Annotated in this window: 46 protein-coding genes (1 of these 46 only partly in view); 19 read left to right on the forward strand and 27 right to left on the reverse strand. The window is 75.1% G+C overall.

Annotation, left to right across the window (positions count from 1 at the left end; translation table 11 throughout):
* Positions 1–71: 71 nt before the first annotated feature.
* Positions 72–773, forward strand: a complete 702-nt coding sequence (locus NXY84_RS06335; protein ID WP_258726274.1) for an NUDIX hydrolase — start codon at positions 72–74, stop codon at positions 771–773.
* Between the two features lie 114 nt (positions 774–887).
* Complete coding sequence (locus tag NXY84_RS06340; protein ID WP_258726275.1) at positions 888–2,498, forward strand: DNA polymerase ligase N-terminal domain-containing protein; 1,611 nt, start codon at positions 888–890, stop codon at positions 2,496–2,498.
* Positions 2,499–2,515: 17 nt separating this feature from the next.
* Here NXY84_RS06340 and NXY84_RS06345 read toward each other — a convergent pair whose 3' ends face one another.
* A complete protein-coding gene (locus NXY84_RS06345; RefSeq protein ID WP_258726276.1) occupies positions 2,516–3,148 on the reverse strand; it encodes a transcriptional regulator in 633 nt (210 codons plus the stop codon).
* Positions 3,145–3,585, reverse strand: a complete 441-nt coding sequence (locus tag NXY84_RS06350) for a DNA-binding protein (RefSeq protein ID WP_258726277.1) — start codon at positions 3,583–3,585, stop codon at positions 3,145–3,147. Before NXY84_RS06350 ends, NXY84_RS06345 begins: the two co-directional genes overlap by 4 nt.
* Before the next feature lie 89 nt (positions 3,586–3,674).
* Between NXY84_RS06350 and NXY84_RS06355 the strand changes: the two genes are divergently transcribed.
* Complete coding sequence (locus NXY84_RS06355) at positions 3,675–5,006, forward strand: PEP/pyruvate-binding domain-containing protein (RefSeq protein ID WP_258726278.1); 1,332 nt, start codon at positions 3,675–3,677, stop codon at positions 5,004–5,006.
* Positions 5,007–5,105: 99 nt separating this feature from the next.
* On the opposite strand, the gene NXY84_RS06360 is transcribed toward NXY84_RS06355, so the two are convergent.
* Positions 5,106–5,378 (reverse strand): acylphosphatase, encoded by a 273-nt coding sequence (locus NXY84_RS06360; RefSeq protein WP_258726279.1) that lies wholly within the window; start codon positions 5,376–5,378, stop codon positions 5,106–5,108.
* A gap of 239 nt (positions 5,379–5,617) precedes the next feature.
* Here NXY84_RS06360 and NXY84_RS06365 point away from each other — a divergent pair, with 239 nt between their 5' ends.
* Entirely contained in the window at positions 5,618–9,442 is a 3,825-nt protein-coding gene (locus NXY84_RS06365) for a hypothetical protein (RefSeq protein WP_258726280.1), read from the forward strand.
* A gap of 79 nt (positions 9,443–9,521) precedes the next feature.
* Here NXY84_RS06365 and NXY84_RS06370 read toward each other — a convergent pair whose 3' ends face one another.
* The 4 genes from NXY84_RS06370 to NXY84_RS06385 form a co-directional block, all read right to left on the reverse strand.
* Positions 9,522–10,277 carry a class I SAM-dependent methyltransferase gene (locus tag NXY84_RS06370; RefSeq protein ID WP_258726281.1) on the reverse strand — a complete coding sequence of 252 codons (756 nt, stop codon included), beginning with the start codon at positions 10,275–10,277 and terminating at the stop codon, positions 9,522–9,524.
* A 160-nt stretch (positions 10,278–10,437) separates the two neighbouring features.
* Positions 10,438–11,817, reverse strand: a complete 1,380-nt coding sequence (locus NXY84_RS06375) for an FAD-binding oxidoreductase (protein ID WP_258726282.1) — start codon at positions 11,815–11,817, stop codon at positions 10,438–10,440.
* A 97-nt stretch (positions 11,818–11,914) separates the two neighbouring features.
* Positions 11,915–12,757, reverse strand: coding sequence for an ABC transporter permease (locus tag NXY84_RS06380; protein ID WP_258726283.1), 843 nt, complete (start codon positions 12,755–12,757; stop codon positions 11,915–11,917).
* Positions 12,754–13,752, reverse strand: a complete 999-nt coding sequence (locus NXY84_RS06385; protein WP_258726284.1) for an ATP-binding cassette domain-containing protein — start codon at positions 13,750–13,752, stop codon at positions 12,754–12,756. Before NXY84_RS06385 ends, NXY84_RS06380 begins: the two co-directional genes overlap by 4 nt.
* A 224-nt stretch (positions 13,753–13,976) precedes the next feature.
* Here NXY84_RS06385 and NXY84_RS06390 point away from each other — a divergent pair, with 224 nt between their 5' ends.
* A complete protein-coding gene (locus NXY84_RS06390) occupies positions 13,977–15,425 on the forward strand; it encodes an APC family permease (protein ID WP_258726285.1) in 1,449 nt (482 codons plus the stop codon).
* 54 nt (positions 15,426–15,479) lie between these two features.
* On the opposite strand, the gene NXY84_RS06395 is transcribed toward NXY84_RS06390, so the two are convergent.
* Positions 15,480–16,358 carry a L,D-transpeptidase gene (locus NXY84_RS06395; protein ID WP_258726286.1) on the reverse strand — a complete coding sequence of 293 codons (879 nt, stop codon included), beginning with the start codon at positions 16,356–16,358 and terminating at the stop codon, positions 15,480–15,482.
* Positions 16,359–16,557: 199 nt separating this feature from the next.
* Here NXY84_RS06395 and NXY84_RS06400 point away from each other — a divergent pair, with 199 nt between their 5' ends.
* On the forward strand, positions 16,558–16,818 hold the full coding sequence (locus tag NXY84_RS06400; protein WP_258726287.1) for an HPr family phosphocarrier protein: 261 nt from the start codon (positions 16,558–16,560) through the stop codon (positions 16,816–16,818).
* A 14-nt stretch (positions 16,819–16,832) separates the two neighbouring features.
* On the opposite strand, the gene ptsP is transcribed toward NXY84_RS06400, so the two are convergent.
* Together ptsP and NXY84_RS06410 are read right to left on the reverse strand one after the other, a co-directional pair.
* On the reverse strand, positions 16,833–18,521 hold the full coding sequence (ptsP, locus tag NXY84_RS06405) for a phosphoenolpyruvate--protein phosphotransferase (RefSeq protein ID WP_258726288.1): 1,689 nt from the start codon (positions 18,519–18,521) through the stop codon (positions 16,833–16,835).
* 127 nt (positions 18,522–18,648) lie between these two features.
* Entirely contained in the window at positions 18,649–20,043 is a 1,395-nt protein-coding gene (locus tag NXY84_RS06410; protein ID WP_258726289.1) for a PTS transporter subunit EIIC, read from the reverse strand.
* 209 nt (positions 20,044–20,252) lie between these two features.
* Between NXY84_RS06410 and NXY84_RS06415 the strand changes: the two genes are divergently transcribed.
* From NXY84_RS06415 to NXY84_RS06435, 5 genes are all read left to right on the forward strand, one after another.
* Complete coding sequence (locus NXY84_RS06415) at positions 20,253–21,071, forward strand: GntR family transcriptional regulator (RefSeq protein WP_258726290.1); 819 nt, start codon at positions 20,253–20,255, stop codon at positions 21,069–21,071.
* A 16-nt stretch (positions 21,072–21,087) separates the two neighbouring features.
* Complete coding sequence (locus NXY84_RS06420) at positions 21,088–21,321, forward strand: glucose PTS transporter subunit EIIB (protein ID WP_183295614.1); 234 nt, start codon at positions 21,088–21,090, stop codon at positions 21,319–21,321.
* A 76-nt stretch (positions 21,322–21,397) separates the two neighbouring features.
* Positions 21,398–21,628 carry a PTS transporter subunit EIIB gene (locus NXY84_RS06425; RefSeq protein WP_034630937.1) on the forward strand — a complete coding sequence of 77 codons (231 nt, stop codon included), beginning with the start codon at positions 21,398–21,400 and terminating at the stop codon, positions 21,626–21,628.
* Positions 21,628–22,086 carry a PTS sugar transporter subunit IIA gene (locus tag NXY84_RS06430; RefSeq protein ID WP_258726291.1) on the forward strand — a complete coding sequence of 153 codons (459 nt, stop codon included), beginning with the start codon at positions 21,628–21,630 and terminating at the stop codon, positions 22,084–22,086. Before NXY84_RS06425 ends, NXY84_RS06430 begins: the two co-directional genes overlap by 1 nt.
* Positions 22,077–22,757, forward strand: coding sequence for an HAD family hydrolase (locus tag NXY84_RS06435; RefSeq protein ID WP_258726292.1), 681 nt, complete (start codon positions 22,077–22,079; stop codon positions 22,755–22,757). The genes NXY84_RS06430 and NXY84_RS06435 overlap by 10 nt, the downstream gene beginning before the upstream one ends.
* Here the strand turns inward: NXY84_RS06435 and NXY84_RS06440 are convergent.
* On the reverse strand, positions 22,754–23,419 hold the full coding sequence (locus NXY84_RS06440; protein ID WP_258726293.1) for a response regulator transcription factor: 666 nt from the start codon (positions 23,417–23,419) through the stop codon (positions 22,754–22,756). The two genes, NXY84_RS06435 and NXY84_RS06440, sit on opposite strands and share 4 nt — an antisense overlap.
* Positions 23,407–24,564, reverse strand: coding sequence for a sensor histidine kinase (locus tag NXY84_RS06445; RefSeq protein ID WP_258726294.1), 1,158 nt, complete (start codon positions 24,562–24,564; stop codon positions 23,407–23,409). Before NXY84_RS06445 ends, NXY84_RS06440 begins: the two co-directional genes overlap by 13 nt.
* Before the next feature lie 131 nt (positions 24,565–24,695).
* Here NXY84_RS06445 and NXY84_RS06450 point away from each other — a divergent pair, with 131 nt between their 5' ends.
* A complete protein-coding gene (locus tag NXY84_RS06450) occupies positions 24,696–25,433 on the forward strand; it encodes a DedA family protein (RefSeq protein WP_258726295.1) in 738 nt (245 codons plus the stop codon).
* Between the two features lie 13 nt (positions 25,434–25,446).
* On the opposite strand, the gene NXY84_RS06455 is transcribed toward NXY84_RS06450, so the two are convergent.
* The 7 genes from NXY84_RS06455 to NXY84_RS06485 form a co-directional block, all read right to left on the reverse strand.
* On the reverse strand, positions 25,447–26,436 hold the full coding sequence (locus tag NXY84_RS06455; protein WP_258726296.1) for an NAD-dependent epimerase/dehydratase family protein: 990 nt from the start codon (positions 26,434–26,436) through the stop codon (positions 25,447–25,449).
* Positions 26,433–29,219, reverse strand: coding sequence for an alpha/beta fold hydrolase (locus NXY84_RS06460; RefSeq protein WP_258726297.1), 2,787 nt, complete (start codon positions 29,217–29,219; stop codon positions 26,433–26,435). Before NXY84_RS06460 ends, NXY84_RS06455 begins: the two co-directional genes overlap by 4 nt.
* On the reverse strand, positions 29,216–30,238 hold the full coding sequence (locus NXY84_RS06465; protein WP_258726298.1) for a 3-oxoacyl-ACP synthase III: 1,023 nt from the start codon (positions 30,236–30,238) through the stop codon (positions 29,216–29,218). The genes NXY84_RS06460 and NXY84_RS06465 overlap by 4 nt, the downstream gene beginning before the upstream one ends.
* A 175-nt stretch (positions 30,239–30,413) precedes the next feature.
* Positions 30,414–30,608, reverse strand: a complete 195-nt coding sequence (locus tag NXY84_RS06470; protein ID WP_258726299.1) for a hypothetical protein — start codon at positions 30,606–30,608, stop codon at positions 30,414–30,416.
* Positions 30,609–30,711: 103 nt separating this feature from the next.
* Positions 30,712–31,500: an HAD-IIB family hydrolase gene (locus tag NXY84_RS06475; RefSeq protein ID WP_258727129.1), complete on the reverse strand. Its 789-nt coding sequence runs from the start codon at positions 31,498–31,500 to the stop codon at positions 30,712–30,714.
* 122 nt (positions 31,501–31,622) lie between these two features.
* The gene (locus NXY84_RS06480; RefSeq protein ID WP_258726300.1) at positions 31,623–32,513 is read right to left on the reverse strand and encodes a metallophosphoesterase; all 891 of its coding nucleotides are present in this window, start codon (positions 32,511–32,513) and stop codon (positions 31,623–31,625) included.
* Positions 32,514–32,696: 183 nt separating this feature from the next.
* A complete protein-coding gene (locus NXY84_RS06485; RefSeq protein ID WP_396126376.1) occupies positions 32,697–34,277 on the reverse strand; it encodes a stealth conserved region 3 domain-containing protein in 1,581 nt (526 codons plus the stop codon).
* Positions 34,278–34,511: 234 nt separating this feature from the next.
* Here NXY84_RS06485 and NXY84_RS06490 point away from each other — a divergent pair, with 234 nt between their 5' ends.
* A complete protein-coding gene (locus NXY84_RS06490) occupies positions 34,512–35,402 on the forward strand; it encodes a DUF72 domain-containing protein (protein ID WP_258726301.1) in 891 nt (296 codons plus the stop codon).
* 183 nt (positions 35,403–35,585) lie between these two features.
* A complete protein-coding gene (locus NXY84_RS06495; protein WP_258726302.1) occupies positions 35,586–37,901 on the forward strand; it encodes an ATP-binding SpoIIE family protein phosphatase in 2,316 nt (771 codons plus the stop codon).
* 71 nt (positions 37,902–37,972) lie between these two features.
* On the opposite strand, the gene glf is transcribed toward NXY84_RS06495, so the two are convergent.
* The 4 genes from glf to NXY84_RS06515 all read right to left on the reverse strand — a co-directional run bounded on the left by glf (position 37,973) and on the right by NXY84_RS06515 (position 44,145).
* The gene (glf, locus tag NXY84_RS06500; RefSeq protein ID WP_258726303.1) at positions 37,973–39,163 is read right to left on the reverse strand and encodes a UDP-galactopyranose mutase; all 1,191 of its coding nucleotides are present in this window, start codon (positions 39,161–39,163) and stop codon (positions 37,973–37,975) included.
* Positions 39,160–39,477 (reverse strand): hypothetical protein, encoded by a 318-nt coding sequence (locus NXY84_RS06505; protein WP_258726304.1) that lies wholly within the window; start codon positions 39,475–39,477, stop codon positions 39,160–39,162. The genes glf and NXY84_RS06505 overlap by 4 nt, the downstream gene beginning before the upstream one ends.
* Positions 39,474–42,020, reverse strand: a complete 2,547-nt coding sequence (locus NXY84_RS06510; RefSeq protein ID WP_258726305.1) for a family 1 glycosylhydrolase — start codon at positions 42,018–42,020, stop codon at positions 39,474–39,476. Before NXY84_RS06510 ends, NXY84_RS06505 begins: the two co-directional genes overlap by 4 nt.
* A 208-nt stretch (positions 42,021–42,228) precedes the next feature.
* Positions 42,229–44,145, reverse strand: coding sequence for a sugar-binding domain-containing protein (locus NXY84_RS06515; protein ID WP_258726306.1), 1,917 nt, complete (start codon positions 44,143–44,145; stop codon positions 42,229–42,231).
* A 140-nt stretch (positions 44,146–44,285) separates the two neighbouring features.
* On the opposite strand from NXY84_RS06515, the gene NXY84_RS06520 reads away from it, so the two are divergent.
* Entirely contained in the window at positions 44,286–45,899 is a 1,614-nt protein-coding gene (locus NXY84_RS06520) for a methyl-accepting chemotaxis protein (RefSeq protein ID WP_258726307.1), read from the forward strand.
* Positions 45,900–46,015: 116 nt separating this feature from the next.
* Here the strand turns inward: NXY84_RS06520 and NXY84_RS06525 are convergent, their stop codons facing one another.
* From NXY84_RS06525 to NXY84_RS06535, 3 genes are all read right to left on the reverse strand, one after another.
* Positions 46,016–47,401, reverse strand: coding sequence for a glycoside hydrolase family 68 protein (locus tag NXY84_RS06525; protein WP_258726308.1), 1,386 nt, complete (start codon positions 47,399–47,401; stop codon positions 46,016–46,018).
* Between the two features lie 375 nt (positions 47,402–47,776).
* Complete coding sequence (locus tag NXY84_RS06530) at positions 47,777–48,727, reverse strand: aldose 1-epimerase (RefSeq protein WP_258726309.1); 951 nt, start codon at positions 48,725–48,727, stop codon at positions 47,777–47,779.
* On the reverse strand, positions 48,724–49,782 hold the full coding sequence (locus NXY84_RS06535) for a LacI family DNA-binding transcriptional regulator (RefSeq protein ID WP_258726310.1): 1,059 nt from the start codon (positions 49,780–49,782) through the stop codon (positions 48,724–48,726). Before NXY84_RS06535 ends, NXY84_RS06530 begins: the two co-directional genes overlap by 4 nt.
* Before the next feature lie 364 nt (positions 49,783–50,146).
* Between NXY84_RS06535 and mmsA the strand changes: the two genes are divergently transcribed.
* The 4 genes from mmsA (at position 50,147) to NXY84_RS06555 (ending at position 57,094) form a co-directional block, all read left to right on the forward strand.
* Positions 50,147–51,697 carry a multiple monosaccharide ABC transporter ATP-binding protein gene (mmsA, locus tag NXY84_RS06540; RefSeq protein WP_258726311.1) on the forward strand — a complete coding sequence of 517 codons (1,551 nt, stop codon included), beginning with the start codon at positions 50,147–50,149 and terminating at the stop codon, positions 51,695–51,697.
* A 22-nt stretch (positions 51,698–51,719) separates the two neighbouring features.
* On the forward strand, positions 51,720–53,081 hold the full coding sequence (locus tag NXY84_RS06545; RefSeq protein WP_258726312.1) for a sugar ABC transporter permease: 1,362 nt from the start codon (positions 51,720–51,722) through the stop codon (positions 53,079–53,081).
* 149 nt (positions 53,082–53,230) lie between these two features.
* Positions 53,231–54,319 carry a sugar-binding protein gene (locus NXY84_RS06550; RefSeq protein WP_258726313.1) on the forward strand — a complete coding sequence of 363 codons (1,089 nt, stop codon included), beginning with the start codon at positions 53,231–53,233 and terminating at the stop codon, positions 54,317–54,319.
* 195 nt (positions 54,320–54,514) lie between these two features.
* Positions 54,515–57,094 carry a glycoside hydrolase family 32 protein gene (locus NXY84_RS06555; RefSeq protein ID WP_258726314.1) on the forward strand — a complete coding sequence of 860 codons (2,580 nt, stop codon included), beginning with the start codon at positions 54,515–54,517 and terminating at the stop codon, positions 57,092–57,094.
* 113 nt (positions 57,095–57,207) lie between these two features.
* Here the strand turns inward: NXY84_RS06555 and NXY84_RS06560 are convergent, their stop codons facing one another.
* Positions 57,208–57,671, reverse strand: the final stretch of a protein-coding gene (locus NXY84_RS06560; RefSeq protein ID WP_258726315.1) for a LacI family DNA-binding transcriptional regulator. Its footprint extends 595 nt past the window's final position; only the last 464 of its 1,059 coding nucleotides appear in the window; the start codon falls outside the window, past its right edge; its stop codon occupies positions 57,208–57,210.

A 57,671-nucleotide genomic window follows, 5' to 3' on the forward strand; every position in this document is an offset into this window, starting at 1 on the left:
TCTGTATGTCGTCGAGATGACGATAAAGCGCCCCTGGTTAATCGTCAAGTCGACGATATAGAGTGGCCGGCATGGATGGTCGCGCCTACTCGCCCTCCGCGTACCCCCGGTTCGCGGTGACCGTGGACCTCGTCGTGCTCACGCTGCGCGCCGGGACGCTGGAGGTCCTCCTCGTCGAGCGCGGCGAGGAGCCGTTCCGCGGGCAGCGGGCGCTCCCCGGCGGGTTCGTGCGCCCGGACGAGGGGCTCGACGCCGCCGCGGAGCGCGAGCTCGCCGAGGAGACCGGGCTGCGGGACGTCCCGGGTCACCTCGAGCAGCTCGGCTCGTACGGGGAGCCCGGCCGCGACCCGCGGATGCGGGTCGTGTCCGTCGCGTACCTCGCGCTCGCCCCCGACCTGCCCGAGCCCCGCGCCGGGACGGACGCGGCCGCCGCCGACTGGGTCCCGGTCGACGCGGCGCTCGGCGCCCCGCTCGCGTTCGACCACGCGCGCGTGCTGACCGACGGGCTCGAACGGGCGCGCGCGAAGCTCGAGTACAGCCCGCTCGCGACCGCCTTCTGTCCGCCGGAGTTCACCGTGGCCCAGCTCCGCCAGGTGTACGAGAGCGTGTGGGGGCAGCGCCTCGACCCCCGCAACTTCCACCGCAAGGTCACGGGCGCGCCGGGGTTCCTCGTCGACACCGGCCGCACCCGCACCGAGGGTCGGGGTCGGCCCGCCACCGTGTACCGCCGCGGTGACGCGACCGTCCTGCACCCGCCGCTCGCGCGCGAGTGACCGCCCGGCGCACGCGTGCGGGCCGCGCCCTCCCGTCCTAGCGTGAGCACCGCGTGCGGCACGGCGCGCTGCGGCGTCGGGGCGGTCCGCGGGCCGAGGTGAGGGAGCCAGGTGGTGGCAGCACGGGAGCGGAAGACCGGCGAGCTCGAGACCTACCAGGCGATGCGTGACTTCGCCCGCACGCCCGAGCCGTCGGGCACACCCGCGCCCGCTCCCGACGACGGGCGGCGGCGCTTCGTCGTGCAGCGCCACCGCGCCCGCCGCCTGCACTACGACGTCCGCTTCGAGATCGACGGCGTGCTCGTGAGCTGGGCGGTGCCGCGCGGGCCGACGCTCGACCCGAAGGTCCGGCGCATGGCGGTGCACGTCGAGGACCACCCGCTCGAGTACGAGGACTTCGAGGGCGTCATCCCGTCCGGCGAGTACGGCGGCGGCGACGTCATCGTGTGGGACCGGGGGACGTGGGAGCCGTACAAGAGCGACGACCCCGGCGCCGAGGTCGCGGCGGGCGAGCTGCACGTCGAGGTGCACGGGTCGAAGCTGCGCGGGCGGTTCGTCCTCGTGCGCAGCGGCGGGCCCGACGCGCACGGCAAGGAGCAGTGGCTGCTGCTGCACAAGCGGGACGAGCACGCCGTCGAGGGCTGGGACGCCGAGGACCACCCGCACTCGGTGCTGAGCGGCCGGACGAACGACGAGGTGCGGGCCGACCCCGACCGGCTCTGGCGCTCCGACCTCCCCGCGGCGGAGGCCTCGGTCGCGCTGCACGCCGAGGCCGCCGCGCCGACCGACGAGGAGCTGGCCGCGCTCGACGACCTCGGCTCGGGCGGGACGTGGGAGGTGCACGGGCGGCGGCTCAAGGTCACGAACCTCGACAAGGTGCTGTTCCCGGCCCGGCCCGGCGAGGAGCCCGTGACCAAGCGCGAGCTCGTCCGCTACGCCGCCCGGATCGCCCCGGTCGTGCTGCCCTACCTGCGGGGCCGCGCGCTCAACATGCACCGGTTCCCGCAGGGTGCGGGCGGCTCGGGGTTCTGGCACAAGGAGCTCCCCGGGCACGCGCCCGACTGGCTGCCGCGGTGGGACCGGCCCGACGTCGAGCCGGGCGACACGCGCACGTACCTCGTGGTCGACGAGCCCGCCGCGCTCGTCTGGGCCGCGAACTTCGGGGCACTCGAGTGGCACGCGTGGACGTCGCCGGCGGCCGAGCCGCAGCGCCCGAGCTACGCCCTCGTCGACCTCGACCCGGGCACGTCGACCGCGTGGGAGGACGTCGTGCTCCTCGCGCGCCTGCACCGCGACGCGTTCGCGCACCTCGGCGTGCGGGCCCAGCCCAAGCTCACCGGCCGGCGCGGCATCCAGATCTGGATCCCGATCGCGCCCGGCCCGGGGTTCGACGACACGCGCGCGTGGGTCGAGCGCGTCTCGCGCACGGTCGGCGCCGTCGTGCCCGAGCTGGTGAGCTGGCGGTGGGGCGTGCACGAGCGCGGCGGGCTCGCGCGGCTCGACTACACGCAGAACGCGATCAACAAGACCCTCGTGGCGCCGTACAGCCCGCGCGCGGCGGCCGGGGGGCCGGTGTCCGCGCCCATCACGTGGGACGAGCTCGACGAGGACTGGCTCCGGCCCGACGCGTTCACGCTCCGCACGGTGCTGGACCGGGTCGCGGAGCGCGGGGACCCGTTCCGGACGGTGCTCGCCCGCGACCAGGCGCTGCCGCCGCTCACCTGAACCCGGCGACGGCGTCCTCAGGTGCCGCGCGACTGCCCGAGCGTCGCGAGCAGGTCCTCGTGCAGCTCGAACCAGACCGTGTGGCACGAGTCCTCGCCGGTGCGGTTGACCCAGCTCCCGTCGCCCGCCAGGACGCGGTCGAGCGCGGCGGAGAACCGGCGGTCGTACCCGCCGAAGCGGTCGAGCACCCCCGTGAGCCGGTGCACGAGTGCGACCAGCGCACGGGCGAGCTCGTCGAGCTCGGAGACGACCATCCCGTCCCACGCGGGGTCCGTGTGGTCGTTCTCCGCGAGCGGGTCACCGGGCCGCGGGCGCAGCTGCCAGCTCGTGCAGGCGCTCTGCAGCCGGTCGTTGAGCGGCAGGAACGCCGCGTAGGTCGCCGCCACCGCCTCGTGCCCGCCCGGCACGGCGGCCAGCTCCGCGGCGAGGAGCTGCTCGCCGTGCGCGCGCCCGCGGTCGGTCGGCGACCAGCCGCCGAGCCCGGCGAACTCCGACCAGGCGACGTGACCGAGCGCCTGGAGGTCCAGGAGCAGCTCCTCGACGGCGCCCGGGTCGAGCGCGAAGCGGCGCGCGGTCGCCGCGGTGTCGGTGAAGCCGCGCAGCCGGACGGCGTGCAGGACGAGCAGCTCGTCCGACGACGCGCGCGTCACGTGGTCCGCCCGCGGTCGTCGCGCCCGCGGCGCGCCAGCAGGCGGTCGAGACGCTGCTGGCACGCCTGCGGGGAGTTCATGCCCAGCGCGTCCGCCATCTGCGCCCAGGTCAGGCCGGCGCCGCGCGCGGTGAACAGGAGCGCGGTCTCGACCTGGTCGAGCTCGGCGCGCGCGGCGGGCAGCAGCGCGAGGGCGGCGCGGGCCGCGTCGGGGCCGTCCGGGCCGTCGAGGCCGGTGCCGCCGGGGTCGCCGCGGCCGGACCACCAGAGGAAGAAGCGGACGAGGTCGACCGCGGAGGGCGGCATCCCGGCGGGCTCCCACGGGCGCGCGTCGAGGTCCGCCGCGCCCAGCTCGAGCAGCAGCGTGCGGGCGCTGCTCTCGTCGCCGGCCCGGACCTGGTCGGCCCGCGCGGTCCGCGCGGGGTCGTTGTGCTCCACGCCCCGACCGTGCATCATCAACGAGACGTTGTCAACGCTCCGTTGATGATCGGAGCCGTCCCGCGTCGCGGGCGGGAAGCGGAGGTCGCGTGCTGGTGCCCCTCGAGGACGCGACCGCCGCCGTCGCCGGTGGGAAGGCCGGGACCCTCGGGCGGCTCGTGCGCGCCGGCCTCCCCGTGCCGCCGGGCGTCGTCGTGCCGCTCGACGTCTACCGCGCGACGGCGGAGCGGCTCGCCGTCGAGGAGCTCGTGCGTCGCGGTGGACCGGGTGCCGCGCAGCGCGCCCTGGCACGGGCCGACCTGGCGCCAGGGTTCCTGGCCGCGGTCGAGCGGGCGCTCGCGCGGCTGGGCGGTGGTCCGGTCGCCGTCCGCTCGTCGGCGACGGGGGAGGACGGCGCGACGCGCTCCGCCGCGGGGCAGCACCTGACCCGCCTCGGGGTCCGCGGTGCGGGCGACGTCGTGGACGCCGTGCGCGCGTGCTGGGCGTCGCTCTGGTCGCCCGAGGCGGTCGCGTACCGGCGGCTCGACGACGGGCACGACGCCCCGGCGACGGCGGTGCTCGTCCAGCGGCACGTCGACGCGGACGTCGCGGGGGTGCTGTTCACGGGCGACGCGCCCGGCGACCCCGTCGTCGTCGAGGCGTCCTGGGGGCTCGGGGAGTCGGTCGTCGGTGGCCTCGTGACGCCCGACCGGCACGTGGTCCACGCCTCGGGAGCGGTCGGGACGCGGGTGGGCGCCAAGGCGACGCGCGTGGACCGGGACGGGGCCGGGGTCGGCACGGCGGCGGTCCCCGACGCGCTCGCGGCCGCGCGCTGCCTCGACGACGCCGCGGTGCGCGGGCTCGCGGACCTCGGACGCGAGCTCGCGACGCTGCTCGGCGGACCGCAGGACGTCGAGTGGGCGCTCGCGGGCGGCGTGGTCCACGTGCTCCAGGCGCGGCCGGTGACCGCGGGGCTGCCGAGGCTGCGCGGGTTGCCGGACGTGCCGGAGGTGCGCGCGGCGGGGGACGGGGACCGGGCTGCGGCGGTGCCGACCTCCGACCCCTCTGTCGCGGTGACCGCCGGTGCAGCCACGACCGACGCAGCCACCTGCGCCGCCGGCCCGGTGCTCCGCGGCGTGCCCGGGAGCCGCGGCGTGCGGCGCGGGCCCGTGCGCGTCGTGACCGGACCCGAGGGCTTCGCAGCCGTCCGGTCGGGGGACGTGCTGGTGTGCCGGTTCACCGACCCGGCGTGGACGCGGCTGTTCGGCGTGGTCGCCGCGGTCGTCACGCAGACCGGCGGGGTCCTGTCCCACGCCGCCGTCGTCGCCCGCGAGCACGGCACCCCCGCCGTGCTCGCGGTCCCGGGCGTCCTCGTGGCGCTGCGCGACGGCGACGACGTCGAGGTGGACGGGACGGCGGGGACGGTCCGGCTCGTGACGTGAGGCGCACCCGTCCGGCGGGGTCCCGCGGGGCGTGCTGCCGGCGCTCCCTGAGCAGCGCGAGGAGGGCGCGGACACGTGACGGCCCGCGGGCACGGCCGGTCAGTCGGCGATGCGGAAGTCCGGCAGCCCCTCAGGGTCCTCGGCGGTGACCTCGGCCGCGGTCACGTGCGCGTGCGACGGACCTCGACGCACCCAGGCCACGAGCCGCTCGACCGCCTCCGGGTCGCCCTCCACGACCGCCTCGAGCGCGCCGTCGGGCCGGTTCCGCACCCAGCCGTGCACCCCCAGGGCCTGCGCCTCGCGGGCGCACGCCCAGCGGAAGCCGACGCCCTGGACCTCCCCGCGGACGACGACCTTCCGGCGCACCACCATCGCCCCAGTGTGCGCCGGGTCGTGCGGCGGGGACCGTGCGCGGACGGGATCGCCCCGGCCGTGCACCCGGTGCCGACGGCGCCGCCTGGGGCTCTGCCCTTTGGGGCCGGTGGCCTCACCCCATCGTCTGCCCGGCGCCGGTGCGGCCGCGGGCGCGCCGCTCGGCAGAGTGGACGACGACGACGCCGCTGCTCGGTGCCCGGGCGCGGCGTCCCGGTCGACAGGACGGGCGGTCCGACGTGCGGCACTCCTCCCCGGTGCTGGTCCTGGCCCTCGCGTGCGCGCTCCCCGCGGCCGTGGGCCTGTCCACCGTGCCCGCGTCCTCGGTCCGGGTGGCGCCCGTCGTGACCGCGCTGCCGGACCGGGCGGACGCGCGGCTGGGGTTCACGGCGGACCGGGACGAGCTGCGCACCGCCCGTGTGAACCGGTTCGTCGACGACGACGACGGTGAGGGCGGGGGCGTCGAGATCGAGGCGCTGGCCGACGAGCCGCCCGCCACGTACGAGGTCGGCCCGAGCTCGGCCCCGCCACCCGCCGTCGACGCCCGCGCGGCGCACACCGGCGAGGCCTCCGGCGCCGAGCAGACCCTCACGTTCGTCAGCACCTCGGGCGGCGACGCCGACGGCGAGGTGTGGGTCGACCCGCCCGACTCCGAGCCGCCGCTGCGCGTCACGTGCGCCAACGACTCCCGCGAGAGCCACCCCGTGCTGTCCCCGTCCGGCGACGCGGTCGCGTTCGCGTCCGACCGTGCGGGCGGCTGGGACGTCTGGGTCGTGCAGCTCGGCGAGGCGCCCGCGAGCTGCACCGACGACGAGCCCCTCCCGGCCGTGCGGATCACGACGGACTCCGCCGACGACACGTGGCCGGCCTGGGCGCTGGAGGGCGAGGTCCTGGTCTTCAGCAGCGACCGCGCCGACCCGGCGACGCCCCCGGGAACCGTCGCGGCGCCGGCTCTCGGCGACCTCTACGCCGTCCAGGTCGACCTGGGGTCCGGCGGCGAGGTCGGGCTCGTCCAGCTCACGACCGGCCCGAGCGCCGACACCCAGCCGGCGGTCATGCCCGGCACCGACACCCGCGGCGAGGCGCACGTCGTGTTCACGACGACGCGGTTCCGCACCGACGGTTCGCTCGCGACGGTGACGGTGCCGGACCTGTTCGCGGGCGGGTCCGACCTCCCCGTCGTCCCGCTGTGGACGGGCCCGCAGGGCGAAGCGGTCCCGCAGCAGCAGAGCAGCGAGGCCTCCTGGTCGGTCGGCGCGCGTGAGCTCCTCCTCACGACCACGCGCGACGACCCGGCCGGGGACGTGCACGTCGTGCGCGTCGCGGTCCTCGGCGGTCCCGAGACCGGCCCCGGCCCGGTGCGCGCCCAGCCGGGGGCGACGACGCCCGTCGCCGCCGAGCGCGGGGTCGCGGAGTCCCACGGCGCGTTCCTCCCGGGCTTCCCGCTCGAGGAGCCGGGGGACGACGTCGCGTCGGACGTGGCGTACACGCGCCGGAGCCACGACGCGGACGTCGAGGACGTCGTGGGGGCCGACGGCTCCGACCGCCGCACGGTCGGGCGCACGAGCGTCACGCGCGACGGTGCCGAGGTGCCGCTCGACGACGTCGGGCCGGCCTACTCGCCCGACGGCGCCGAGCTCGTGCACGCCGCCGGGGACCTCGATCCCTGGGCGCCGTCGGCTCCGGTCGACGGGTACCACCTCGTGCGGGCCGCGGCCGACGGCACCGGCGCCCGCCCGCTCGACTACGACCGCCTGCCCGGCGACGTCGACCTCGACCCGGCGTGGTCCCCGGACGGCACGCGCCTCGCGTTCGTGCGCCACCGTCCCGCGCCCGGCGGGTACCTGGCCGCGCGGATCTGGGTCGTGACGCTCGCGACCGGTGACACCGTCCAGGTCGGCGCGCACCCCGAGGGCGACCCCGTCGCGGACGTGGACCCGGCGTGGTCGCCGGACGGCGCGCGCCTGGCGTACGCGAAGGTCACCCCGCGGATCGACGTCGGGGTGCGGGTCGCGCCCCCCACGAGCCTCGTGCGGGCGGGAGGCGTCGCGACGGTCGAGGTCACGGTCACGGCCGCCGGCGCGACGACGCCCGTGGAGGTCCACGTCGACTTCGGCGGGCTCGCGGACGCGCGGATCGCGACCCCGCCGGCCGAGTGCACGCCCGAGCCCGGCGGCGCGGTGTGCCGGCTGACGGGACCCGCGAACGGCCGGGTCCTCCCGTTCTACCTGACCGGCACACGCCCCGACACGTACCCCGTCACGGCCACGGTGCGCGGGCTGGGGGAGGACCCGGACCCGTCGAACGACACCGCGGCCGCGGAGGTGACGGTGGCCGGCCCACCGGCGCTGGCGATCGACATCGAGACGTCGACGATCGAGAGCGACGAGACCTCCCGGGTCGTCGCGCAGGCCACGGTCCGCACGGCCCCGACCTGGGTCGAGGTGCGCGTGCCGCTGCCCCCGACCGTGGTGTTCGTGCCGGAGCCCGGCACCACGGCGTGCAGGTTCGACGCCGCGCGCTCGGCCGTCGTCTGCGAGGTGCCGCCCGGCGGGTTCCCCGGGACGGTCCCCGTGCCGGTGTTCTCCCTGGGCATGGACAGCGAGGAGGTCGAGGAGAACGAGACCCTCACGCTCGTCATGGAGCTCGTCACGAGCGACGGGCAGCGCGTCACCGACAGCGACGACCTCACCGTGACCGCCGACCCGGACCCCGAGCCGGGCCCGGTGATCAACCTGGCCGCCGCCCGGACGGCGACGGTCCACCGGGTCGTCCCGGCCGCCGCGGTGCGTGCGCCCGTGCCCGGCGACGGCACCCGTCCGGTGGCCGTGCTCGCGAGCCGGGTGACCACGCCGCTCCCGTCCTCCCCGCGCGTGCACGTGATGGACGCGGCCGACGGCTCGGGCGACGTGGCGCTCACCCAGCCGGCGCCCTGCCCGACCCCGGCCCCCGAACCGTGCACGGCCCCGCTGCTCGGCCAGGGCCTGGCGTGGTCGCCCGACGGTGCGCAGCTCGCGGTCGAGCACCTCGGTGCCGTGCACCTCGTGACCCTGGCCGACGCGGGCGGCGACGGACCCGACGTGCCCGAGGTCGTGACCACGGTCGCGCAGCTCACCGGCATCCGGCCGGACGGGACCGCGACCCCGTCGCGCGGGCAGCTCTCGGTCACGGAGGACCCGGCGTGGTCGCCCGACGGCGCCGAGCTCGCGGTCACCGGGCAGCCCGCTGGGCACCCTGACCGGCGGGGGATCTACGCGCTCGGCCTCGACGGGTCCGTGCTCCGTGCGGTCGCACAGGGGCCCGAACCCGAGACGCAGCCGGCGTACCAGCCGTTCGAGGACGTGGTCCCGCCGACCGCCGACCTGTCGGTGGACGTGACGCTCGACGCGGCGGAGAGGTGGCTGGGCGGGGAACCGGTGGTGGCGACGGTCGTCGTGCGCAACGGTGCGCCGCCGGGGGCCCCCGCGTCCGGCACGGTGGTGACGCTCGCGTACCCGCCGTTCGCGACGGTGACGCCCGACCCGGCGTGCCCGCCGCCGGGCACGACGTGCGCGCTCGGGACGCTGGGTCCGGGGGACAGCCGCGTGCTGACGGCGACGCTCGCGTTCCCGGCCCCCGAGCCGGAGGTCCCGGAGACGCTCGAGCAGCCCGAGACCCCCTCGACGCAGACCGGTCAGGTGCGTGCGAGCGTGACCTCGTCGACGCCCGACCCGGTCCCGGCGAACGACACCGACGCCGCCGACCTCGCCCTGCAGCGCCCGACGCTGCGCCTCCTGCCCGCGGTGAGCAAGCCGGGGACCGTCGTCCTCGCGTACGGCGAGAACTTCCCGCCCGGCGAGGCGGTGGAGCTCGTCTGGTCGCAGGGCATCACGGTCGACCCCGGGCCGGCCGAGGTCGACAGCGAGGGGACCGTGCGGTTCTCGGTGCTCGTGGTCCGCCGCGACCGGCTCGGTGCGCGGACCCTCGACGCGACTAGCCCGGACGGCCTGTTCGGCCTCGTGCGGGGCGACCTGCTCGTCGTCGCCCGCAGCTCCTCGCCGCCGGAGCTCATCGCACGCGGCTGAGCCCGCCCACGCCGTCACGGGCGGCGCAGGGCACGACCGGGCAGGACCCCGCCCGCGAGCCGAACCGAGCCGAGGATCCTCAGCCCGGGGTGACCGCGACCGCGTACCGGAAGGCGTTGACGAGCCGGTAGCCGCCCTGCTCGGTGCGGAACGGGCGCGCGGCGTCCACGACGGTCCGGTGCCCCGACTCGGTGCCCTCGGCGTCCTCACCGAGCAGGACCCCGCGGACGAGGGTCGTGTCGTCCGGCACCTCCCACGGGACCTCGACGAGCCCGGCCGCGACCACGGTCAGCCCGCTCCCGGCGAGCAGCGCCTCGAAACCGCCGGCCTCGCGCAGCGGACCGTCCGGCGGGACGTCCTCGCCGGCCGCCGCGGCGACGGCGCGCTCGACGACGTCGAGGTCGTTGAGGGCGCCCTCGGCCCAGGACGCGAGCGCGACCCGTCCGCCGGGCACCGCGACGCGCACCGCCTCCGCGAGCGCGCCCGCGGTGCTGGCCGCGAGCTGCAGCGAGTTGACGGCGGTCACGACGTCGAAGCGGGCGTCGTCCCACGGGAGCGCCTCCGCCGCGGCGACCCGGACGTCGGCGCCGGGGACCTGTGCGCGCGCGAGGGCGACCATGCCCGGCGCGGGGTCCGCCCCGGCGGCCTGGCCGCCCAGGCTCGCGACCTGCGCGAGCAGCTCGCCGCTCCCGCACCCGACGTCGAGCACGCGCGTCCCGGGGCCGACCGCGGCCGCCGTGAGCAGCGTGCGCCGCACCGGGTCGGCGAACGGGCCCCACAGCTCCGCCCAGCCCTCGGCGACCGCCGACCAGGCGTCCTCGTCGGCTCCGTCCACGTCCCGTGCTCCTCGCCCGTCGCGCCGGACGCGACGGGCCGGCGCCCGTCCGCGGGCCCGGACGCGACCAGTGTGCCGTCGGCTCGGACCTCGCGCTCGCGACCCGCGTGTCCCGGCCGCAGCACGCGGCGGGCCGGGTGGGACACGCCGACGGCACCGCTCAGGAGACGGTCGCGCGGAAGGCCCCGATCGCGGAGAGGACGCCGTCCGGGTCGTACCGGCGCTTCGCCGCGAGCAGCCGGTCGGCGTTCGCGCCGAAGCCGAGGCGCGTCCGGTCGGCGTCGTCGGGTCCCAGGATGTTGGGGTAGCCGCCGGGCAGGGCGCCCGGCGCGAGCGCCGCGGAGACCTCGTCGACCCACGCCTGCTGCTCCGCCGCGGCGCCCTCCGGGTCGGTGCCCGGCGGCGCCCACGCGGCGATGACCTCGGCGAGGAGGTGGTCGCGTCGCAGCGCGAACGCGGTCGCGTCCGGGGCGACCCGCGCGCCGGCCCCGTGGAAGTGGTGCAGCGCGAGGAGCGACGACGGCGAGGGCGAGCTCGCGGCGGCGTCGACGAGCGTGCGGACCGCGTCGTCGGTCAGCTCCGGGAGCCAGCGGGTGCCGAGCGCGTAGGAGCGGCCCGGCGGTGAGCCCGCCTCGAACATCCGGATGAGCTCGGGGTAGGGCATCGGCCCGACGCCCCCGCCCACGGGCGTGCCCAGCCGGGTCAGCGGCGCGACGGCCGCCTCACCGGCGGCGAGGTCGCCGCTCCACGTCGGGGCGACGAACGCCGCGGGCTCCCCGGTCGGGCCCGTGAGGAGGCCCGCCATGACGGTGAGCTCGTCGGGGGCCGCGGCGACCACGTCGCGGTAGCCGCGCAGCACGTCGACCGCCTCGTGCCCGGGGAACAGCAGCATGCCGCCGAGGACGGGGCCGAGCGGGTGCAGCCGGTACCGCGCCGCGGTCACGACCCCGAAGTTCCCGCCCCCGCCGCGCAGCGCCCACAGCAGCTCGGCGTCCTCGTCGGGCGCCGCGGTGACCTGTGTGCCGTCGGGCAGCACGACGTCCGCCGAGAGCAGGTTGTCGAGCGCGAGGCCGAACCGCCCGACCAGCCCGCCGTACCCGCCGGCCATCGTCATGCCGGCCATGCCGACGCCCCGCACGACCGCGGTCGCCGTGCCGAGGCCCTGCGCCGCCGCGGGGTCGACGACGTCCGCCACGAGCGCGCCGCCCTCCGCGTGCGCGACCAGGGCGTCCGCGTCGACCCGGACGCCGCGCATCGCCGCCAGGTCGAGCACGACCCCGTCGTCGCGCACCGCGCGCCCGGCCCAGTCGTGCCCGCCGCCGCGCACCGAGAGCGGCACGCCGTGCTCGCGCGCGACGAGCAGCGCCGTGCGCACGTCGTCCGCGTCGGCGCACCGGACGACGACCGTCGGGCGCCGGTCGACCGCGCCGTTCCACACCGCGCGCGCGGCGTCGTACCCGTCGTCGTCGTGCTCCCAGACCTGCCCCCGCACGTGGGCGCGCAGCCGCGCGCCGACGCCGGACCCCGTCATCTGCGTCATGGGGGTGAGGAGCGTGCCGCGCGGCGGCTGATACCCGGTGCCGGCGCGGGTGCCGTGCGCCGAGCGTCAGCCGCCCGGGGTGGGGGTCAAGAGCCCGTCAGTGCGCGTCGCGGTACCGCCACATGGTCAGCGACCCGAACACCGCCACGAGCGCCGCGGCCCACACGAGCGTCAGCGTGAGGCTGCTGCCCGGGTCGACGCCGTCCATGAGCGAGCGGACGGCGGTCACGAGGTGCGTCACGGGGTTGACCTCGACGAACGCCTGCAGCCAGCCCGGCATCGTCGCGGGGTCCACGAAGATGTTGCTGCCGAACGTCAGCGGCGTGATGACGAGCATGCTCGCGCCCATCACGGACTGCGACGTGCGCAGCAGGAGGCTGAGGAACGTCCAGATCCAGCCGAGCGCGAACGCGAAGACCAGGAGCAGCAGCACGCCGAGCGCGACGCCGACCACGCCGCCGGCGGGACGCCAGCCCAGGACCAGCCCGAGGCTGATGGTCACGAGCGAGGAGATCGTGAACCGCACCGCGTCGCCGAGCAGCATCCCGACGAGCGCCGACGGCCGCCAGATCGGCAGCGACCGGAAGCGGTCGAAGACGCCCTTCTCGATGTCGGTGCGCAGGGTCGTGCCCGTGTACATCGTGATCATGATGACGCCCTGGACGAGGATCCCGGGGAGCAGGAACTGGATGTACTCCTCGGTGCTCCCGGCGAGCGCGCCGCCGAACAGGAACGTGAACAGCAGCGTGAACATGACCGGGAAGATCGTCACGTCGATGAGCTGCTCGGGGACGTGCTTGATCTTCAGCAGCGCGCGCCAGCCGAACGTCAGGGACGTCGAGAGCGCGCTCGGCGGCGCCGGTCGCTCGGTGCTCGCGAGCGCGGACAGGATCGCGGACGTCTGCGTGCCCTGCGACGGGCGGGTGGCCTCGAGCGTCATGCCGCGTCCTCCTCGATGGTGGTGCCGGTCGTGGTGGCGGTGCCGTCCGGCGGGCCGTCGGCGTGGTGGCCGGTGAGCGCGAGGAACACCTCGTCGAGCGTGGGCTGGCCGAGGGCGAACTGCGCGAGCCGCAGGTCCGCGGCGTCGAGCGCGGTGAGCGCCCGGGTCGCGAGCGCGGGGCTCTCGACGGTGGCGTCGAGCGCCGCGGGGTCGGCCTGGGTGCGGACCTCGACGCCGAGCTCGCGCTCGAGCACCTCGCGGGCCGCGTCCCGGTCCGCCGGGTCCATGACGCGCACGTGCAGCGACCCCGAGCCGACCGACGCCTTGAGCTCGCTCGACGAGCCCTCCGCGATGACCTTGCCGCGGTCGATCACGCTGATCCGGTCCGCGAGCTGGTCGGCCTCGTCGAGGTACTGGGTGGTCAGCAGCACGGTCGTGCCGCACGCGACCATGGCCCGCACGATGTCCCACACCTCGTTGCGGCTGCGCGGGTCGAGGCCGGTGGTCGGCTCGTCGAGGAACAGCAGCTCGGGGGTCACGACGATGCTCGCCGCGATGTCGATGCGCCGCCGCATGCCGCCCGAGTACTTCTTGACCTGCTGGGTCGCGGCCTCGGTGAGCCCGAACGCCGCGAGGAGCTCGTCGGCCCGCCGCGTCGCGGCCGCGCCCGTGTAGCCGAACAGCCGGCCGAGCAGGCGCAGGTTCTCCCGGCCGGTCAGGTCCTCATCGACCGACGCGAACTGCCCCGTCAGGCTCACCCGCCGGCGCACCTCGCGCGACTCGCGGACGACGTCGTAGCCGAGCACGTGCGCCGTCCCGGCGTCGGGCGTCGAGAGCGTCGCGAGCATGTGGATCGTGGTGGTCTTGCCGGCACCGTTGGGCCCGAGGAACCCGTGCACGCCGCCGCGCGGGATCGCGAGGTCGACGCCGTCGACGGCGCGCGTCGCCCCGAACGTCTTGACGAGACCGTGGGTCTCGATGGCCAGGTCGGTCATGCCGCCTCCTCCTCGCGCCGGGCGAGGTCGCGCCCGGTCGGTGGGCAGACCGGGGCCGGGCCCGGAACTCATCGGCCCGCGCGCAGCCCGTCCGGCACGCGGCGCACGCATGCCTCCGCGCTCGGCCCCTGCATGTCCCGGCGCTCGGCGCGCGCGTCGCCCGGTGCGGGACGAGACTGCGCAGGACGGACGTCGTCGCACGTCAGGCACCCGGGAGGCCCCGCATGTCGACCGCACCCCCAGCACCCCCCGCACCCCCCGCCTCCGGTCCCGCCGCGGGGGAGGACGCCCCGCTGGCCCGCACCGTCGGGCGCAAGGTCCTGCTGCTGTTCGTGGTCGGCGACATCCTCGGCGCGGGCATCTACTCGCTGACCGGCAAGGTGGCCGGAGAGGTCGGCGGCGCGATCTGGGTGCCGTTCCTCGTCGCGTTCGGGCTCGCGGCCCTGACCGCCGCGTCCTACGTCGAGCTCGTCGGCAAGTACCCCCGCGCGGCCGGCGCGGCGCTGTACGCGCACAAGGCCTTCGACAACCCGTTCGTGACGTTCATGGTCGCCTTCACGGTGATGATGTCGGGCGTCACGTCGGCGGCTGCGGCGGCCCGCGCCTTCGGGGGCGACTACCTCGCCGAGCTCGTGAGCGTGCCGACGCTTGTCGCGGCGTACGCGTTCCTGGCGCTCGTCGCCGTGGTGAACCTCATCGGCATCTCGGAGTCGATGCGGGTGAACGTGGTGCTCACGCTCATCGAGGCGTCGGGGCTGCTCGTGGTCCTCGTCATCGGCGCGTGGGCCGTCGTGACCGGCGACGGGGAGCCGTCGCGCGCCCTCGACCTCGACCCCGGCGACGCGAGCGTGTGGACGGCGGTGCTCGGCGGGACCGCGCTGGCGTTCTACGCGCTGCTGGGTTTCGAGGACTCCGTCAACCTGGCCGAGGAGTGCCAGGAGCCGCGCCGCGACTTCGGGCGCGCGCTGTTCGGCGGGCTCGCGATCACCGGCGTCGTGTACCTCGCGGTCGCGTTCACCTCGACGCTGCTCGTCGACACCGCGACGCTCCGGGACTCGACCGGCCCGCTGCTCGAGGTGGTCAAGGTCGCGGGGCTCGCGTTCCCGCCGACGCTGTTCGCGGTCATCGCGCTGTTCGCGGTCGGCAACACGGCCCTGATCAACATGATCATGGCCTCGCGCCTCGTCTACGGGATGGCGCGGGAGGGCATCGTGCCGCCGGTGCTCGGGCGGGTGAGCCGGCGCCGCACGCCGTCGGTCGCGATCGCGTTCACCATCGCGATCGCGCTGACGCTCGTGAGCACCGGGGACCTCGCGGGCCTCGCGGACACGACCGTGCTGCTGCTCCTGCTGGTGTTCGCGGTCGTCAACGTCGCGGTGCTCGTGCTCCGGAGGGAGCCGGCAGAGTCGACCGGCGACGCGAAGGCGGACGGTGTGGAGGGCGCTGCGGACGCCGCCGGGACCACGGCGGCGGCGGGGGGTGCGCGCGCCCTCGACCGGCGCGGGTTCCGCGCGCCGACCTGGGCGCCCGTGCTCGGGGCGGTCGTGAGCCTCGTGCTGGCGAGCCCGCTCACCGGGCGCGAGGACGCCGTCTACGTCCGGGCGGCGCTGCTGCTCGGCATCGGCGTCGCGCTGTACGGGATCAACCGGCTGCTCGTCCGTCGCGCGGGCTGAGCCTGCACGGCGGCGGCCGAGCCGGCGTGCCCGGTGCCGCCACGTGCATGCGCGTCACGCCGTGATGAGCACCGGGGTCCCGAGCGGGACGCCCGCGAACGCGTCGAGCACGTCCGCCGGGATGCGCAGGCACCCGTTCGAGATCGCGCCGCTGTGGCTCGGGTAGGCGTGGATCGCGATCGGCGCGGGCCCGCCGCTGAACTGGTCGAGCGTCGGGGAGTGCGCGCCGAACGTCACGAAGACGCGCGAGTACGTCGCGTTCGGGTCCGGGTAGATCGACATCACGAAGGTGCGCGTGACGGGGGTCGGTGTCTCGGGGGTGCCGATGCCCGCGACCGTGCGCGCGAGCACCTCCTCGCCGCGCCACAGGGTGACCTCGCCGGTGCTGAGCGTCGCGGTGATGCGCAGGTCGGTCGTGCTCGTCGTCACGTCGCCCGCCCACACCCAGCCGGTCGCCTCGTTGACCCCCGAGGGCCCGACCTCGCTCGGCAGCCCGCGCCGGACGACGAGCATCACCTGGTACCAGTCGCCCTCCTGCGCGACGACGGGGTACGACGTGTCGCCCTGGTACGCCGCGACGGGCAGCAGCGCGAACGCCTCGCCGCGCGGCGCGTCGTAGAGCGGCGCGCCCGCGGGCGTGCTCGGGGCGACGAGCAGGCCGCTCGGCGCGGCGCCGGGGTCCGGGTCCGGGACCGCGCGCGGCAGGACGGCCCACGGGTCCGCGACCGGGAGGGCGGCGAAGTCCAGGGGAGGCGGGGTCCAGGCCGGGGCCGGCGCGGTGGGCGCCGGCGGGTGCGTGCGCTCGGCGGTCACGGGGGCGCGCACGGTCTGCGTCGGCCCGGGGTCGATGGTCGGGGGCCCGGCCGTGCCGCAGCCCGCGAGCACCGTCACGAGGAGGGCGGCGGCGAGGGCCGTGCGCGGTCGGGGGCTCATCCCGTCGAGTATCGCCCCGGTCCGTCGCGGGGTCACGCGGAGCCGCGACCGCGTCCTCGCGCCGCGGGACCGACCTGCCGGACGTGGCGCCCTCGCCGGCGGAACCCGGTCGCCGCTCCGTGGGCCGAAGGTCGGTGGCTCGGCAGGGCCGGACGGGCTACTGTGGTCTAGACCACTGTCGCCGAGCCCGGAGGCCAGCATGCCCGCACGTCGCGTCACCGTCGCGATCCCCGAGGGGCTGCACGCGCGCCCCGCGGCGCTCTTCGTCAAGCTCGCGGGGGAGCAGCCGTCACCGGTGACGCTGCGCCGCCCCGACGGCGAGCCGGTGCCCGCGTCGAGCATCCTCAGCATCATGACGCTCGGCGTGCACGCGGGCGAGGAGGTCGTGCTCGAGTCCGACGGCGACGCGGCCGAGGCCTCGCTCGACGCGCTCGAGACCTACCTCGTCAGCGCGGGCTGACCGCACCCGCCCGCTCAGAGCCCCAGCTCCTCCAGCACCCCGAGGCGCGCGCGCACCGCCGCGCGCGCGTCCTCGGCGGAGTCCGACCCGAGCGCGAGCGCCCCGAGCTCGACGCACTCGGCGCGCGTGACGCTCGCGAGCACCGCGGCCACGTCGGGCAGCGCGCGCGCCGTCATCGACAGGGTCGTGACGCCCAGGCCGACGAGCACGACGGCGAGCGCGGGGTCGGCCGCCGCCTCGCCGCACACCCCCACGGGCCGGTCGTGCCGCGCGCCGCCCCGGCACGTCGCGGCGACGAGCTCGAGCACCGCGGGCTGCCACGCCGTGGACAGCGGCGCGAGCTCGCCCAAGAGGCGGTCCGCGGCCATCGTGTACTGCGTGAGGTCGTTGGTGCCGACGCTCGCGAACGCCGCGCGCGCGAGGATCGGTCCGGCCGTGAGCGCCGCGCTCGGCACCTCGACCATGACGCCCGCGGTGGTCAGCCCGTGCGCGGCGCAGCGCTCGACGAACTCCGCCGTCTCGGCGACCGTCGAGACCATCGGCGCCATGACCCACACCTCGGCGCCCTCCGCCGCGGCGGCCTGCGCGATCGCGGCGAGCTGGTCGTCGAGGACCTGGGGGTCGCGCGTCGCGGTGCGCAGCCCGCGGACGCCGAGGGCCGGGTTCGGCTCGCCGGGGGCGGTCAGGAACGGCAGCGGCTTGTCCGCCCCGGCGTCGAGCGTCCGCACGACGACCTTCTTGCCGGGGAACGCCGACAGCACGGTCCGGTACTGCGCGACCTGCTCCTCGATGCCCGGTGCCTCGGGCCGGTCGAGGAAGCAGAACTCGGTGCGGAACAGCCCGACGCCCTCGGCGCCCGCAGCCGCTGCGGCCGCGGCCCCGCCGGGGTGCCCGATGTTCGCGAGCAGCGGCACGTCGTGCCCGTCGCGCGTGCGCCCGTGGCCGTCGAACGTCCGGGTCCGCCGCGCCGCGGCAGCCGCGCGCTCGACCTCGTCGTCGGTCGGGTGCACGAGCACCGTGCCGGCCGCGCCGTCGACGAGCACGAGCGCGCCCTCGGGGACGGACGCGGCGTCGGCGGCGCCGACCACCGCGGGGATGCCGAGCGAGCGCGCGAGGATCGCGGTGTGCGACGTCGGGCCGCCCTCGCGCGTGACGATCGCGAGGACCTCCTCGGGGTCGAGCGTCGCGGTGTCGGCCGGGGAGAGGTCGTCCGCGAGGAGCACGATGGGGTGCCCGGGGTGCGGGACGCCCGGCGCGGGCCGGCCCGCGAGCGCGCAGACCAGGCGGTCGCGCACGTCGGCGACGTCGCGGGCGCGCTCGCCGAGGTACCCCCCGATCGCGCGGAGCTGGTCGATCACGGTCGCCGCGGCGTCCCAGACGGCGCGCGCGGGGTCGAGGCGCTGCGTCCGGACGAGTCCCGTCGCGGTCGTGACGAGCGTCTGGTCCGCCGCCATGAGGGCGGTCGCCTCGAGCACCTCGCGGCCCTCCCCGGTCGCGTGCTCCGCGGCCGCCTCCAGCTCGTGCTGGACCTCGGCCGAGACGCGGGAGATCCGCGCGGCGGCCTCGTCCGCGTCGACGCCCTCGGGCAGGGTCGCGACCGGCGGCTCGGGCACGCCGTCGGGCATGCGCGTGACGCGGCCGGCGACGCGGCCGGGGCTCACGCCGATGCCGGTGACGAGGTGCTGGTCCTGGACGTCGGTCATGGGGGTCCTCGTGCTCGGGGTCGACGGTGTCGACGGGGTCGACGGGCGGGGGCGGGGTGCCGGGGCGGCGGCCCGGGCCCGGTCGGCGAGCGTGCCGCCGACCGGACCCGGGCGCGTCACGTCCCGGTCAGGCCGGCGAGCCGTCGCCGGTGCCGCGCTCCGGCTTCGTGAGGGTCGGTCCGGTCGCCGTCGCGTCACCCGGCTCCGCGGCGGGGCGCGCCCCGACGGTGGCGGGCACGGCGTCGGCGGGCTGGTCGACGAGCACGTTGTTCGGGTCGACCGCCGCCTCGTCGTCCTCGCGGCCCGGCGTGCGCAGGTTCCACCGCGTGATGACGAAGCGGAAGAGCACGTAGTAGAGCACCCCGTACCCGAGGCCGATCGGGATGATCAGGAGCGGCTTCTGCGCGATGTTGAAGTTGAGCAGGTAGTCGATGACCCCGGCGGAGAACCCGAAGCCCTGGTGGATGTCGAGCCAGTTCGTCAGCGCGAGCGACGTGCCCGTGAGGACCGCGTGGATGACGTACAGCGGGTACGCGAGGAACAGGAACGAGAACTCGAGCGGCTCGGTGACGCCCGTGACGAACGAGACGAGCGCGGCCGAGCCCATGATCCCGGCGATGACCTTGCGCTTCTCGGGCTTCGCGGTGTGCACGAACGCCAGGGCGGCGGCGGGCAGCGCGAACATCATGATCGGGAAGAAGCCGGTCATGAACGTCCCGGCGGTCGGGTCGCCGTGCAGGAACCGGTTGATGTCCCCGCTCCACACGTCGCCGTTCGCGTCGGTGTACTCGCCGAACTGGAACCACGGCAGCGAGTTGAGCAGGTGGTGCAGGCCGATCGGGACGAGCAGGCGGTTCGCGGTGCCGTAGACGAACGCGCCGAGGATCGTCGAGCCGGTGACCCAGTCGCCGACCGCGGTGAGGACCGCGTCGAACCACGGGTAGATCAGCGCACCGATGACGGCCACCACGATCGCCATGCCCGCGGTCACGATCGGCACGAAGCGCCGACCGCCGAAGAACGCGAGGTAGGGCGGCAGCTTGATGCGCGAGTACTTCTGGTACAGCAGCGCAGCGACGAGCCCCATGACGATGCCGCCGAGCACGCCGTAGTTGATGAGCTCCTGCGCGTCGTCGCCCTCGGGCTCGCCGAGCACGTAGGGCGACAGCGCGTCCGACACGCCCTTGAAGACGAGGTAGCCGACGACGGCCGCGAGGCCGGTCGAGCCGTCGGACTTGCGCGCGTAGCCGACCGCGACGCCGAGCGCGAAGAGCAGCGGCAGGTTGGCGAAGAGCGCGTTGCCGGCGGCGGCGAGCACGGCGGCGACGGGGAGCATCCAGTCGCCCCACGAGGCGGCGAGGCCGTCGGCGCCGAGCATGTCGGGCTGGCCGAGGCGCAGGAGGAGCGCGGCCGCGGGGAGGGACGCGATGGGGAGCATGAGCGAGCGGCCGACGCGCTGGAGCTGCGGCAGCCCGGGGATGCTCCGCTTCTCGCGCGTGGCGGGTGCGGTGGTGGTGGTCATGACGGGGGGTCACTCCTCGTGGTGGGCGGCCGTGCGGGTGGGGCGCAGGGCCGATCGGGTGGAGGGTGGGGCGGGGGTGGGGCGACGGGACTTCGGTGGGCCGAACGCGCTGCACTAGATGTCTGGACCAGTTGCGGCAACCATGATGGAATGCCGCATAAGGTGTCAAGAGTCCGGCGATCCCGCCGCGGCCCGACGAGGGGATGAGGGTGGGTCGCTCGGTTCTCAAGCACGTCCGGGTCAGGGACTACCTGCGCTCGCTCGTCACGCACGAGCTCTCCGTGGGCGACACCATCCCGTCCGAGCGCGCGCTGTGCGAGCGGTTCGGCGTCTCCCGGATGACCGTGCGCCAGGCCGTCGACGCGCTCGTCGTCGAGGGCCTGCTGGCCCGCGAGCAGGGCCGCGGCACGTTCGTCGCCCCCGGCAAGGTCGACCTCGAGGTGCGCCTCGCGTCGTTCGGCGAGGAGATGGCCCGCCGCGGCATGACGCCGTCGTCCGAGGTCCTGTCCGCCGAGGTCGTCGAGGCCACGCCCGACATCGCCGACGCGCTCGACATCCTCCCCGGCGAGATGACGTTCTACCTGCACCGCGTGCGCTTCGCCGACGGCGAGCCCATGGCGATCGAGCAGTCCTGGCTGCCCTGCCGGCTCGTGCCCGGCCTGTTCGACGGCGACGTCCCGCAGAGCGTCTACGGCGAGCTCCGCCGCCGCGGGCTCGAGCCCGACTGGGGCGAGGACGTCGTCGCGGCGACCGAGGTGCACGCCGCGGACGCCGAGCTGCTGCGCGTCCCCGTCGGGCGCGCGGTCCTGCGGCTCTCCCGGCGCACCTTCGCCGGCGAGACCGCGTGCGTGTACTCGCGGTCGGTCTACCGGGCCGACCGTTACGTCCTGTGGGTCCCGCTGCGCGCACCGAGGCGCGCTCTGACACCGAGGTCCGGGACCACGTCCGAGGCGCAGGCACAGCCGCCTGCGCAGGGGCAGAGCGACGGGACGCCGGCCGACCCGGCGATGAGCGGGGTCGCGACATGAACGAAGGGTGGAACGGGTGACGGCTCAGGCCCAGAGCATTCTGGCGGCGCTCGGAGGGGTCGCCAACATCGTCGACATCGAGCCCTGCACCACACGGCTGCGGTCCGAGGTGCGCGACACCGCGCTCGTCGACGTCAAGGCCCTGCGCGTCGCCGGCGCGCACGGCGTGATGATCGCTGGGCGTGTCGTGCAGGTCGTGGTCGGCCCGCACGTCGACACGATCGCGGCGGACCTCGAGGAGCTCCTGTGAACCGCAGGAGCTCCGCGAGGGCCGGCGCAGACACGCGGGGGCCCGGCAGCCCCCGTCCGACATCAAGGGAGAACTCATGAGCAAGGCAGAGCAGATCCTCGCGGGCCTCGGCGGCGACGCGAACGTCGTCGACCTCGAGGCGTGCATCACGCGCCTGCGCGTCGAGGTCGTCGACCCCTCGCTCGTCGACGAGGCGGTCCTCAAGGCCACCGGCGCGTTCGGCGTCATGCGCTCGGGCACCGCGGTCCAGGTCGTCGTCGGCCCCGAGGCCGACACGATCGCCTCCGACATCGAGGACCTCCGCTGATGGGACTCACGGTGCTGGCCCCGGTCGCGGGCGTCGTGCACGCGATGGCCGACGTGCCCGACCCGGTGTTCGGCGGCGAGATCGTCGGGCCCGGCCTCGCGATCGACCCGCCGCGCGAGGGTGTCGTCAACGCGATCGCCCCGGTGAGCGGCACGATCGCCAAGCTCCACGCGCACGCGTTCGTGGTCGTCGGGGGCGACGGGCGTGCGGCGCTCGTGCACCTCGGGCTCGACACCGTCCAGCTCCAGGGCCAGGGCTTCGAGCTGCACGCGGCCGAGGGCGACGTCGTCGAGGCCGGCGACGTGGTCGTGAGCTGGGACCCGGGCCAGGTCGAGGCCGGCGGGCGCTCGCCCATCTGCCCGGTCGTCGCGCTCGAGGGCGTACCGGGCAGCCTCACGCCGCTCGTCGCGATCGGTGCGCAGGTCAGCCCCGGGGACGCGCTGTTCGAGTGGAGCTGAGCCCGCGCGTGGCGGCGCGCCTGGCCGACACCGCCGGGCTGCTGATCGACCTCGACGGGACGCTCGTCGACAGCGAGCCGCTGCACCGCCAGGCGTACCGCGACTACTTCGCCGCGCGCGGCTGGGACGTGCACGACGACGTCGTGCGCGAGTTCGCGGGCCGGCGCGCGGTCGAGGTGTTCCCGGTGCTCGACGGGCCGTGGACGGGCGAGGACCCCGACGCGCTGACCCAGGGCGTGCTCGACGTGCTGGCCCGGGCGAGCGCCCCGCCCGAGGCCGTCGCCGGCGCCGCCGAGCTGCTCGCGGCCTGCGTGCGCGCCGAGGTCCCCGTGTGCGTCGTGACGTCCGCGCGGCTGTCGTGGGCGCTGCCGGCGCTCGACGGGCTCGGCGTCCCGCGCGGGGCGGTGCGGCTCGTGACCGCGGAGGACTGCACGCACGGCAAGCCGGACCCCGAGCCGTTCCGCCGCGGCGCGCAGGCCCTCGGGCTGCCGCCCGCGGCGCTCGTCGCGCTCGAGGACTCCCCGGCCGGGATCGCGTCGGCCCGCGACGCCGGGGTGGGGCTCGTGCTCGGCGTCCGCACGAGCCAGCCGGACGACGTGCTCCTCGCCGCCGGGGCCGACGCGACGTGCGGCGACCTGACGGCGCTCGCGGCGGCGGTCCGGGCGCGCTAGACCTCCGGCGCGGACGCCCCGTCGAGGTAGCGGATCACCGCGAGCAGCCGCCGGCTGTAGCCGTCCGAGTCGGGCAGGTCGAGCTTGCGGACGATCGCGTTGACGTGCTTCTCCACCGCCGACTGGGACAGGTGCAGCGCGGCGCCGATCCCCGCGTTGGTCCGTCCCTCGGCCATCGACGCGAGCACGTCCCGCTCCCGCGCGGTGAGCGCCGCCAGCGGGTCGGTCCGGCGCGCGTGCCCGAGCAGGCGCCGGACCACCTCGGGGTCGACGACGAACCCACCGCGGGCGACCCGGTCGAGCGCGCTCACGAGCTCGTCGACGAGCATCACGCGGTCCTTGAGCAGGTAGCCCACGCCGGCGCCCTCACGCTCCATCAGCCGCGCCGTCTGACCCGTCTCCACGTGCTGCGACAGCACGAGCACCCCCGTCCGAGGCCACCGCTCCCGGAGCTCGAGCGCGGCCCGGATGCCCTCGTCGGTGTACGTCGGAGGCATCCGTACGTCGGTGACGACGACGTCCGGCCGCGCGCCGCCCTCGAGCAGCGCGAGCAGCCCGTCGGCGTCCGAGGTCACGCCCACGACGTCGACGCCCTCGTCGACGAGCAGGGCGCGCAGCCCCTCGCGCAGCAGGGCCGAGTCCTCGGCGATCACGACCCGCACGGGATGCGCACCTCCACGACCGTCGGCCCGCCGGCCGGGCTCGACACGCCGAGCGTCCCGCCCTCGGCCTGCACCCGGGCGGCGAGGCCGGCCAGGCCGCGGCCGGCGTCGAGCCGGGCGCCACCGACGCCGTCGTCGCGCACACGCACGCGCACCGTACCGCCGTCCTGGCGGACCTCGACCCGGCAGGACGTCGCCCCGGCGTGCTTGCCGACGTTCGTCAGCGTCTCCGCGACGACGTAGTACACGCAGCGCTCGACCGCGGGCGCCGACCGCGCGGCGAGGTCGAGGGCGAGGGTCGTGGGCTGCGGGGCGCGCGCGGCGAGGTCCTCGAGCGCCGCGCGCAGCCCCAGGGCGTCGACCGCGGCCGGTCGCACGCGCCACGCGGCGTCGCGCACCTCGGCGACGAGCTGCTCGGCGGCGGAGCGGGCCGCGACGAGGAGCTCCTCGCGCCGGGCCGGGTCGGTCGCGCGACGCCCGCGGTCGACCAGCATGCCGACCGCGACGGCGTGCTGCTGGACGCCGTCGTGCAGGTCGCGCTCGATGCGCCGCCGCTCCGCCTCGACCGCCGCCACGATCTCGGCGCGCGCGGCCGTGAGCTCCTCGACGCGGAGCTCGAGCGCCCGTCGGCCGCGGCCCGCGAGCAGCGTGTCCGCGAGGTGCCGGTCCGCGACGGGGATCCCGACGAGTCCCGCGACGGCGAGGTAGAGCAGCAGCGCGCCGGGGAGCACGAGCGTGGCCACCTCGGTGCCCGTCGTCGGTGCGCTCTCGGGCGAGCCGAGCAGGCGGACGCCCAGCAGCCACGAGGCGAGCACGGCCACGGTCCCGACCACCCCGTAGACGAGCAGGCCGGCGACGCCCGCGCACGCGAGACCGACGAGGACGTGCGCACCGAGGTAGCGGGTGCGCGACGCGACGGACGCGGGGGCCGGGGTCCAACCGAGCCACCGGGTCAGGCGACGTGCGTGCAGGGCGACGGCCCGGTCCAGCAGCGTGGACCGCGCGGCACCGGCGCGCCGGGACACCCGGGAGAGAGGGCCGCAGAGGACCGCGACCACGAGCACCGCGACGTCAGCGGGGACCGCGACCGCGCCGACGACCGACCCGCCGACGGCGCGGACCGTGGCGCGCAGGGGTGTGCTCACCGGGTCACCGTAGCCACGACCCGGCGTCCGCGACCCTGCGGGTTCCCGCACGATCGCGTGCGGACGGACGCCCCCGGGTCGTGCGCCGACCCTCGGTGTGCGGCGACCGGGCGGTTCCTAGCGTCGACGGCATGACCACTGCCACGACCGTCCCCGTCCCTCCCACCTCCGCGCCGGCCGCGTCGGCGTCGGCCGGAGCCGACCCGCAGCTCGCACCCCTCGACGGCGCGGGCGCTCCGGGGCTCCTGGACCGCGTGAGCGACTGGGCCGTCGGGCTCATGGACGCGCTCGGCGCGCCGGGCGCGGGCCTCGCCGTGGCGCTCGAGAACCTCGTGCCGCCGATCCCGAGCGAGGTGATCCTCCCGCTCGCCGGGTTCGCCGCCGCCCAGGGGCGGCTCGGGCTGCTCGAGGTGCTCGCGTGGACGACGGCCGGCTCGCTCGTCGGGGCCGTGCTGCTCTACGGCCTCGGCGTGGCGCTCGGGCGCGACCGCCTCCGGCGCGTGGTCGACCGCATGCCGCTCGTGCGGCTCGAGGACCTCGACACCGCGGAGGCGTGGTTCGCGCGGTACGGCGCCGTGGCCGTCCTCGTCGGGCGCGTCGTCCCGCTCGTGCGCAGCCTCGTCTCGGTCCCGGCGGGCGTCGAGCGCATGGTGCTCTGGCGCTTCGTCGTCCTCACCACGGTCGGGAGCGCCGTCTGGAACACCACGCTCGTGACGGTCGGCTACGCCCTCGGCGAGCGGTGGGCCGACGTCGAGCGGGCCGTCGAGACCTACACGACGGCGGTCGTGGTCGTCCTCGCGCTGCTCGCGGCGGCGTACCTCGCGTTCGCGGTGCGGGCGGCGGTCCGGCGGCGGTCCGCGGTCGCGTGAGCGACTCGGACGCTCAGCGCCCGGTCTCCCCGGAGGCCGCACGCAGGCGGCGCAGGCCCTCGTCGAGCGTGACCGCGGGAGCCCACTGCAGGTCGGCGCGCGTGCGGCGCTGGTCGAACCAGTGCGCGGTCGAGAGCTGCTCGGCGAGGAACCGGGTCATCGGCGGCTCGTCCGCGCCGGGCCGCACGCGCCACACCGCCTCCACGAGAGACCCGGCGGAGCGGGCGAGCGCGGCGGGGACGTGCCGGCTCGGGGCCGGTGCGCCCATCGCGGTGCAGATGCCGCCCAGCATCTCGGCGATCGGCCGCGGCTCGCCGTTCGTCACCACGTACGCCCGGCCGCGCACGGTGCCGTCGGGGGCGTCGAGGCGTCCGAGCGCGGCGACCATCGCGGACGCGGCGTTGTCGACGTAGGTCGTGTCGACCAGCACGGTCCCGCGGTCGAGCACGGGGAGCCGCCCGGCGCGGGCGCGCTCGGCGAGGCGCGCGACGAGCTGGGTGTCGCCGGGGCCCCACACGAGGTGCGGACGGACGGCGACGACGCGCAGACCGGGCCGGTCCGCAGCCAGCGCGAGGACCTCGGCCTCGGCCTTCGTCCGGGCGTAGTCGCCGCGGGCGCGTGCCGGGTCCGCGGGCAGCGCGTCGTCGCCGACGATCGAGGCGCCGGTGTGCGCGACCGACGGGGACGACACGTGCACGAGGCGCTCGACCCCGTGGTGGGCCACGGCCGAGAGCACGTGGCGCGTCCCGCCGACGTTGACCTCGTGGAACTGCGCGGGGTCGCCCGCGAGCGAGACCTTCGCCGCGAGGTGCACCACCGCATCGACCCCCGCGACGGCGCGGTCGATCTCCGCCGGGACGGTGACCGAGCCGAGCACGTCCTGCGCGTGGGCCAGACCGCTCGGGCGGCGCTGGAACGTGCGGACCTCGTGCCCCGCGGCGTGCAGCGCGTCGGCCACGGCGCGTCCGAGGAGCCCGCTCGCACCGGTGACGAGCACCTTCACGGTCGACGGGCCCGTCGGCCCGCGAGCACGCCGTCCGCCCACGCGGCGAGCCGCGTCCGGTCGATCTTCGAGTTGTGCCGCACGTCGGTCGGCATGCGCGGGACGACGAGCACGGCCGCGACGGGCCGTCCCGCGGCGGCGCGCACGGCGGCGGCCAGATCGGGTGCGGCGAGGCCCGGGTGACGGGCGGCGGGACTCGTCTCGACGACCGCCACGAGCACCGCCGCACCGCGCGGACCGACGCCGACGAGCGCCGAGCGGGAGACACCGGGGACCGCGTCGACGCGCTGCTCGACCCCCACGGGCGTCACGACGCCGTCCGCGGTGACGACGACGTGCGCGAGCCGGCCCTCGACCCACAGGCGGCCCTCGGCGTCGAGGTGCCCGACGTCGCCGGTGCGGTGCCACCGCTCGGCACCCGTGCCGCGGGCGCTCGCGCGGTCGGTGAGGTGCAGGCGGTCGTAGCGCTCCTTGAGGTGCGGCGCCGAGACCACGATCTCACCGGTCACGCCCGGCTCGGCCGCGGGCGCACCCGTCGCGGCGCCGTCGCCGTCGAGCGCGCTGATCCGGACCTCGGCACCCGCCGCCGGACGCCCGACGCACACACCGCCCGCGTCCGACGCGGTGCGCGGGCGGGCGGCGGCGTCGCAGATCTCGTCGAGCGTGATGTCGGTGACCACGAGGCACTCGGTCATCCCGTACGGCGTGTGCGGGGTCGCGTGCGGCAGGAGCTCCGCGGCGCGCGCGAGCAGGTCGACCGGCACGGGCGCGCCCGCGGACAGGAACGTCCGCACCGACCGGAGGCCGGCGCGCTGCTCGACGGTGAGCCCGTCGGCCGTCGCGACGACGTTCGCGAGCGCCGCGGGGGACAGGAACAGCACCGTCGCGTCGACGGCGGCGGCAGCGTCGGCGACCGCGGCGGCCGTGAGCGTGCGCGGCGACGTGACGTCCATCGCGGGGATCGCGGTCCGCGCACCGAGGCCCGGCGCGAGCAGCGCGAACGGGGCGAACCCCGCGACGAGCCCGGTCCCTGGTCCGAGGTCGTACCGGGTCGCGAGCGCCCGGCACGCTGCGGCGAGCTGCGCGTGCGTGTACACGACGCCCTTCGCCGGCCCCGTCGAGCCCGACGTGAACAGCACCGCGGCGGTGTCGTCCGGTCCGGGCGGCGCGGGCGGCTGCCGGTGGGCGCCGAGCTCCGCGACGTCGGCGAGCGCGTGCTCGACGCCGAGCGTCCGGGCCAGCGCGGGTGCGAGCGGCGTCACCGAGATGCGGCGCCCCGGCCAGCCGAGCGCGCGGGCCGCGGACAGCCCGGGCACGGCCCCGATCACGACGTCCGGGCGTGCTCCGCGGACGGCGCGCGTGAGGCCGCGGACGCCCAGGCCCGCGTCGGCGACGACGACCACCGCGCCGATGCGCAGGCACGCGTAGAGGACGGCGGTCAGGTCCGCGCCGGGCGGGACGACGAGCGAGACCCGGTCGCCGCGCCGCACCCCCAGGGCGTCGAGACCCGCGGCGATCTCCCGGACGCGCCGCGCGAGGAGCCGCCAGCTCACGACGCGCGGCGCGGGCCCGGCCGCGGGCGCGAGCTCGACGAGGGCGGTGTCCGGGCTGTCGGCCAGCGCCTCGAGGTGGTGCCAGAGCGGCTCCCGGTCGCCCCAGTCGCTCCCCGCGTGCCCGGCGGCGTGCGCGGGACGGCTCGGGGCCGGGTCCGCGACGGGGCCGGCTGCGGCGTGCCGCCCGTGGGTGTCCGCGACGGCGCGCGCAGCCGCGTCGGCCCGGTGCGGCGCGGCTGCGGCGCTCGCTCCCAGACGGTCGTCGAGCCAGTCGAGCACGGCCGCCGGGTGGTCGACGTCCTCGGCGACCAGGTGCCCCGCGGCCTCGAACCGGTGCACGTCCGCGTGCGGCAGACGAGCCTGCAGGTCGTCGAGGTACCGGTCGCGGAACACGGGGTCCCGGGCGCCCCACAGCACGAGCGCCGGCACGTCGAGCGCGCTGACGCCCCCGGCGACGCGGTCGAGCTCCGCGGCGCTCTCGTGCGTCGCGTCGACGGGGATGTCCGCGACGAAGCCCTCGATCCCGCCGCGACGGTCCGCGCTGCGGTACGGCGCCCGGTACCCGGCCCGCACCTCCGGGGGGAGCGGCGGGTGCGCGAGCGCCAGCGTGGTGTCGAGGAAGGCGGTCGTGCGCCGGGTCGAGGAGGCGAGCACGCCACGGCGCAGCGCGAGCCGCAGCGGGGCCGGCACCGGCGTCCCGGCGGGCTGGTGGACCGCGGTGTTGAGGACGGCGACTCCCGCCAGCAGGTCCGGGTGGTCCACGGCCCAGCCGAGCGAGACCACACCGCCCCAGTCGTGCCCGAGCGTCACCACCGGCCCGGCGAGGCCGAGCGCGTCGGTGAGGTCGCCCAGGTCGCGGACCCGGCGGGCGAGCGGCCGGTGCTCGCCGGTCCGCTCGGAGAAGCCCATCTCGAGCTGGTCGACCGCGACGACCCGCCACGCGGGCCGCCCGGCGTCCGCGGCCTCGGTGGCCGCCGCGACGAGCCGCCGCCAGAGGTAGGACCAGGTCGGGTTGCCGTGCACGGCGAGGACCGTCCCGACCGGCGCGACGCCGCGCTCGTCGAGCCGGGGCCCGTTGTCGAGGACGTGCCACGTGCGCACCGGACCGGCGGCGTCCGGCGTCGTCTGCACCGCGTCCACGAGCCGGGAGAACCCGGCGTCCAGCCCGGCGAGGCCGCGCGCAGGCAGGGATGCCGGGGCGGTCCACCCCGGCGCACCCGGGGACGTCACCAGGCGATCTCCATCATCGCCGTGTTGAGCCCTGAGCCGACGCCCATGAGCAGCAGCCGGTCTCCCGGCTCGAGCGAGGACGCCTCGTGCGCGAGCGTGATCGGGATCGACGCCGGGCCGACGTTGCCGAAGCGGCCGTACGTCGTCGGGATCCGCGAGCGGTCGAGCCCGGCGGCCTTGACGATCGCCTTGGTGTGCACGTCGGAGACCTGGTGGAGGATGTAGCGGTCCATCGCGGCCCAGTCCCACTCGTGCCGGGCCTCGGTCCACGCGGCCAGGACGAGCTCCATGCCGCCCTCGAGCAGCGCACGGGTGTCGGTGTACATGCCCTCGACGCTGCCGACGCACACGTCGTGGAACTGCGTCGCGGCGCGCGTGACCCCGCCGAGGATCCGGTGCCCCTCGGGGTGGGCGTCCGCGGGCCCGACGACGGCGGCGGCGGCACCCGAACCGAGCGTGAGGCTCGCGAACTCCTGCATGAAGTCCGCGCGCGTGATGTCGTCGCCGATCAGGCGCTCGATCGTGTTGTCCTGGATGTCGTCGGCGTCCTCGCCTGCGACCACGACGGCGTACTTGATCTGACCGGCGTCGATGAGCTGCGCCGCGAGGTTCATGCCGTTGACGAAGCCGAGGCACGCGTTCGCGATGTCGAAGTTCACGGCCGACGACGGCAGCCCGAGCCCGTGGTGGATGCGGACCGCGACGGACGGCTCGAGGTGCTTGCGCGTGACGGAGGTGTTGACCAGGAGGCCGACCTCGCGCCGGTCGATCCCGGACTCCGCGAGCGCCTTCTCCGCGGCGGCCACCGCGGCGCCGTCGAACGTCTGCCCGTCGGCCCAGTTGCGCCGCTCGTGCACGCCCGCGACGCGCTGGAGCAGGCCGCGCGGCAGCCGGAGGCGCTTGAGCGCGGGGGCCAGGCGACGGTCGATGTCCGCGGAGGTCGTCACGCGGTCGGGTGTCGTCGAGGCGAGGGCGAGGAGAGCGGCGTTGCGGTGCCGTGAGGTCGCGTTGCCGCTCACTGCTCACCTCGCGTTCGTCTGTTCGCCGACGGGCCGGACCTGCGCCATCGTCGCACTCCCCGTGCGAGCCCGCGCGCGCACACGACCAGGTGGACCCCTCCGGGAAGGTGACGTGCGCCTCGTCGGGGCCGTCGGCGCGCCGGGTCCACGGCCACGCGGGGGTGCTGCGCGGCCGTCAGGCCGAGACCGCGAGGTCCTCGGTGCGTGCCCCGCGGCTGCGCTCGTCGCGCCCGGGGGTCAGGTCGTCGTCCATGAGCGTGAGCACGAGCTCGAGCGTGTCCTCGTCGACGACGTACACGGCCTGCTGGCCGCAGCCGCAGACGAGCTCGCCGTCGTCGAAGTAGGTGCACGCGTGCGTCCGGTTGGTCATGCTCCGACGGTAGACGCGGCCACCGACACGGCCCGCGCCGACACGCCCGGGCGGACGGACCCCGCGGTGATCTGCGCCCGCGGGGTCGCCGTGCCGCGGCCGGTCAGTCCTGCGGGCTCGTCGCGACGGCGGCGCGCAGCCCGGGCAGCAGCGTGTCGAGGTACGCGGCGGTGTCCTCCCACCCCTCGACGGCGTGGCAGGGGACGCCGAGCGCCTTCACCGGGTAGTCGTTGCCGTCCTCGTCGAGGCGGTCGCCCACGAACAGCATCTCCTGCAGGTCGATCCCGGTCAGGTCCGCGAGCCGTGTCATGCCGTACGCCTTGTCGATGCCCTTGCGCGTGATGTCGACCGACGTCGAGCCGCCCGAGCGGACCTCGAGGTCGGGCAGCAGCGCCGCGACGGCCTCGCGCAACGAGGACTTCTTGGCGCCCGTGGGGTCCCACTCCGACTTCGCGGCGACGGGCGCGGCCTGGCCGAGCGCCGAGAAGGTGATCTGGCTCCCGCGGTCCTCGAGGATCGGGCCCCACGTCTCGGGCTCCCAGAGGCCCAGCTCCCTGGCCTGGCCCTCGACCGCGGCGAGCGCGCGCTGCTTCTCGTCCTCGGTGAGGTTCTGGGCGTACACCTGGTCCCACGCCGCGCCGGTGTGGCGGTAGTACTGCGTGCCGCAGGTCGGCATGAGGTGCAGGCGGGCGAGCGCCGCGGGGTCCGCGCCGGTCAGCCGGTCGACGACCTGCATCTGGAACTGGCCGAACTGGCCGCCCGAGATGATGCAGACCTCGACGACGTCGAGCAGCTCGAGGAGCAGCCCGGCCATGCGCGGGGCGAGCGGGGACTTCGAGGGGGCCAGGGTGTCGTCCAGGTCGAACGCGACGAGGCGGGGTGCGCGGGACAGGGGACCCTCCGGGGGGCGGGAGCGGGTGGGGGAGCGCAGCGCGCTGCCACCCGGGTGCACGTGGACGCCCCATCCTCCCAGAGTCCGGAGGTGGCGCGGTCCGCCGAGGTCCTGGCGGCCGCTCAGCGCGCGCGGACGAGCTCGCGCTGCGTCGGCACCACGACGGGGCGCGCGTCGGGCGTCACCGTCGACGTGCCCACGGTGACGTGCTCGCCGATCGGCACGACCGAGTGCATGACCGTCTCGTCGTACACGTGCACGAGGTTGTACGCCTGCGCGCCGTCGCGGCCGCGCGTCCCGCGGTCCGGCGTCCGCAGGTCCTGGGTGTAGCACGTGGCCGACGCGACCGAGACCGGGATGCCCGCGAACGTCGCGGACGTCGAGTAGTGCAGGTGACCGGCGAGGATGCCGCGCACGTCGGTCCCGCGGAGCACGTCGGCGAGCGGCTCCTGGTCGCGCAGCTCGACCGCGACCGCGAGGTCCTGCAGGCACGGGACCGGGGGGTGGTGCATGAGCAGCAGCGAGCCCTCCGGTGCCGGCGCCGCGAGGACGTCCGCGAGCCACGCGAGCTGCACGGGCGTGACCTCGCCGTGGTGGAAGCCGGGCACCGAGGAGTCGAGCACGACGACGCGCAGGCCACCGAGGTGCAGCACGTGGTCGTACGGCGCGTCGGACGGGGCCTCGTCGGTCAGCTCGCGCCGCAGCGTCGCCCGGTCGTCGTGGTTGCCCATGGCCCACACGACGCGCGCGCCCATCCGGCGGGCGGCGGGCTCGACGACCTCGCGCAGGCTCCGGTAGGCCTCCGCGTCCCCGACGTCCGCGAGGTCCCCGGTGAACAGCAGGGCCTCGGGTGCGGCGCCGGAGTGCTCGAGGCCCGCGAGGAGCTCGGCGAGGTGCGCGCGCGAGTCGGCGACCCCGTAGAGCAGCGGGTCCTGCGGCGAGACGAAGTGGGTGTCGCTGAAGTGGGCGATGACGTGCCGGGCCTGGGGGCGGCCCGCGTGGTTCGAGGTCATGACGCTTTCATCTCACCGGGGACGACGGTCGGACGGTCAGCTCCATCCGACCGTCCCAGCATGAACGATGGTCGAACGGGCGGCACCCGGGGTGAGGCGCGCCGCTGTCCATCCCGATCGGTCACCCGTCCGGCGTCCTGAGGCGCCGCGGCCGGGCCGGCCGCGGCGCCTCAGGGCCCGGCGTCACGCGTCGGCGTTCTCCCACGGCGCGACGACCGGGAAGTACCGGTCGAGGAAGTCGCGCACGGCGCGGGCGCGCACGTCCTCGTCGATCTCCGGGAAGCTGCCGTCGTTGAGGCAGAACATGTCCGTCGAGCGCTTCGCGAGCAGCGACTTCATCGCCTCGAGCCCCGCCCGCGACGTCGTGTCCACATACCTCGTGCGGGCCGTCGTCTGCACCGCGCGACCGCTCATGAGCGCGTAGTAGTGGTAGAGCGAGTTGGTCACCGAGATGTCGGTCGCGGAGCGGAACCGGCTCGCGGCCGTCGCGGCGAACTGGTCGGCGAACTCGCGCTCCATCTCGTCGAGCACGCTGCGGCGCAGCGGCGCCGCCGAGTGCTCCAGGTGCCGGGTCGTGAGGCGCCCGAACCGCTCGAGCAGCAGCGCGCGGTTGACGCGGGCCGCGTTCTCGAAGCCGCTGCGGCGCGGGTCGTTGCCGCCCAGGCCGATGCGCGTCGTCGCCTCCACGAACTTCGTGACGCCGCCCGGGGAGAAGAACAGGTCCGGGCTGATCGGCCGGCCGAAGAACATGTCGTCGTTCGAGTACAGGAAGTGCTCGGCGAGCCCCGGGATGTGGTGCAGTTGGGCCTCGACCGCGTGCGAGTTGTGCGTCGGGAGCACCGAGGGGTCCGCGAAGAACTCCTCGCTGCGCACGAACGTCACGCCCGGGTGGTCCGCGAGCCACGCCGGCTTCGGGGAGTCGGTGGCGACGAAGATCCGCCGGACCCACGGCGCGAACATGTGCACCGAGCGCAGCGCGTACCGCAGCTCGTCGACGTGCCGGTAGCGCGCCGGGGCGTCGTCGCCCTCGCCGACCACGTAGCTCTTCATGCGGGCCGCGCGGGCCTTCTGGAAGGCGGTCGACGTCCCGTCGACCCACGAGAACACCATGTCGATCTCGAACGGCAGGTCCGACGCGTGGTCGGTGAACATGTGCTCGATGGTCGACCACGTGCGTCCGTAGCGCTCGACGGTGCCGCGCGTGACCTCGTCGACGTGCACCGTGCGGCGCGTCAGCGAGTTCTCGGCGGGCAGCACGACCTCGTCGGGCCCGTGCTGCCACAGCTCGACCTGCACGGCCTGGTCGGCGCCGTAGCGCAGGCCGCCGACGGGCTCGATGCGCGGCCGGAAGAGCCGCAGCACCCGGGCCTTGGGTGTCGCGTGCAGGCCGCCGGTCGCGACGAGGCGCGCCCTCGGCTTCGTCGCGTCGGCGGCGCGCACGTAGAACGGCTCGTCGGCGCACGCCCGGGTGAGCGCGTCGCGCAGCGCGGACCGGTCCGCCCAGTCGACGGCGACCACCGGGCGGGCACCGTTGCCGCGCACCAGGAGGTGGTCGACGCCCGCGGCGTCGAGCGCCTCGCGCACGAAGAGCAGGTCGGCGACCGTCGCCTCGTGCGGGGTGAGCGTGCGGTTCGCGAGCGTGTACCTGCCCTTGACGAGCAGGACGTCGTCGCGTTGGAGCAGGTGCGCGCCCGGCTCGGAGGCCGGGGTGAGCGTCGTGCTCGTCGTCGCGAGGGCGGCGTAGGCGGCGAGGTCCGCAGGCAAGGTGGTGATGGCGGTTCCCAGGTGGTCGGCGGTGGGTGACGGCGCCGGTGCACCTCGCGCGGCGGACGCGCAGAACGTGCTGCAGCGTCGTCGGGGGGCAGTGGGCAGAGTGTACGCCGTCCGGGCTACCCGGGCGAGGCCTGCCCGACGTGCCGTGGACGTGCGCCGTGACGACCCGACGGGTGCGGCGCACTCGCCGGGTCGATCTCGCGCGTCGCTCGTAGAGTCGCGAGCATGACCGGGTCGGGGCAGGTGCGGATCGGCATCTCCGGCTGGCGGTACGCACCGTGGCGGGGGGAGTTCTACCCGCCTGGGCTGCCGCAGCGGCGCGAGCTCGAGTGGGCCTCCCGGCGCCTCGGCTCGATCGAGATCAACGGCTCGTTCTACTCGCTGCAGCGACCCGACAGCTACCGGGCCTGGCGGGCCGACACGCCGGACGGCTTCATCTTCTCGGTCAAGGGCCCGCGCTTCGTGACGCACCTGAAGAAGCTCGCGGGCGTCGAGACGGCGGTTGCGAACTTCTTCGCGTCCGGGGTGCTCGCGCTGGGCGACCGCACGGGGCCGGTCCTGTGGCAGCTGCCGCCGAACCTCGGGTTCGACGCCGACCGGCTCGCGCGGTTCTTCGACCTGCTCCCGCGCTCGACGGGTGCAGCGGCGGTCCTCGCCGCCGGGCACGACGACAAGGTGCCCGAGGGGAAGGCGGTCACGACGGTCGACGAGGACCGGCCCCTGCGGCACGTCCTCGAGGTGCGTCACGCGACCTACCTCGACCCGGCGTTCCCCGAGCTGCTGCGCGCGCACGACATCGGGCTCGTGGTCGCCGACACCGCGGGGACGTGGCCGCACCTCGAGGACGTCACGAGCGACGTCGTCTACGTGCGGCTGCACGGCGACAGCGAGCTCTACGTGTCGGGCTACGACGACGCGGCCCTCGACGCGTGGGCGGCCAAGGTCCGGGCGTGGTCGGCGGGCACACCGCCCCCGGACGGCCCGCGGCTGACACCGCCGGCGCCGGAGCGTCCGCGCGACGTCTTCGTGTACTTCGACAACGACGTCAAGGTCCGCGCGCCGTTCGACGCCATGGCCCTCGCGGCCCGGCTCGGGGTCTCGCCGCCGGGCCTCTGAGCCCGGGTGCGCCGGGCCCGGCCGACACCCGTCGCAGGCTCACCCGCCCGTGCGGCACGTCCCGCGCGCGCAGGCGCTGTGCGACAGGCGAGGATGAGCGGCACCGGACCCGAGGGGGGCCCGGCGGTGCTCACGGTGGGCACGGCCCTGGTCGCGGCGCGACCGTCGTCGTCGAGGAGGCACATGCGGGTCGAGCGGGACGAGCTGTCACGGGCGGCCCCGGGCGGTGTCGTCGACTTCCGACGGGTCTTCGCGACCTCGCCGACCGCCTACCTGGTCCTGGACCGCGACCTCGTGATCGTCGAGGTCAACCCCGCGTACACGGCCCTCGTCGGCCGCAGCCGCGAGCAGGTCGTCGGTCGCCCGGTCTTCGAGGTGTTCCCCCCGGACCCGGGGACGGTCGACGAGGACGGCCGCCACCCGCTCCAGGTCTCGCTCGAGCGCGTCCGCGACACGGGCCGGCCGCAGGTCGTGCCGCTCGCGAAGTACGACGTCGTGGTTCCCGCCGGGGGCGGACGCGTCGAGCGGTTCTGGTCGCTCACGCTCGTCCCGCTGCCCGACCTCGACGGCGCCCCCGACCTCATCCTCGAGCGGGTCGAGGACGTGACCGCCTACGTCGCCGAGCGGCGCGCCCACGGCCGCGACGCGCCGCCGCCCGAGCTGCTGGAGCTCATGGAGGCCGACCTCTACGTGCGCCTGCAGCAGCTCGGCGCCGCGCAGGAGGCCCGCGACCTCGCCGCGCGTCGGGTCGCGGGGCTGGGCGAGGTCGCGCTGCAGCTGACGTCCGCGGAGACGGTGCAGGACCTCGAGCGGATCGTCCTCGCGCAGGGTCCGCGCGTGCTCGGCGCCGCGGGCGGGGCGCTGTTCACGCGCGACGACGCGGGCGGCTGGCGGGTCAGCGCCGCTGCGCTCGGCGAGCACGTCCAGGCCCGGTACCAGCACCTCCCGTTCGACAGCCCGCTCGCGGGCCCCTGGGTCGCGCGCACGGGCCGCCGGCTGCTGCTGCCCACGCGGGCGTCGGGCATCGAGCTCCACCCGACCATGGCCGCGGCGTACGCCGACACGCAGCGGGACGCGTGGGCCATCCTCCCGCTCACGGTGCGCGACGCGTGCGTCGGTGCGCTCGCGGTGTCCTGGGTCGACGAGCGGGACTTCGACGCCGAGGAGCTCGAGCTGCTCGAGAGCCTCGCGGCGCAGTGCGCGCAGGCGCTCGACCGGCTCATGGCGCTGCAGGCCGAGCGCGAGGCCGCAGCGGTCGCGGCGCGCACGTCGGAGACGCTCCAGCGCTCGCTGCTGAGCCCCCCGCCGCAGGTCGACGGCCTCGAGATCGCGGTCCGCTACGTCCCGGCGGCGAAGGCCACGCAGGTCGGCGGCGACTGGTACGACGCGTTCCTGCAGCGCAGCGGCGAGCCGGTCGTCGTGATCGGCGACGTCGTCGGGCACGACATCGACGCGGCCGCGGCCATGGGTCAGCTGCGGGCGATGCTGCGCGGGATCGCCGTCACTGCGCCGGCGTCCCCGGTCGAGCTCGTCCGGGCCGTGGACCGGGCGATCGACACGCTCGAGCTCCCGACGGTCGCGACGGGCCTCGTGGCGCGCGTCGAGCGGGCGCCCTACGACCCCGACGGCGACGACCGCGTCGTGCGGTGGTCCAACGCGGGGCACCTGCCGCCGCTCGTCGCGCACCCGGACGGCTCGGTCACGGAGCTCACGGGCGAGCGCACCAACCTCCTGCTGGGCATCAACCCGGAGGCCGAGCGCGACGAGTGGACGACGCGCGTGGGGGCCGGGTCGGTGCTGTTCCTGTACACCGACGGGCTCGTCGAGCGGCGCGGGGAGAGCGTGCCGCTCGGGATCGAGGCGCTGCGGGCGCGGCTCGCGGCGTCGGCGGGCGCGCCGCTCGAGACGTTGTGCGACGACGTGCTCGACGCGATGCTGCCGCCCCACCCCCACGACGACGTCGCGGTCGTCGCGATCCGCGTGCGACGGGCGGGCGAGCAGGCGACGGTGACCGCCGCTGTCCCCGTGACCGAGGAGCGCGTCCCCGTGGCACCGGACGCCGGCGGCGCGGCCGTCGACCGCCGCACGCTCCGGGTCCCCGCCGTCCCGCAGTCGGCGCACACCAGCCGGCACTGGGTCGTCGACGTCGCGCGCGAGCACGGCGCGAGCGAACCGGCCCTCGCCCTCGTCAAGCTGCTCACGAGCGAGGTCGTGACGAACGCGGTCAAGTACGGGCTCGTGCGGGACGTCGTCACCGTGACCGCCACGTGCGCCGAGGGCGTCGTCACGGTGGCCGTGCAGGACGACAACCCGGACCTCCCGCGCGTCCGCCACGCCCGCCGTGAGGACACCGGCGGCCGCGGGATGGAGCTCGTCGAGCGCTTCGCGGAGGAGTGGGGGACGGACGTGAGCGCCGACGGCGACGGCAAGGGCGTGTGGTTCCGCCTGCGGCTCGACCGGGCGACCGTCCACGACCCGGGACCGGCGCCCGCGACCTGACCGCGTCCGCCCCGGGCGCGCGGACGGACCCCGGTGCACTGCGCGGACGCGGCGCACCGGGGACCGTCGGCTCAGCCCTCGGTGAGCCGCGCCGCGAGCTGGTTGTCGAACAGGGACATCGCCGAGGCGATCGCCATGTGCATGTCGAGGTACTGGTACGTCCCCAGCCGCCCGCCGAAGAACACGTCCGGCTCGGCGGCCGCCCGCTCGCGGTAGCGGGCGAGGACCTCCCGGTCGCGTGCGGTGCTGATCGGGTAGTACGGCTCGTCGCCCGGCTCGGCGGTCCGGGAGTACTCGCGGACGACCACGGTCCTGTCCTTCGGGTAGTCGCGCTCCGGGTGGAAGTGCCGGAACTCGTGGATCCGGGTCCACGGCACGTCGGAGTCCGCGTAGTTCATGACGGACGTCCCCTGGAAGTCGCCGATCGGCAGCACCTCCTGCTCGAAGTCGAGCGTGCGCCACCCGAGCCGGCCCTCGGCGTCCCCGAAGTACGTGTCGAGCGGCCCGGTGTACACGACGGGCGTCCCGGCCGGGACGAGTCCGCGCACCTCGAGGTAGTCGACCTCGAGGACGACCTCGACCAGCGGGTGGTCGGCCAGGCGCTCGAGCCACGCGGCGTACCCGTCGACCGGCAGGCCCTCGAAGGTGTCGTTGAAGTACCGGTTGTCGAAGCTGTAGCGCACGGGCAGCCGGCTGATGATCTCCGCGGGCAGCTCGCGCGGGTCGGTCTGCCACTGCTTCTCGGTGTACCCGCGCACGAACGCCTCGTACAGCGGCCGGCCGATCAGGGAGATGGCCTTGTCCTCGAGGTTCGTGACGTTGCCCGGGTCGACCTCGGCGGCGTGCTCGCGCACGAGCGCCCGGGCCTCCGTCGGCGAGAGGTGCTGGCCGACGAACTGGCAGATGGTGCCGAGGTTGATGGGCATCGGGAACGTCTGGCCCTTGCTCACCGTGAACACGCGGTGCTGGTACCCGGTGAAGTCGGTGAACCGCCGCACGTAGTCCCAGACCCGCTGGTTCGACGTGTGGAACAGGTGGGCGCCGTAGCGGTGCACCTCGATGCCGGTCTCCGGCTCGACCTCGGAGTACGCGTTGCCGCCCAGGTGGGAGCGGCGCTCGAGCACGATGACGCGCCTGCCGAGCTCGTTCGCGGCGCGCTCGGCGACGGTGAGGCCGAAGAACCCGGAGCCGACGACGACGAGGTCGGCGGTCGCGAGGCGGTCGGCGAGGCCCGCGGTGCCGGTCGGGTGGGTGGTCGTCACTGGTCCAGCTCCTTCGTCGTCGGGCACGGTGCCGGGACCCGGCACGTCGGGCAGAGGTCCGGGTCGGTCGCCGCGCGCGGGCTGTGCAGCCGCCGCACCCGGGAGAGCCGGGCCAGCAGCGGCGCGCGGACGAACGGCGTCGCGGAGGTGACGGCCGCGTCGGCGAGCACCGGCACGGCGGTGCCCGTGAGCCGCACGGGGCCGAGCCCGGCGTCCTGCAGCCCGGCCGACGCGGCGCCGACGGCATAGCGGTGCGCCTCCTCGAGGTCGTGGGCGAGCGCGGTGCGCCGCACCTGCGTCTGCCACGCGGTCATGCCGTCTCCTCCGCCCGGGCGCCGGCGGTCGCGGACCGCGCGGCGTCGAGCAGGCCGGCCATGGACGTCGCGATGTGGTCCCACTCCTGCCGGGCCTGCAGCGGCCTCGCGCGGCGGTCGCGCGCTCGCGGGTCGTCGAGCAGCACGCGCCGGCACGCCGCCGCGAACTGCTGCCCGTCGTCCGCGAGGCACACGACGTCGGCGTAGTCCGCGACCACGTCGGGCACCGCGGTCGACACGACCGGCAGCCCGGCCGCGAGGTACTCGAGCGTCTTGGTGGGGCTGATCGAGCGCGTGGCCTCGTTGAGCGCGAACGGCATGAGCGCGACGTCGAAGCCGGCCATGACCGCGGGCAGCTCGTCGTACCGCGCCATCCCCGGGTACTCGATGTTGGGCCGCCGGGGCAGGTCGGCCGGGTCGATCTTCGCGACGGGCCCGACGACCCGGATCGTCCAGTCGGGCAGGTGGTCCGCGAGCTCGTCGAGGAGGTCGAGGTCGAGCCGCTCGTCGACCACCCCGACGTAGCCCGCGACCGGGCGCTCGTGCTCGGTGCGCAGCAGCCGGCTCTGGGCGTAGTGCTCGGTCTCGACGCCGCTGCGGAACAGGTGCACGCCCGCGCTGCGCTGCCTGCGGATCGACCGGTCGAGCGACGGGCCTCCCGTGAAGACGACGTCGGCCTCGGCCAGCAGCCGGCGCTGGCGCAGGACGAGCCCCTCGGGCGCGTTCTTGAAGGACGCGAGGTCGTCCATGACGTCGTACACGAGCCGTCCGGGCTCGAGGCGCTGGGCGAGCTCGATCGCCATCGGGGTGTAGATCCACACGTCGGGCGGGAGCGGCCGGTCGCCGAGCGCCTCGGCGAGGAGCTCGCCGTAGCAGTCCGCCGCGGGGTCCTCGAAGCCCCGGTCAGCGGGATGGGCCTCGGACCGGACGACAGGGCTCTGCGCCACGGGCAGGACGAGCCAGACGCGCGTGATCCCGTCGACCTCCTCCGTCCCCAGGCGCGGGCTGTCGACGTCCTCGACGACCGGCTCCTCGACGACGTAGGTCCGGGCGCCCGCCTCGGCCCGCTGCCGCGCGAGCCGCGACACGATGTGCTGAGGTCGCTGCCAGACCCACGGCCACCGGAGATGGGAGAGCACGACGAGGTCGGGCTGCGTCGGGCCGGTGGTGGCTGGTACGGCGGACGACGGCAACGTGGTCATGGTGTGCTCCCGGGTGTCGAGGTCGTGGTCGGAGAGGTCGGGGGAGCCGGTGCGGCTCGTGGGGAGGTCGGCGCTCAGGGCCGGCACCGTCTGCTCGGCGGTGGGGTCGCGCCACGGCCAGTGCGCCAGGGCGGGCAGGAGGCCCTGGAGCTGGTCGTCGCACGGCGGCTGGAAGCGCACCGCGGGGAGGTCCGCGACCGCGGTGCCCGCGGCGGCGCGCTCCCAGGCGTCGGTGAACTCGGTGCGCCGGCGCGTGCCGTCCAGGTCGAGCGACACGACGCCGACGGGGTCGACGCGGCCGGCGGTCCGCGCGAGCAGCGAGTCCCAGTCGGCGGAGTCGACCTGCGGGAACCAGCAGTACCCGTGCAGCGGGACGCCGCGGGACAGCGCGAGCTCGTACTGCTCGAGCGTGTACCGCATCCAGGAGATGCGGTCGGAGGGCAGCCCGCGCAGGTTCGTCTCGGTCAGCATGACCGGCAACCCGTAGCGCTCGGAGTACTGCTGGACGACGTCCGCCATGCCCACCGGCTGCGGCGACGGTGCGTGGCTGCCGTGCTCGTCGTAGAACCACTCCGAGTGGCAGTAGTAGTCGAGCCCGAGCACGTCCACGCGCAGCGGCGGGAGGGTCAGCAGCGCCTCGCCGCCGTCCGCCACGAGCTCGCGCAGGAACGGCCGCCCGAGGTCGAGGTCGTGGCCGAGGGCGAGGTCGAGGACGACGTGGCGCCGGTCGTTGGCGAGCGCGGCGTAGTCGACGCCGGGCCCCGTCGCGGTGTGGTGCTCGGCGGTGTCGACCCACACGTGGTGCGCGTGCGGCAGCGCGGTGCGCCAGTACGCCGCGGCCTCGGCCACGGACGGGAGCACGGAGAGGAGCAGCCGGCGCAGCCCGGGCACCCCGCGGTCGTACGGCGGCCAGAGCGCCTCGTGGCCGGACAGGAACAGCGTCGCGAACGGCTCGTTGAAGAGCGTGTACGCGGCGAGCCACGGGTACCGGTCCGCGACGGCGGTCGCGTACCGCACGAACGCGGGGCCGAACCGCTCGTCCCGGAAACCGTCGGTCAGCCAGTCGGGGTAGGACGTGTGGTGCACGAGGTCGACGATCGGGACCGCGCCCCGCTCGCGCAGGGTGCCCAGCACGCGGTCGGTCTCGTCCCAGTCGTACACCCCGGGCTCGGCCTCGACGCGGTGCCACCGCAGCGGGTAGCGCAGGTGCCGCACCCCGGCCGCGAGCAGCTGGTCGAGGTCCTCGTCGTACCGGGCGACGTGGCCGGTGACCTCGAGGGCGTCGACGCCCGAGGCCGGGTGGTAGGTGCTCTCGAAGCCGCCGACGAACGTGCGGCCCACGTCCGGGAGCGGGTGGAGCGGGTGGGTGGGGACGGCATCGTCTGGGCGCACAGTGCCTCCGAGGTCGGGGACGCTCTCGCGTCCTCCGTGCATGGGGCTGTGTACCCAACCGTTCTGCCAGACAACCTAAGCCGGAAACGCCGGGTCGGCGCGGCGAGTGTCCTCGGGGAGACGGGCAAGTGTCCAGGTCAGGGCCCTGCCGCCCAGGTCAGCGCGGGTCCGGGCCGGCCTCGGCGCCCTCGATCCGGTAGCCCGGCGAGGGCTCCCGCGGGCCCCCCGGCGGGTAGTCGCCGTAGGAGAACTCGTCGACCGCGTCGCCCGGGACCGCGGCCGAGACGCGCGTGGTGATGCGCCGGATCGCCTCGACGGGCGCCTTCGGCACGCGCTCCGCGGTCAGCAGGCCGTTGCGCTCCTGCTGGGTGTCGGTGAGCTGCGTCCAGCAGAAGCCGACGACGGCGGCGCTGTCGAGCAGCGCGTGCACGAGGTCCTGGTACCCGGCGAGCAGCTGGTCGCTGCTGCGCACCGAGCCGTACCCGCTCCACCCCGCGCGCTGGTCCGGGTCGTACGAGATGCCACCGAACTCGCTGATCAGCACGGGCCGGTCCTCGCGCGAGGCGCCCGCGAGCAGCACGACGCGGTACGCCGGCTGCGTCCGGGCGAGGGTGTGCTCGAGCCGGTCCCAGTCGGCGTACCGGTCCCGCAGGACCTGCCCGCGGGACGCGTAGTCGTGCACCGTGACGACGTCCGTCACGGGCTGCTCCCAGCCGTCGTTGCCGATCACGAGACGGTCGCCGTCGAGGGACTTCGTCAGGTGGTACAGGGCCCGCACGAGGTTCTGCTGCTCCGCCGAGCGCTCGAGCGCGGGCACGCCCCAGCTCTCGTTCACGGGGACCCACGCGATGATGCACGGGTGGCTCGCGTCGCGGTCGAGCACCTCGAGCCACTCGCGGGTGAGCCGTTGGATGGTCGTCACGGAGAACTCGTACGCCGCGGGCATCTCGGCCCACACGAGCACGCCGAGGCGGTCGCACCAGGCGAGGAAGCGCGGGTCCTCGACCTTCTGGTGCAGCCGGACGCCGTTGAACCCGAGGTCCTTGACGAGCTGGACCTCGCGACGGAGCGCGTCGGGGTCGGGGGCGGCGAGGTGGGACTCCGGCCAGAACCCCTGGGCGAGCACGAGCCGGAGGTAGTACGGGCGCCCGTTGAGCAGCAGGCGGTCGCGCGACGCGGAGATGCTGCGGACCGCGGTGTAGCTGCCGACGGTGTCGAGGACCTCGTCGCCGTCCAGGAGCACGAGCGTCGCGTCGATGAGGTTGGGGTGCTCGGGCGACCACAGGAGGTCGGAGTGCCCGAGGCTCATGTCGTGCTCCGCGAGCGTGATGCGGCGCTGGACCTGCCCGCGGTCGACGGAGTAGACGTCGTCCGAGAGCAGCCGCTCGCCCTGCCGCAGCACGACCCGCAGGCGCGCACCCTCCCGGCCGTCGGTCCGCACGCGCACGTCCATGTCGACCCCGCGCCCGTCCGCGTCCGGCTTCCAGCGCAGCGCGCGGATCCGGGCCGCGGGGACCTGCTCGAGCCACACCGTCTGCCAGATCCCGGACGTGCGGTCGTACCAGATGGCGTGCGACTCGGGCTGCCAGTCCTGCTTGCCGCGCGGCTGGCGCAGGTCGCCCGGCAGGTCCTCGGCCCGGACCACGACCACCTGCTCGCCCTCGGGCGCCAGTGCGGAGGTGATGTCCGCGGTGAAGGGCGTGTTCCCACCCTCGTGGTACGCGACGGACTGGCCGTTGACCCACACGTGCGCGCGGTAGTCCACGGCGCCGAAGTGCAGGAGCAGCCGGTGGCCGTCGCGCTCCTGCGCGGTGAAGGTGCGCCGGTACCAGACGACCGGGTGGAACCCCGTGTCGTTGATCCCGCTCGCGGGCGACTCGAACGGGAACGGCACCTGGATCTGCCGGTCGAAGTGCGCGGGGTCGCCGTCGTGCCAGTCGTCGTGCATGCCGACCATGGCGTCGTCGAACGCAAACCCCCACGGGCCGCTGAGGTCCACCCAGCCGGGCCGCACGAACTGCGGGCGGGGATGGTGCACGTCGGTGGGGACGATCGGCGCGGGTCCGTGAGCCATGCGGTTCATCGTGTCCCAGCCGCGCGCGCTCGGCACGCGGGCGCAGGACCTCCGACCTCTCATCTGGGTGCCCGGGGCGACGAATGAGGGGGTGCCGGTCCGGGGCAGGGCCGTGACACCACACGATCGGAACAACAGCCATGTCTGCAGAACGCCGGACCTCCCTCCTCTCGCGGTTCCGGGACCTCGGGGTCAACACCCGCATCCTCGCCGCCGTCCTGACGGCGGCCCTGGTGGCCGGGATCATCGGGACGCTCGGCATCGTCTCGCTCGCGCGCACCAACGCCGCGACGACGGCGATGTACGAGAACAACTTCACCGGCTTCGAGGCCGCCGCGGGAGTCCGCCGCGCCGTGCTGGAGATGCGTCTCGCGGTCGCCAACCACGCCATCTCCGAGGACGACGCCGAGATGGCGAAGCACGAGGAGACGGCGCTCGCGGCGGAGGCCTCCGCCCGCGAGTCGGTCGAGAGCTACCGGTCGCTCGACCTGACGACGGAGCAGCAGGACCTGCTCGACGAGGTCCTCGCCGACCTCGACTCCTACGTCGAGGTGCGCGACGGGGAGATGCTGGTGGCGAGCCGGGCGAACGACCTCGCCTCCTGGCGTGCGGCACGTGAGGACGCCAACGGCTCGATCACCGCGATGATGGACGCGGTCCAGAGCCTCGTGGACCTCGAGAAGGCCGACGCGAAGCGCGCCGTCGACGACTCGACCGCGACCTACCAGGCGAACCGCGCCCTCGTCCTCGTCATCCTCGTGGTCGGCCTCGTGCTGGCGATCGGGCTCGGCGTCCTCATCGCGCGCTCGATCGTCACGGGTCTGGCGCGGGTGCGCCGGGTGTGCGACGCGCTCGAGCGCGGCGACCTGACGGTGACAGCGGGACTCACGTCCGCCGACGAGGTCGGCCGCATGGGCGCCGCGCTCGACAGCGCGATCGGGTCGCTGCGCACGGTCGTCACGACGATCGACGCGTCCTCGGGCACGCTCGCGGGCGCGGCCGAGGAGATGTCGAGCACGAGCGCGCAGATCGCCGCGAACGCCGACGAGACCGCGTCGCAGGCCGGGGTCGTCTCGGCGGCCGCCGAGCAGGTGTCCCGCAGCGTCCAGACGGTCGCGGCAGGTGCCGAGCAGATGGGCTCCTCGATCGCCGAGATCGCGTCCAACGCGAGCCAGGCCGCGCAGGTCGCGAGCCAGGCCGTGGACGCGGCGAGCGCGACGACCGAGGTCATGAACCGGCTCGGTGAGTCGAGCAAGCAGATCGGCAACGTCGTCAAGGTCATCACGAGCATCGCCGAGCAGACGAACCTCCTCGCGCTGAACGCGACCATCGAGGCCGCGCGCGCCGGGGAGGCCGGCAAGGGCTTCGCGGTCGTCGCCGGCGAGGTCAAGGAGCTCGCGCAGGAGACCGCGCGCGCGACCGAGGACATCGCGCGGCGCGTCGAGGGCATCCAGGAGGACACGGCCGGCGCGGTCACGGCCATCGACCGCATCTCCCAGGTCATCGCGTCGATCAACGACTTCCAGATGACGATCGCCTCGGCGGTCGAGGAGCAGACCGCGACGACCTCGGAGATCAGCCGCAGCGTCGCCGAGGCGGCGACGGGCTCGGGCGAGATCGCCGCGAACATTGCCGCCGTGGCCGGCGCCGCGCAGCTCACCACGCAGGGTGCGGCGGAGTCGCAGCAGGCGGTGACAGAGCTCGCGACGATGTCGACCCAGCTCAAGACCCTCGTCGGGCGCTTCACGGCCTGAGGCCGGGGGCCCGCCGCCCGGCCGCTCCGGCGGCGGCGCGTCGCTCCCGCGCAGGACGGAACCCCCCGGTCGTCGACCGGGGGGTTCCGTGTGCGGGTGCTGGGGTCAGGCCCGGGTCACCAGATCTCTCCCGCCTCCCGGAGCGCCGGGATGTAGCCGTAGGGGAGGACCCCCGTGAGCTCGGTGTGCGTGCCCTCGACCTCGAGCTGGAGCGTCGGGGCGAGCGTGCCGCCGTAGATGTCGGGGCCTCCGCCGTCGCGCGGGATCGTGTCGATGAAGCTCTCGACGAGGAAGTTCGGCATCACGAAGTGCGAGTAGTTCTGCAGCGGTGCGTCGGCCGGGTTGCCGAGCACGAGGCCGCTCTCGTTGAGCGGGCGGTAGTTGCTGCGCAGGCCGGGGCCGACGAAGCCGTAGAGTCCGTCGGGGCCGGACAGCCCCGGGGCGAACGTGAACTGGTGGCTGATCGTCCACAGGTAGTAGTCGCCGTCGTCCACGACGAGGTGCGGACGCTCGGTCTGCTGGTTGGTGCACTCGGCCGACAGCAGCGGCGGCAGGAGCTCCCAGCTGTTCATGTCCTCTTCGTCGCCCGTGAGCCTCATCAGCCCGATGTTGCCGGTGTAGAGGTTCGACCTGGGTGGGACGACGTGCCCGGCGGGCACCCGTCCGATCTCCTTGCGGTCGCACGTGTGGCTGCCCGCGGGTCCGGGGTTGTTGCCCTCGAACAGGATGTACACGTTGTGGTCGGTCGGGTCGCGGAACACGAACGGGTCGCGGAACGCGTAGATGATCGCGTCGGGCACCGCCTGCGACTGCTCCATGGTCTGGTACAGGTAGCCGTCGGCCTCGGCGATGATCGTGTGGTCCTCGAAGCCGGTGAACCAGACGCCCTCGTCGTCCGCGTGGATCCGGCCCTGTGCGTGCGCGAGGCGCTGCAGCGCGTCGGTCGGGTCGATCTCCGTGGGGTTGTCGCGGCCGGACGCGGTGTAGAAGGCGTCGACCGTGCCGTCGTCGCTGACGACCGTCGAGCCCGCCCACTCACGCGAGCCGAACGACGAGCCGGCGGGGAACAGCTCGCCGCCGTACGTCCAGGTCTGCGCGTCGTCGGAGTAGAAGTACCCGATCTTCGCCTGCCAGTGGCGGTCGCCGAAGAAGATGTCCCGGGGCGCGACGAGCGAGAAGATGATGTTCCAGCCGCCGTAGGAGACGGGGTTCATGTCGAGGTCGCTCAGGGGCCAGGTGTCCCAGATCCAGACCTCGTCGGTCATGATCGGGAACTCCTGCGGTATGCGCGGGGTCGTGTTGGACGGGTCGGACGCGATCTTCAGCGCCTGCGCCCGGGTCCAGTTCGCGGTGTAGGGCGCCGCGGGGTCGTAGACGGCGTTGATCGTCACGTCCCCGCCGGAGGGTCGTGGTCGTTCGAGCGCACCTGCGGGTAGCTGTGCGGTCAGGACGAGTGCACCCGCGAGCGCCCCGTAGAGGGCGCGCCGGATCGTGCGGTTCATGTGGTCTCCCGTGGGATAGGACCGTGGCGGCGCGCGCAGGGACACGGGCTGCCGCCCGTGCGCGGTGCGTGTGCCGTGACGATCGCGTCCGTCGACGACGATGTCGGCGGGCATGATGCGGATGGTCGGCGCCGGACGTCTCGGCGCGGTGGAGGCGTGGTGTCCTCGTCCCCCTGTCAGGCGGTCGCGAGCGACCGGATGTGATCCACCTAACACCCGGCTCCGAGGTCCGACAAGGGTGTGGAGCGACTCTCATCGAGTTCTCACGCGCGGGGCGGGCCGGCTTCCGGGCGGCCTTCCGACGCTGACCTGCGCACCCGTCCTGGACCGTCGCCCAGGTGCCCTTTGGGGCATCGGCGAGGCGCTCGGGACCTCTTACGCCGGGATCGGCTCGAGCTCGACGGTGAAGCCGAACGAGCGCCGCTCCCCGGGCTCCAGGCGGATCACCGCGGCCTGGTCGGGCCGGTTGAACGCGTCGGTCATGACCTCGACGGGCTCGACCGCGAGCGACGCCCGCCGGTCGCGGGCGAGCGTGTCGCCCGTGAACACGTGCACGAGCCCGCGGTGCTGCCGGACGAGCAGGCGGGTGCCCGTCGCCGGGTCGTGCACGGCGGCCGGCAGAGCGGGGTCGAGCCCGCCGAAGGCCGCGTCGAGCACGACGTCGCCCAGCGGGTGCCACGACGGTGCGCTGACCTGCGCGAACGCCTCCGCACCCGGCAGCGGCAGGAGCGCGTCGTCGGTGCGCACCGCGACCGACGCGGGGAGGTCGAGGTCGAGGTTGTCGACGCGCGCCGTGCCGGGCAGCCGGAAGTAGGGGTGCCAGCCGCTCGCGTACGGTGCCGCGACGTCCCCGACGTTGTGCCCGGTGATCTCGACGGCGAGCGTGCGCGGGCCGAGCGTGTACGTCACCTCGACGACCACGGCGAACGGGTAGCCGGCGGCGGGGGAGTCGGCGAGGGCCGTGCAGCGCAGCCGCAGCGAGGCGTGCTCGCCGTCTCCTGGCGGCGGCGCGTCGGTGCGCTCGACGACCCTGAACGGCAGCGTCCGCACGAGCCCGTGGTAGACGACGCGGTCGGTGGCGCCCGGCGCGAGGTCGTGCTCGACGCCGTCGAACGTGTAGCGCGCGTCCGCGACCCGGTTGCAGAACGGCGCCATGATCCCGTTGCGGACCCCGTTCTGGTCCGCGAGCTCGGCGTCGTCCCGGTAGCCGTCGAGCAGGTCCCACGCCGCGCCGCGGTGCGGGACGAGCCACCGCAGCGGGGTCGCGCCGAGGAGCGCGACGTGCAGCTCGGCGTCGCCCGCGTGCAGGACCTCGGTCGCGCTCATGCCCAGCTCCCCTTGTCGGCCGTCTCGAGCGTGCGGGTGGTGCGGTCGGCGCCCGCGGGCTCGGGCGGCGGGATCTCGCCGGAGCCGCGTGCGACGAGGCGGGTGGGCAGGACGATGCGCTCGGGGGGCAGGTCGGGGTCGGCGAGGCGGGCGAAGACGCGCTCGGCGGCGGCGCGGCCGATGTCGGCGGGGTTCTGGGCGACGACGGTGATGCCGGGGTCGACGAGGTCGGCGAGGGCGAAGTCGTCGAAGCCGACGAGGGCGACGGTGTGCTGGGCGCCGAGCTCGCGCAGGGCGCGGATGGCGCCGATGGTGACGAGGTTCTGGCTCGTGAACAGCGCGGTCGGCGGCTCGGGGGCGGTCAGCAGCGCCAGCGTCGCGGTGAGCGCGGCGTCCGCGTCGTGCAGGTCGCCGATCTCGAGCCGCGCGGCGGCCGGGACACCGGCGGCGTGGAGCGCCCGGCGGTAGCCCTCGTGCCGCTGGCGCGCCGTCGCGATCTGGCCGAGGTCCCCCAGGTACGCGATCCGGCGGTGCCCGTGCGCGAGGAGGTGGGCGGTCGCGAGCTCGGCGCCCGCGACGTTGTCGACCACGACGCTGTCGACGTCGATGCCGACCGGGGGACGGTCGACCATGACCACGGGCGTCCCGGTCTCGAGCTCGGCGCGCAGGTACGTCTGGTCGCCCGCGGTCGCGGTGATGATGAGCCCGTCGACGCGGCGGGAGGTGAACGCGGCGACGAGCGCGCGCTCGCGTCGCGGGTCCTCGTCCGTGCTCGCGGAGAAGACGGCGACGCGGCGCCCCTCCGCGACGTCCTCGACGGCCCGGTGGATCGCCGCGCAGAACGGGTTGTCGACGCTCGCGAGGAGCAGCCCGAGGCTCATGGACCGCCGGCCCGAGCGGCGCAGGTTGCCCGCGATGAGGTCCGGCTGGAAGCTCAGCGCCTCGGCGGCGCGCGCGACGCGCTCGGCCATCGCGGCGGAGACGCCGGGCTCGCCGTTGACGACGCGCGAGACGGTCTTGATGCCCACGCCGGCCAGCGCGGCGACGTCCTTCATCGTGGCTCGTGGGCGGTGCGCGACCGGACCGCTCGCTCTCCCGGACGTCCGTGTCATGGCACGTGACCTTAGCGCTTCGGTCCCGGCAGCCCCTCGGTCCCGGCGCCGGTCGGGCGACCCCGGACTGACCTGGACGGATGCCCCGCCCGGCTCCCGCGGCGCACCGTCGGGCACGGAACGCCGAGCCGGGCACGGGAGACAACGTTGTCAAGTCGTGACCTCCCGAACGGGCAGATCGCCTTGACTCGCCTCAGAAGCGGCGGGTACAAAGGCCTAGACAACGTTGTCAGCGCCACGGCGCCGACCACAGCAGGCGAGCGGGGAGCACCCGTCGCCCTGACCGCACGGCGCCCGGGAGGCCACGATGGACGACGACGCACGCGTCATCCTCGAGATGCGGCACATCACCAAGGAGTTCCCCGGCGTCCGGGCCCTCGACGACGTGACCATGCAGGTCCGCGCCGGGGACATCCACGCGATCTGCGGGGAGAACGGCGCCGGCAAGTCGACCCTCATGAAGATCCTGTCCGGGGTGTACCCGCACGGGACCTACGGCGGCGAGGTCGTCTTCCAGGGCGAGGAGGTCGCCTTCACCGGCATCAAGTCCTCCGAGCACGCCGGCATCGTGATCATCCACCAGGAGCTCGCGCTCATCCCCGAGCTGTCGATCGTCGAGAACATCTTCCTCGGCAACGAGATCGTCAGCCGCGGGCTCATCGACTGGGACGCGGCCCGGCGGCGCACGCTCGAGCTGCTCGCGCGGGTCGGCCTCTCGGTCGACCCGAAGACCGCGATCAAGAACCTCGGCGTCGGCCAGCAGCAGCTCGTCGAGATCGCCAAGGCGCTGTCCAAGGACGTCCGGCTGCTCATCCTCGACGAGCCCACCTCGGCGCTCAACGAGGACGACTCGGAGAACCTGCTCGAGCTCATGCGCGGCCTCAAGGCGCGCGGCATCACGTCGATCATGATCTCCCACAAGCTCAACGAGATCGCCGCGGTCGCCGACGCCGTCACCGTGATCCGCGACGGGCGCACCGTCGAGACCTACGAGGTCGAGGCGGGCCACGTCGACGAGGACCGCATCATCCGCGCGATGGTCGGGCGCTCGATCGAGAACCGCTACCCCGAGCACACCCCGACCATCGGGGAGACCGTGCTCGAGGTCCGCGGCTGGAACGTCGAGCACCCCGCCGTCCCCGGCCGCCTCGTCTGCAAGGACTCGGCGTTCCACGTCCGGGCCGGGGAGATCGTCGGCTTCGCCGGGCTCATGGGCGCCGGCCGCACCGAGCTCGCGCGCTCGATCTTCGGCCGCAGCTACGGCACGTACCTGTCCGGGCAGCTCCTGCTGCGCGGCACGGAGGTGCAGACGCCGACCGTCGCCGCCGCGATCCGGCAGGGCCTGGCGTACGTGCCCGAGGACCGCAAGAACCTCGGGCTCAACCTGCTCGACACGATCAAGCGCACGACGATCTCCGCGAACCTGCGGGCGATCGTCCGGCGCGGGCTGCTCGACTTCGACAAGGAGCGGGCCGTCGCCGAGCGCTACCGCAGGTCGCTGCGGATCAAGACCTCGACGGTCGACGCCGGCGTCACGACCCTGTCCGGGGGCAACCAGCAGAAGGTCGTGCTGGCCAAGTGGATGTTCCCCGACCCCGACGTCCTGATCCTCGACGAGCCCACGCGCGGCATCGACGTCGGCGCCAAGTACGAGATCTACCGGCTGGTCCAGCAGCTCGCCGACGAGGGCAAGGCCGTCGTCCTGATCTCCTCGGAGCTGCCCGAGCTCCTCGGGCTCAGCGACCGGATCTACACCATCTGCGAGGGCCGGGTCACGGGCGTGGTCGACGCGCGCGAGGCCGACCAGGAGCAGCTCATGCGGATGATGACCACCACGTCCTCGGCGCCCGCGCGCTGACGGCTCCAGAGACGAGAGAGCGATGACGTCACTCAAGCAGGTCCTCGGCGGCGACTACCGCCAGTTCACGATGGTGTTCGCGCTGGTCGCGCTGCTCGTCGGGTTCAACATCGCGTCCGACGGGCGGATGCTCACCCCGTCCAACTTCCAGAACCTGCTCTCGGGGAACGCCTACGTGCTGATCCTCGCGATCGGGATGGTCATGGTCATCGTGATCGGCCAGATCGACCTGTCCGTCGGGTCCGTCGCGGGCGTCGTCGGGATGGTCGTCGCGCTCACGTCGCGCGACTGGGGCATCCCGTGGTGGGCCGCGACGCTGCTCGGGCTCGCCGTCGGCGTCCTGATCGGCATGTGGCACGGGTTCTGGCTCGCGAAGATCGGCATCCCCGGGTTCATCACGACCCTCGCCGGGATGATGATCTTCCGCGGCGTCGTGATCTGGATGAGCCAGTCGATCAGCGTCCCGGTGCCCGACGAGCTGCGCGTGCTGGGCTCGGGCTACCTGCCCGAGTGGGGCCCCGCGTTCACGCAGATGAACAACTCGACCCTGCTCCTCGGCCTGCTCGGCATCGCCGCGTTCGCGTGGGGCGAGCTGCGCAAGCACCGCCGGCTCGTCGCCTCGGGCGAGGAGGAGTCGATCCCGCTGTGGCCCGTGCTGATCCGCGTCGTGCTCGTCGCCGCCGTCATCGGGTACGTCACGTGGCTGTTCGGCAGCGGGCGCCCCGGCACGTCGTTCCCGGTGCCCGGGCTCATCCTCGTGGCGCTCGTGATCATCTACCACACCATCACGCAGCGCACGACGTTCGGCCGCCACATCTACGCGGTCGGCGGCAACCGCGCGGCGGCGGCCCTCTCCGGGGTCAACACCAAGCGCACGTACTTCCTCGTGATGACCAACATGTCCTTCCTCGCGGCACTCGCCGGGATCATGTTCGTCGGCCGCGCCACCTCGGCCGGCCCGTCCGACGGCACCGCGTGGGAGCTCGACGCGATCGCGGCCGTCTTCATCGGCGGCGCCGCGGTCTCGGGCGGCATCGGCACCGTGCTCGCGTCGATGGTCGGGGGCCTGGTCATGGCGGTCCTCAACAGCGGCCTCATGCTCATGGGCGTCGGGGCCGACCGCACGCAGGTCATCAAGGGTCTCGTGCTCCTCGCCGCCGTCGCGTTCGACGTCTACAACAAGGAGCAGGGCCGCCCGTCCATCACGGGCCTGCTGTTCGGGCGCAAGAGCGTGCCCGGGCCGTCGCTGCCCGAGGCGCCGAGCAGCCCGGCCGGGCCCGCCGACGTCGGGCCGGTCATGCCGGACCTCGGCACGGTCGAGCCACCGGCCGAGACGGCCCCCGCAGCCGCCCCGGCCCGGACCCGCTCTCGCGGGCCCGCCTGATCCCAGCCCGCCGGTCCCGGTGCACCCGGGTCCACCGCTCCGCACACCGCACGACCACCCAGGCCGTACCCACCCCGGCCTGCGGGCCGTCACGCCCGCAGGCACCCCCGGCACCCCGACGAGGGGCGTCTCGTAGAAGGAGCTCTCCGATGAAGAAGACATCCCTGAACCTGGTGGCGCTGGCCACGGCCTCCGTGCTGGTCCTCAGCGCGTGCGGCGGCGGCCGTGAGGGCACAGCCGCCGGCGGCGAGGAGGCCGCGGGCTTCGCCGAGGACGCCGTCGTCGGCGTCTCGCTGCCGTGGCTCGGCACCCAGAACTGGAAGGAGGCCGAGACGATGTTCACCGAGCAGCTGTCCGCGGCCGGCTTCGAGCCGCTCGTCCAGGCCGCCGACAACAAGGTCACGCAGCAGCAGCAGCAGATCGAGGCGATGATCGAGCGCGGCGCCGAGGTCATCGTCGTCGGTCCCGTGGACGGCACCCAGCTCGGCAGCGTGCTCGAGCGGGCCGCCGACGCCGGCATCGCGGTGATCGGCTACGACCGCCTCATCGAGAACACCGAGGCCGTCGACGGCGTCGTCCAGTTCGGCAGCATCCGCACCGGCGAGCTCCAGGGTCAGTCGCTGCTCGACGGGCTCGCCGCCCGCGCCGGGGAGCCCCCGTACTCGATCGAGCTGTTCGGCGGCGGCCCGGCCGACCCGAACGCCCCGAACTTCTTCGAGGGCGCGATGTCGGTGCTGCAGCCGAAGATCGACGACGGCACGCTCGTCGTCGCCTCCGGCCAGACCGACTTCACGCAGGCCGCGACGCCCGACTGGGACAACGCCAAGGCGCAGGCCCGCATGGACTCGCTGCTCTCGGGCTTCTACAGCGGCTCCGAGGTCGACGGGGTCCTCTCGCCCAACGACGGCATCGCGCGCGCGATCCTCACGTCGGCGCAGCAGGCCGGCCAGCCGCTGCCCGTCGTGACGGGGCTCGACGCCGAGAACGAGTCGATCGTCTCCATCTGGCAGGACGAGCAGTGGTCGACGGTCGCGAAGCCGACGACCGACCTGGTCGGCAAGACGGTCGAGCTCATCCAGGCGCTCCAGGCGGGCGAGGACCTGCCCGACGCCGACGAGACGGTCGACAACGGCAAGACCGAGGTGGCCGTCTACCAGCTCGACCCGGTCGTCGTGACGAAGGAGAACGCGCAGGAGGTCTTCGCGGACGACGAGGCGCGCCTCGCGCTGCTGAAGTAACGCGCACCCCGGTCGACGAGCCCCGCCCCCTCCCGTTGGGGGCGGGGCTCGTCTGCGTGCCCGCGCGTCGCTTTGACAACGTTGTCCGACCGATCGAGAATCATCGTGTCTGACAACGTTGTCAGACGGCGCTGCGTCCCCGTGGTCACCACGTCGCGCGGGAGCCGCGCCCAGCCGTCTCGACGAGGAGATCTCATGGGAAGACGCACGCACGCCCTGCTCTGCGGGGTGCTCGCCCTGACGTCGTCCGTACCGCTCACCGCCGCTGCGGCCGCTCCGTCCGCACCCGCGCCGGCCCTTCCCGGTGCGGTCGGCTCGGCGCTGTACGCCGCGGAGAACGACCCCTACCGGCCGCAGCTCCACTTCGCGCCGCAGCAGAACTGGGTCAACGACCCCAACGGACCCGTCTGGTACGACGGGGAGTACCACCTGTTCTTCCAGCACAACCCCGAGGGCACCCAGTGGGGCCACATGTCCTGGGGGCACGCCGTGAGCACCGACCTCGTGCACTGGGAGGAGCGGTCCGTCGCGATCCCGTGGTCCGAGCGCGAGCACATCTTCTCGGGGTCCGTGGTCGTCGACGAGCGCGCCACGAGCGGCTGGGGCACGCCCGAGGAGCCCGCGATGGTCGCGGTCTACACGAGCTGGGACCCGGTGACCGGCGTCCAGGCGCAGTCCGTCGCGTTCAGCACCGACCGCGGGGAGACGTGGACCAAGCACCCCGGCAACCCCGTGCTCGACCTCGGGTCGCGCGAGTTCCGCGACCCCCGCGTCTTCTGGTTCGCGGAGGGCGGCTACTGGGTCATGGCCGTCGCGATGGCGGTCGACCGGACGATCGCCTTCTACCGGTCCGACGACCTGCTCGCGTGGAGCCACCTGAGCGACTTCGGCCCGGCCAACGCCGTCGGCGGCGTGTGGGAGATGCCGGACCTGTTCGAGCTCCCCGTCGAGGGGCGACCGGGGGAGTCGCGCTGGGTGCTCGTCGTCAACCTCAACCCCGGCGCGATCGCGGGCGGCTCGGGCGCGCAGTACTTCCTCGGCGACTTCGACGGGACGCGGTTCACCTCCGAGACCGTCGTGACCGGCGACGAGGAACCGCCCGGCGAGGTGCTCGCCGCCTTCGACGGCGCGTACGGGGCCGGCTGGACGACGACCGGGACGGCGTTCGGCACGGCGCCGGTCACCGGGACGCTGCCCGGCCAGCAGGCGGTGACGGGCTTCCGTGGGAACGGGCTCGTCAACAGCTTCGTCGACCACGACCGTGCGCAGGGCACGCTGACGTCGCCGCCGTTCACCCTGACCGAGGACTACGTCAACGTGCTCGTGGGCGGCGGCGACCACCCGCGCCGGCCCGGGACGGGGGACGGCTCGGCGCCGGAGGGGACCGTGCTGGCCGACTTCGAGGGCGGCGGCTTCGGGGACTGGGCGGTGACGGGCGACGCGTTCGGCACCGGCCCGACGCCCGGTGACGCGCCGTGCCAGACGGGCGTGACGGGCTTCCTCGGCGGCGCGCTCGCGAGCTCGTACCGCAGCGCGACGCCCGACGACTGCGCGGTGCCGCCCGACACCGGCACCGGCACGCTGACCTCGCCCGACTTCACGGTGACCGAGCGCTACCTCAGCTTCCTCGTGGGTGGCGGCGCGCAGCCCGGGACGGCGGTGCGGCTGCTCGTCGACGGCGCCGTGGTGCGGACCGCGTCCGGCTCGGAGAGCGGGACGCTCGACCGGGTCAGCTGGGACCTCGCCGACCTCGAGGGCCGGCGCGCCCGCATCGAGGTCCGCGACGCGGCCACCGGCGGCTGGGGGCACATCCTGGCCGACGCGTTCGCGGCCTCCGCCGCGCCGGCCCTCCCGCGGGCTGCGGAGACGACGGTGAACCTCGTGGTCGACGGCGAGGTCGTCCGGACCGCGACAGGGCAGGACAGCGAGGCGCTCGACTGGGTCGCGTGGGACGTGCGCGAGCTCGCCGGGCGGCGGGCGCAGCTCCGGGTCGTCGACAGCGTGAGCCGCAGCTGGGGCCACGTGCTCGCGGACCAGGTGACTCTCTCGGACGTGCCGGCCCGCAGCCTGCTCGAGCGCTACCGCTGGCTCGACCACGGCACCGACTTCTACGCCGCGCTGACCTTCGAGAACGTGCCCGACGGACGCCGCCTCGCCGTCGCGTGGATGAACAACTGGGAGTACGCCTCCGCGACGCCGACCGGTACCTGGCGCGGGTCCATGACCTTCCCGCGCGAGCTCACGCTGCGGGAGGTCGGGGGCGAGCTCCGGCTGAGCCAGGCCCTCGTCCCGGAGCTCGCGGCAGCGGCGGCGTCGTCGGGTGTCGCGCCGTACCGGCTGCGGGACCGGGTGGTCCGCCAGGGCGTCACGGCCCTCCCGCGGCAGGCGCACGGCACGGTCCTCGCGGTCGACGTCGAGCTCGAGGTCGGCAGCGCCGACCGCGTCGGCCTGCACGTCCGCACCAGGGCGGGCGAGCGGACCGTCGTCGGGTACGACGTGCACCGCGAGCGGCTCTTCGTCGACCGCACCGCGTCGGGCGACGTCGACTTCCACGAGGCCTTCGCCGGCGTGCACGCGGCGCCGCTGCCCGCCCCCGAGGGTCGCGTGCGGATCCGGGTGCTCGTCGACCGGTCGTCGGTCGAGGTGCTCGGCGGCGGCGGGGAGGTCGCCCTCACCGACCTCGTCTACCCGGCGCCCACGAGTGACGGGGTCGCGCTGTTCGCCGAGGGCGGCGAGGCGCGTGTCCGCAGCCTGACGGTGCAGCCGCTGGGCTGACGCGTCGCGCCGCCGCCGGGCAGCTGGGGGCCCGGCGGCGGCGCGTGGGCGGGTGTGCTCGGTGAGCCGGTGTCCTCGGTGCGGGCGCACCGGTCGGCGGGCGTTCTCCCGGGTCAGGCGCCGGGCGGGGGGATCTCGCCGGAGCCGCGTGCGACGAGGCGGGTGGGCAGGACGATGCGCTCGGGGGGCAGGTCGGGGTCGGCGAGGCGGGCGAAGACGCGCTCGGCGGCGGCGCGGCCGATGTCGGCGGGGTTCTGGGCGACGACGGTGATGCCGGGGTCGACGAGGTCGGCGAGGGCGAAGTCGTCGAAGCCGACGAGGGCGACGGTGTGCTGGGCGCCGAGCTCGCGCAGGGCGCGGATGGCGCCGATGGTGACGAGGTTCTGGCTCGTGAACAGCGCCGTCGGCGGCTCGGGGGCGGTCAGCAGCGCCCGCGTCGCGGCGTGCGCCGCCTCGACGCCCCGCAGGCCCGGGACGACGAGCCGGTCGTCCAGCGGGATGCCCGCGGCGTGCAGGGCCCGCAGGTGGCCCTCGTGCCGCTCGCGCGCGGTGACGATGACCGAGAGGTCGCCGAGGT

Origin of the sequence: Cellulomonas sp. NS3 (assembly GCF_024757985.1) — a bacterium.
GTDB lineage: Bacteria > Actinomycetota > Actinomycetes > Actinomycetales > Cellulomonadaceae > Cellulomonas_A.

Bases quoted from the DNA above. Each gene is read 5' to 3' on its own strand.
- NXY84_RS06430 (WP_258726291.1), top strand. From the start codon at position 21,628: ATGGGACTCACGGTGCTGGCCCCGGTCGCGGGCGTCGTGCACGCGATG.
- NXY84_RS06530 (WP_258726309.1), bottom strand. From the start codon at position 48,727: ATGAGCGCGACCGAGGTCCTGCACGCGGGCGACGCCGAGCTGCACGTC.
- ptsP (WP_258726288.1), bottom strand. From the start codon at position 18,521: ATGACCGACGTCCAGGACCAGCACCTCGTCACCGGCATCGGCGTGAGC.
- NXY84_RS06535 (WP_258726310.1), bottom strand. From the start codon at position 49,782: ATGAAGGACGTCGCCGCGCTGGCCGGCGTGGGCATCAAGACCGTCTCG.
- NXY84_RS06390 (WP_258726285.1), top strand. From the start codon at position 13,977: ATGTCGACCGCACCCCCAGCACCCCCCGCACCCCCCGCCTCCGGTCCC.
- mmsA (WP_258726311.1), top strand. From the start codon at position 50,147: ATGGACGACGACGCACGCGTCATCCTCGAGATGCGGCACATCACCAAG.
- NXY84_RS06505 (WP_258726304.1), bottom strand. From the start codon at position 39,477: ATGACCGCGTGGCAGACGCAGGTGCGGCGCACCGCGCTCGCCCACGAC.
- NXY84_RS06525 (WP_258726308.1), bottom strand. From the start codon at position 47,401: ATGAACCGCACGATCCGGCGCGCCCTCTACGGGGCGCTCGCGGGTGCA.
- NXY84_RS06520 (WP_258726307.1), top strand. From the start codon at position 44,286: ATGTCTGCAGAACGCCGGACCTCCCTCCTCTCGCGGTTCCGGGACCTC.
- NXY84_RS06395 (WP_258726286.1), bottom strand. From the start codon at position 16,358: ATGAGCCCCCGACCGCGCACGGCCCTCGCCGCCGCCCTCCTCGTGACG.
- NXY84_RS06495 (WP_258726302.1), top strand. From the start codon at position 35,586: ATGCGGGTCGAGCGGGACGAGCTGTCACGGGCGGCCCCGGGCGGTGTC.
- NXY84_RS06450 (WP_258726295.1), top strand. From the start codon at position 24,696: ATGACCACTGCCACGACCGTCCCCGTCCCTCCCACCTCCGCGCCGGCC.
- NXY84_RS06515 (WP_258726306.1), bottom strand. From the start codon at position 44,145: ATGGCTCACGGACCCGCGCCGATCGTCCCCACCGACGTGCACCATCCC.
- NXY84_RS06410 (WP_258726289.1), bottom strand. From the start codon at position 20,043: ATGACCACCACCACCGCACCCGCCACGCGCGAGAAGCGGAGCATCCCC.
- NXY84_RS06375 (WP_258726282.1), bottom strand. From the start codon at position 11,817: ATGACGCAGATGACGGGGTCCGGCGTCGGCGCGCGGCTGCGCGCCCAC.
- NXY84_RS06470 (WP_258726299.1), bottom strand. From the start codon at position 30,608: ATGACCAACCGGACGCACGCGTGCACCTACTTCGACGACGGCGAGCTC.
- NXY84_RS06545 (WP_258726312.1), top strand. From the start codon at position 51,720: ATGACGTCACTCAAGCAGGTCCTCGGCGGCGACTACCGCCAGTTCACG.
- NXY84_RS06480 (WP_258726300.1), bottom strand. From the start codon at position 32,513: ATGACCTCGAACCACGCGGGCCGCCCCCAGGCCCGGCACGTCATCGCC.
- NXY84_RS06550 (WP_258726313.1), top strand. From the start codon at position 53,231: ATGAAGAAGACATCCCTGAACCTGGTGGCGCTGGCCACGGCCTCCGTG.
- NXY84_RS06385 (WP_258726284.1), bottom strand. From the start codon at position 13,752: ATGACCGACCTGGCCATCGAGACCCACGGTCTCGTCAAGACGTTCGGG.
- NXY84_RS06425 (WP_034630937.1), top strand. From the start codon at position 21,398: ATGAGCAAGGCAGAGCAGATCCTCGCGGGCCTCGGCGGCGACGCGAAC.
- NXY84_RS06555 (WP_258726314.1), top strand. From the start codon at position 54,515: ATGGGAAGACGCACGCACGCCCTGCTCTGCGGGGTGCTCGCCCTGACG.
- NXY84_RS06380 (WP_258726283.1), bottom strand. From the start codon at position 12,757: ATGACGCTCGAGGCCACCCGCCCGTCGCAGGGCACGCAGACGTCCGCG.
- NXY84_RS06360 (WP_258726279.1), bottom strand. From the start codon at position 5,378: ATGGTGGTGCGCCGGAAGGTCGTCGTCCGCGGGGAGGTCCAGGGCGTC.
- NXY84_RS06335 (WP_258726274.1), top strand. From the start codon at position 72: ATGGATGGTCGCGCCTACTCGCCCTCCGCGTACCCCCGGTTCGCGGTG.
- NXY84_RS06490 (WP_258726301.1), top strand. From the start codon at position 34,512: ATGACCGGGTCGGGGCAGGTGCGGATCGGCATCTCCGGCTGGCGGTAC.
- NXY84_RS06400 (WP_258726287.1), top strand. From the start codon at position 16,558: ATGCCCGCACGTCGCGTCACCGTCGCGATCCCCGAGGGGCTGCACGCG.